This window comes from Geomicrobium sp. JSM 1781026 (assembly GCF_041949955.1).
Taxonomy (GTDB): Bacteria; Bacillota; Bacilli; order Bacillales; family Marinococcaceae; genus Geomicrobium_A.
In genome coordinates this window covers 57,672-115,342 of record NZ_JBHFQF010000006.1, presented here as the reverse complement: position 1 = coordinate 115,342, position 57,671 = coordinate 57,672, and the positions used below count along the sequence as shown (strand labels likewise).

The 57,671-nt window shown below is 42.8% G+C and carries 60 protein-coding genes, 1 tRNA gene and 1 riboswitch (2 of these 62 cut by a window edge); of the genes, 10 read left to right on the top strand and 51 right to left on the bottom strand.

Annotation, left to right across the window (positions count from 1 at the left end; genetic code table 11):
- The 4 genes in view from ACE1TF_RS12330 to ACE1TF_RS12315 are tightly spaced (at most 20 nt apart) and all read right to left on the bottom strand, a layout consistent with a single transcriptional unit that may run on beyond the window.
- A protein-coding gene (locus ACE1TF_RS12330) for a pyridoxal phosphate-dependent aminotransferase (protein WP_375017134.1) crosses the window boundary here: on the bottom strand, positions 1-742 show its 5' portion. Its footprint begins 320 nt before the window's first position; the window shows 742 of its 1,062 coding nt (coding positions 1-742); the start codon lies at positions 740-742; the stop codon falls past the left edge of the window.
- Complete coding sequence (locus tag ACE1TF_RS12325; protein ID WP_375017132.1) at positions 729-1,406, bottom strand: O-methyltransferase; 678 nt, start codon at positions 1,404-1,406, stop codon at positions 729-731. The genes ACE1TF_RS12330 and ACE1TF_RS12325 overlap by 14 nt, the downstream gene beginning before the upstream one ends.
- Entirely contained in the window at positions 1,396-1,971 is a 576-nt protein-coding gene (locus tag ACE1TF_RS12320) for an NADPH-dependent FMN reductase (RefSeq protein ID WP_375017129.1), read from the bottom strand. Before ACE1TF_RS12320 ends, ACE1TF_RS12325 begins: the two co-directional genes overlap by 11 nt.
- Positions 1,972-1,991: 20 nt before the next feature.
- Positions 1,992-3,731, bottom strand: coding sequence for a hypothetical protein (locus ACE1TF_RS12315; protein ID WP_375017126.1), 1,740 nt, complete (start codon positions 3,729-3,731; stop codon positions 1,992-1,994).
- A gap of 1,126 nt (positions 3,732-4,857) precedes the next feature.
- Here ACE1TF_RS12315 and ACE1TF_RS12310 point away from each other — a divergent pair.
- Both ACE1TF_RS12310 and ACE1TF_RS12305 read left to right on the top strand, forming a co-directional pair.
- Positions 4,858-5,949 (top strand): response regulator aspartate phosphatase, encoded by a 1,092-nt coding sequence (locus ACE1TF_RS12310; RefSeq protein WP_375017124.1) that lies wholly within the window; start codon positions 4,858-4,860, stop codon positions 5,947-5,949.
- Positions 5,950-5,954: 5 nt separating this feature from the next.
- A complete protein-coding gene (locus tag ACE1TF_RS12305; RefSeq protein ID WP_375017121.1) occupies positions 5,955-6,098 on the top strand; it encodes a hypothetical protein in 144 nt (47 codons plus the stop codon).
- Between the two features lie 398 nt (positions 6,099-6,496).
- Here ACE1TF_RS12305 and spoVAE read toward each other — a convergent pair whose 3' ends face one another.
- From spoVAE to ACE1TF_RS12195, 22 genes are all read right to left on the bottom strand, one after another.
- Positions 6,497-6,847 carry a stage V sporulation protein AE gene (spoVAE, locus tag ACE1TF_RS12300; RefSeq protein ID WP_042397537.1) on the bottom strand — a complete coding sequence of 117 codons (351 nt, stop codon included), beginning with the start codon at positions 6,845-6,847 and terminating at the stop codon, positions 6,497-6,499.
- Positions 6,844-7,857, bottom strand: coding sequence for a stage V sporulation protein AD (gene spoVAD / locus ACE1TF_RS12295; RefSeq protein WP_375017118.1), 1,014 nt, complete (start codon positions 7,855-7,857; stop codon positions 6,844-6,846). Before spoVAD ends, spoVAE begins: the two co-directional genes overlap by 4 nt.
- Positions 7,857-8,336: a stage V sporulation protein AC gene (spoVAC, locus tag ACE1TF_RS12290; RefSeq protein WP_375017116.1), complete on the bottom strand. Its 480-nt coding sequence runs from the start codon at positions 8,334-8,336 to the stop codon at positions 7,857-7,859. Before spoVAC ends, spoVAD begins: the two co-directional genes overlap by 1 nt.
- Positions 8,337-8,352: 16 nt before the next feature.
- A complete protein-coding gene (locus tag ACE1TF_RS12285; protein WP_375017114.1) occupies positions 8,353-8,853 on the bottom strand; it encodes a YhcN/YlaJ family sporulation lipoprotein in 501 nt (166 codons plus the stop codon).
- A 102-nt stretch (positions 8,854-8,955) separates the two neighbouring features.
- Complete coding sequence (gene scpB, locus ACE1TF_RS12280) at positions 8,956-9,543, bottom strand: SMC-Scp complex subunit ScpB (RefSeq protein ID WP_375017111.1); 588 nt, start codon at positions 9,541-9,543, stop codon at positions 8,956-8,958.
- 1 nt (position 9,544) lies between these two features.
- A complete protein-coding gene (locus ACE1TF_RS12275) occupies positions 9,545-10,294 on the bottom strand; it encodes a segregation/condensation protein A (protein WP_042397528.1) in 750 nt (249 codons plus the stop codon).
- A 58-nt stretch (positions 10,295-10,352) separates the two neighbouring features.
- Positions 10,353-10,718 carry a GNAT family N-acetyltransferase gene (locus tag ACE1TF_RS12270; RefSeq protein ID WP_042397525.1) on the bottom strand — a complete coding sequence of 122 codons (366 nt, stop codon included), beginning with the start codon at positions 10,716-10,718 and terminating at the stop codon, positions 10,353-10,355.
- A gap of 164 nt (positions 10,719-10,882) precedes the next feature.
- Entirely contained in the window at positions 10,883-12,169 is a 1,287-nt protein-coding gene (lysA, locus tag ACE1TF_RS12265) for a diaminopimelate decarboxylase (protein ID WP_375017107.1), read from the bottom strand.
- Between the two features lie 64 nt (positions 12,170-12,233).
- A complete protein-coding gene (locus tag ACE1TF_RS12260; RefSeq protein WP_042397522.1) occupies positions 12,234-13,715 on the bottom strand; it encodes a spore germination protein in 1,482 nt (493 codons plus the stop codon).
- 4 nt (positions 13,716-13,719) lie between these two features.
- Positions 13,720-14,277 carry a stage V sporulation protein SpoVABEA gene (gene spoVAEA / locus ACE1TF_RS12255; protein ID WP_375017105.1) on the bottom strand — a complete coding sequence of 186 codons (558 nt, stop codon included), beginning with the start codon at positions 14,275-14,277 and terminating at the stop codon, positions 13,720-13,722.
- Between the two features lie 146 nt (positions 14,278-14,423).
- Entirely contained in the window at positions 14,424-15,173 is a 750-nt protein-coding gene (gene sigF, locus ACE1TF_RS12250; protein ID WP_375017102.1) for an RNA polymerase sporulation sigma factor SigF, read from the bottom strand.
- 11 nt (positions 15,174-15,184) lie between these two features.
- A complete protein-coding gene (spoIIAB, locus tag ACE1TF_RS12245; RefSeq protein ID WP_042397515.1) occupies positions 15,185-15,625 on the bottom strand; it encodes an anti-sigma F factor in 441 nt (146 codons plus the stop codon).
- Positions 15,626-15,979, bottom strand: a complete 354-nt coding sequence (gene spoIIAA, locus ACE1TF_RS12240; RefSeq protein ID WP_042427456.1) for an anti-sigma F factor antagonist — start codon at positions 15,977-15,979, stop codon at positions 15,626-15,628. It abuts the gene before it with no gap.
- Between the two features lie 116 nt (positions 15,980-16,095).
- The gene (locus ACE1TF_RS12235; RefSeq protein ID WP_375017099.1) at positions 16,096-17,283 is read right to left on the bottom strand and encodes a D-alanyl-D-alanine carboxypeptidase family protein; all 1,188 of its coding nucleotides are present in this window, start codon (positions 17,281-17,283) and stop codon (positions 16,096-16,098) included.
- A 154-nt stretch (positions 17,284-17,437) separates the two neighbouring features.
- Positions 17,438-18,736: a pyrimidine-nucleoside phosphorylase gene (locus ACE1TF_RS12230; RefSeq protein WP_375017096.1), complete on the bottom strand. Its 1,299-nt coding sequence runs from the start codon at positions 18,734-18,736 to the stop codon at positions 17,438-17,440.
- A gap of 24 nt (positions 18,737-18,760) precedes the next feature.
- Entirely contained in the window at positions 18,761-19,570 is an 810-nt protein-coding gene (locus tag ACE1TF_RS12225; protein ID WP_375017093.1) for a purine-nucleoside phosphorylase, read from the bottom strand.
- On the bottom strand, positions 19,567-20,766 hold the full coding sequence (deoB, locus tag ACE1TF_RS12220) for a phosphopentomutase (RefSeq protein ID WP_375017090.1): 1,200 nt from the start codon (positions 20,764-20,766) through the stop codon (positions 19,567-19,569). Before deoB ends, ACE1TF_RS12225 begins: the two co-directional genes overlap by 4 nt.
- Positions 20,767-20,789: 23 nt before the next feature.
- Positions 20,790-21,683 (bottom strand): site-specific tyrosine recombinase XerD, encoded by an 894-nt coding sequence (xerD, locus tag ACE1TF_RS12215; protein ID WP_375017452.1) that lies wholly within the window; start codon positions 21,681-21,683, stop codon positions 20,790-20,792.
- 18 nt (positions 21,684-21,701) lie between these two features.
- The gene (locus ACE1TF_RS12210) at positions 21,702-21,929 is read right to left on the bottom strand and encodes a DUF4227 family protein (protein WP_375017088.1); all 228 of its coding nucleotides are present in this window, start codon (positions 21,927-21,929) and stop codon (positions 21,702-21,704) included.
- Between the two features lie 117 nt (positions 21,930-22,046).
- Positions 22,047-22,535: a ferric iron uptake transcriptional regulator gene (gene fur, locus ACE1TF_RS12205; RefSeq protein WP_042427450.1), complete on the bottom strand. Its 489-nt coding sequence runs from the start codon at positions 22,533-22,535 to the stop codon at positions 22,047-22,049.
- A 112-nt stretch (positions 22,536-22,647) separates the two neighbouring features.
- Entirely contained in the window at positions 22,648-23,295 is a 648-nt protein-coding gene (spoIIM, locus tag ACE1TF_RS12200) for a stage II sporulation protein M (protein ID WP_042397504.1), read from the bottom strand.
- A 52-nt stretch (positions 23,296-23,347) separates the two neighbouring features.
- Positions 23,348-23,899: an NUDIX hydrolase gene (locus ACE1TF_RS12195; protein WP_042397502.1), complete on the bottom strand. Its 552-nt coding sequence runs from the start codon at positions 23,897-23,899 to the stop codon at positions 23,348-23,350.
- Positions 23,900-23,982: 83 nt separating this feature from the next.
- On the opposite strand from ACE1TF_RS12195, the gene mciZ reads away from it, so the two are divergent.
- Positions 23,983-24,126, top strand: a complete 144-nt coding sequence (gene mciZ, locus ACE1TF_RS12190) for a Z-ring formation inhibitor MciZ (RefSeq protein WP_375017084.1) — start codon at positions 23,983-23,985, stop codon at positions 24,124-24,126.
- Here the strand turns inward: mciZ and ACE1TF_RS12185 are convergent, their stop codons facing one another.
- Positions 24,127-24,675 carry a TlpA family protein disulfide reductase gene (locus ACE1TF_RS12185; RefSeq protein ID WP_042397497.1) on the bottom strand — a complete coding sequence of 183 codons (549 nt, stop codon included), beginning with the start codon at positions 24,673-24,675 and terminating at the stop codon, positions 24,127-24,129. It abuts the gene before it with no gap.
- A 58-nt stretch (positions 24,676-24,733) separates the two neighbouring features.
- Here ACE1TF_RS12185 and uppP point away from each other — a divergent pair, with 58 nt between their 5' ends.
- The 6 genes from uppP (at position 24,734) to ACE1TF_RS12155 (ending at position 31,092) form a co-directional block, all read left to right on the top strand.
- A complete protein-coding gene (gene uppP / locus ACE1TF_RS12180; protein ID WP_375017081.1) occupies positions 24,734-25,555 on the top strand; it encodes an undecaprenyl-diphosphatase UppP in 822 nt (273 codons plus the stop codon).
- A 167-nt stretch (positions 25,556-25,722) separates the two neighbouring features.
- A riboswitch (purine riboswitch) is annotated at positions 25,723-25,822 on the top strand.
- Positions 25,823-25,900: 78 nt separating this feature from the next.
- Positions 25,901-26,476 carry a xanthine phosphoribosyltransferase gene (locus tag ACE1TF_RS12175; RefSeq protein ID WP_042397494.1) on the top strand — a complete coding sequence of 192 codons (576 nt, stop codon included), beginning with the start codon at positions 25,901-25,903 and terminating at the stop codon, positions 26,474-26,476.
- 12 nt (positions 26,477-26,488) lie between these two features.
- On the top strand, positions 26,489-27,985 hold the full coding sequence (locus ACE1TF_RS12170) for a SulP family inorganic anion transporter (RefSeq protein ID WP_042397493.1): 1,497 nt from the start codon (positions 26,489-26,491) through the stop codon (positions 27,983-27,985).
- Between the two features lie 94 nt (positions 27,986-28,079).
- Positions 28,080-28,961, top strand: coding sequence for a carbohydrate ABC transporter permease (locus tag ACE1TF_RS12165; protein ID WP_042397491.1), 882 nt, complete (start codon positions 28,080-28,082; stop codon positions 28,959-28,961).
- Positions 28,958-29,767 (top strand): carbohydrate ABC transporter permease, encoded by an 810-nt coding sequence (locus ACE1TF_RS12160; protein ID WP_375017076.1) that lies wholly within the window; start codon positions 28,958-28,960, stop codon positions 29,765-29,767. Before ACE1TF_RS12165 ends, ACE1TF_RS12160 begins: the two co-directional genes overlap by 4 nt.
- 23 nt (positions 29,768-29,790) lie before the next feature.
- Positions 29,791-31,092, top strand: coding sequence for an ABC transporter substrate-binding protein (locus ACE1TF_RS12155; RefSeq protein WP_375017073.1), 1,302 nt, complete (start codon positions 29,791-29,793; stop codon positions 31,090-31,092).
- Here ACE1TF_RS12155 and ACE1TF_RS12150 read toward each other — a convergent pair.
- The 13 genes from ACE1TF_RS12150 to ACE1TF_RS12090 all read right to left on the bottom strand — a co-directional run bounded on the left by ACE1TF_RS12150 (position 31,082) and on the right by ACE1TF_RS12090 (position 47,233).
- Positions 31,082-31,285, bottom strand: a complete 204-nt coding sequence (locus ACE1TF_RS12150) for a hypothetical protein (protein WP_375017070.1) — start codon at positions 31,283-31,285, stop codon at positions 31,082-31,084. The genes ACE1TF_RS12155 and ACE1TF_RS12150 overlap by 11 nt on opposite strands.
- A gap of 479 nt (positions 31,286-31,764) precedes the next feature.
- Complete coding sequence (locus ACE1TF_RS12145; protein WP_375017067.1) at positions 31,765-34,515, bottom strand: 5'-nucleotidase C-terminal domain-containing protein; 2,751 nt, start codon at positions 34,513-34,515, stop codon at positions 31,765-31,767.
- 170 nt (positions 34,516-34,685) lie between these two features.
- Positions 34,686-35,285, bottom strand: a complete 600-nt coding sequence (locus tag ACE1TF_RS12140; RefSeq protein WP_375017064.1) for a DUF4166 domain-containing protein — start codon at positions 35,283-35,285, stop codon at positions 34,686-34,688.
- Positions 35,286-36,191 (bottom strand): DoxX-like family protein, encoded by a 906-nt coding sequence (locus ACE1TF_RS12135; protein ID WP_375017061.1) that lies wholly within the window; start codon positions 36,189-36,191, stop codon positions 35,286-35,288.
- A gap of 1,582 nt (positions 36,192-37,773) precedes the next feature.
- The gene (locus ACE1TF_RS12130; protein ID WP_042397487.1) at positions 37,774-37,980 is read right to left on the bottom strand and encodes a copper ion binding protein; all 207 of its coding nucleotides are present in this window, start codon (positions 37,978-37,980) and stop codon (positions 37,774-37,776) included.
- Position 37,981: 1 nt separating this feature from the next.
- Positions 37,982-38,266, bottom strand: a complete 285-nt coding sequence (locus tag ACE1TF_RS12125) for a glutaredoxin family protein (protein WP_375017058.1) — start codon at positions 38,264-38,266, stop codon at positions 37,982-37,984.
- 13 nt (positions 38,267-38,279) lie between these two features.
- Positions 38,280-39,104 carry a hypothetical protein gene (locus ACE1TF_RS12120; protein ID WP_375017056.1) on the bottom strand — a complete coding sequence of 275 codons (825 nt, stop codon included), beginning with the start codon at positions 39,102-39,104 and terminating at the stop codon, positions 38,280-38,282.
- Positions 39,101-41,533, bottom strand: coding sequence for a heavy metal translocating P-type ATPase (locus tag ACE1TF_RS12115; protein WP_375017054.1), 2,433 nt, complete (start codon positions 41,531-41,533; stop codon positions 39,101-39,103). The genes ACE1TF_RS12120 and ACE1TF_RS12115 overlap by 4 nt, the downstream gene beginning before the upstream one ends.
- Positions 41,534-41,625: 92 nt before the next feature.
- Positions 41,626-43,071 (bottom strand): MATE family efflux transporter, encoded by a 1,446-nt coding sequence (locus ACE1TF_RS12110; RefSeq protein WP_375017051.1) that lies wholly within the window; start codon positions 43,069-43,071, stop codon positions 41,626-41,628.
- A gap of 361 nt (positions 43,072-43,432) precedes the next feature.
- On the bottom strand, positions 43,433-45,265 hold the full coding sequence (gene asnB, locus ACE1TF_RS12105) for an asparagine synthase (glutamine-hydrolyzing) (protein ID WP_375017049.1): 1,833 nt from the start codon (positions 45,263-45,265) through the stop codon (positions 43,433-43,435).
- A 215-nt stretch (positions 45,266-45,480) separates the two neighbouring features.
- A complete protein-coding gene (locus ACE1TF_RS12100; RefSeq protein WP_375017046.1) occupies positions 45,481-46,293 on the bottom strand; it encodes a fructosamine kinase family protein in 813 nt (270 codons plus the stop codon).
- Positions 46,293-46,766, bottom strand: coding sequence for a low molecular weight protein-tyrosine-phosphatase (locus ACE1TF_RS12095; protein WP_375017044.1), 474 nt, complete (start codon positions 46,764-46,766; stop codon positions 46,293-46,295). Before ACE1TF_RS12095 ends, ACE1TF_RS12100 begins: the two co-directional genes overlap by 1 nt.
- A gap of 17 nt (positions 46,767-46,783) precedes the next feature.
- Positions 46,784-47,233, bottom strand: coding sequence for a YaaR family protein (locus ACE1TF_RS12090; RefSeq protein WP_375017041.1), 450 nt, complete (start codon positions 47,231-47,233; stop codon positions 46,784-46,786).
- A 142-nt stretch (positions 47,234-47,375) separates the two neighbouring features.
- Here ACE1TF_RS12090 and prli42 point away from each other — a divergent pair, with 142 nt between their 5' ends.
- Positions 47,376-47,474 carry a stressosome-associated protein Prli42 gene (prli42, locus tag ACE1TF_RS12085; RefSeq protein WP_193744223.1) on the top strand — a complete coding sequence of 33 codons (99 nt, stop codon included), beginning with the start codon at positions 47,376-47,378 and terminating at the stop codon, positions 47,472-47,474.
- A 58-nt stretch (positions 47,475-47,532) separates the two neighbouring features.
- Here prli42 and ACE1TF_RS12080 read toward each other — a convergent pair whose 3' ends face one another.
- From ACE1TF_RS12080 to ACE1TF_RS12030, 11 genes are all read right to left on the bottom strand, one after another.
- Entirely contained in the window at positions 47,533-47,994 is a 462-nt protein-coding gene (locus ACE1TF_RS12080) for a L,D-transpeptidase (RefSeq protein ID WP_081829009.1), read from the bottom strand.
- A gap of 64 nt (positions 47,995-48,058) precedes the next feature.
- On the bottom strand, positions 48,059-49,084 hold the full coding sequence (locus tag ACE1TF_RS12075; RefSeq protein WP_238544502.1) for an aromatic acid exporter family protein: 1,026 nt from the start codon (positions 49,082-49,084) through the stop codon (positions 48,059-48,061).
- A 249-nt stretch (positions 49,085-49,333) separates the two neighbouring features.
- Positions 49,334-49,408, bottom strand: a tRNA-Arg gene (locus ACE1TF_RS12070).
- Positions 49,409-49,463: 55 nt separating this feature from the next.
- Entirely contained in the window at positions 49,464-49,835 is a 372-nt protein-coding gene (locus ACE1TF_RS12065; protein WP_307189704.1) for a hypothetical protein, read from the bottom strand.
- A 61-nt stretch (positions 49,836-49,896) separates the two neighbouring features.
- Complete coding sequence (locus tag ACE1TF_RS12060) at positions 49,897-50,301, bottom strand: BrxA/BrxB family bacilliredoxin (protein WP_042397772.1); 405 nt, start codon at positions 50,299-50,301, stop codon at positions 49,897-49,899.
- Between the two features lie 91 nt (positions 50,302-50,392).
- Positions 50,393-51,628: a dihydrolipoamide acetyltransferase family protein gene (locus tag ACE1TF_RS12055; protein ID WP_375017037.1), complete on the bottom strand. Its 1,236-nt coding sequence runs from the start codon at positions 51,626-51,628 to the stop codon at positions 50,393-50,395.
- Positions 51,629-51,639: 11 nt separating this feature from the next.
- Entirely contained in the window at positions 51,640-52,620 is a 981-nt protein-coding gene (locus tag ACE1TF_RS12050; protein ID WP_375017035.1) for an alpha-ketoacid dehydrogenase subunit beta, read from the bottom strand.
- A 14-nt stretch (positions 52,621-52,634) separates the two neighbouring features.
- Positions 52,635-53,627: a thiamine pyrophosphate-dependent dehydrogenase E1 component subunit alpha gene (locus ACE1TF_RS12045; RefSeq protein WP_375017032.1), complete on the bottom strand. Its 993-nt coding sequence runs from the start codon at positions 53,625-53,627 to the stop codon at positions 52,635-52,637.
- Between the two features lie 14 nt (positions 53,628-53,641).
- Positions 53,642-55,057 carry a dihydrolipoyl dehydrogenase gene (gene lpdA / locus ACE1TF_RS12040; protein ID WP_375017029.1) on the bottom strand — a complete coding sequence of 472 codons (1,416 nt, stop codon included), beginning with the start codon at positions 55,055-55,057 and terminating at the stop codon, positions 53,642-53,644.
- A gap of 24 nt (positions 55,058-55,081) precedes the next feature.
- Positions 55,082-56,152 (bottom strand): Leu/Phe/Val dehydrogenase, encoded by a 1,071-nt coding sequence (locus ACE1TF_RS12035; protein WP_042397465.1) that lies wholly within the window; start codon positions 56,150-56,152, stop codon positions 55,082-55,084.
- A 118-nt stretch (positions 56,153-56,270) separates the two neighbouring features.
- On the bottom strand, positions 56,271-57,671 hold the 3' portion of the coding sequence (locus ACE1TF_RS12030) for a sigma 54-interacting transcriptional regulator (protein WP_375017027.1). The gene runs 642 nt beyond the window's last position; only the last 1,401 of its 2,043 coding nucleotides appear in the window; its start codon lies beyond the right edge, outside the window; the stop codon is at positions 56,271-56,273.

Sequence of the window (57,671 nt, the reverse complement as noted above, 5' to 3'; positions counted from 1 at the left end):
AATTTTTTGCATATGTCAGTGCACCTCTAGCTGCTAACTGACTAAGCCAACTGGTAGACATTTTTAAATCCCATTGCACATTTGTTAAGCTCTTAATAATGTTTTTATCTCCTGACACATATCCAACTCGTATTCCAGCAAGTGAAAAAGACTTAGAAAAACTATAGACTTTTAAATATTTTCCCTTAAGAGATATTCTAAACTCTCTTTTCTGTGAGCTGTTACTTATGAATTCTCTATATACGTCATCATCAATTAAATATGATCCATACTGTGTACATAACTTCTCTAGTTCTTCTTCTATTTCATAGGGAGCTAAGAGGCCTGTGGGATTATTAGGGCTATTCCATATAATAACTTGAGCATTATTGTCCAATCCCTTCTTTATATCACTAATAGTGTGCTCCCAAGAGTTTAAAATCCTATATGTCTCATATTCGCAATTATTATGATTTAAGATTTTTGTATAGTGGATAAAGGAGGGGTTAGGTATTAATATCTTTTTATCTTTGAAATGTGATATGAGTAGACTTAATGCAGAGGTCGCACCATCACTAATCAGTACCTCTTCAGTATTTTCTACAGCACTATCCCAATCAACAATCAATTCCCTTAGTGCTTTACTACCACCTTTCATGGTATAGCCAGGCCATTTCTTTAGGGCATTTGCGGCAATAAACTTCTTTATATTTTCATGTGTATCAATCTTAACTTCACCCAAACGCATGTCAATTGCTTTCATACTCATCTCCTTCTACTCTTGCAATATGTATTCCACACTCATCTATCGGTAGAATAATTTCTTTTGAGAAATGTCTTCTATCGCCAGTAAACTTGTAATATTTATTAAAATCTTCTGCGAACTTATCAATGCAGGGATCGTGAGCTAAAATTAATGCCCCGTTCTTAAGTTTCTTATACCATTTATCTATAAGAAGGGAATATAAAGCTTTTGAACCATTACTGTCTACATCAATAAATAGTATGTTTATACTTTTATCTTCAAATTCTTCCACATAATTAACAGCATTTCTACACTCAATGTGAATATTATCTGTCTGTTTAAACAAACGTTTAAAATTATTTTCAGCATACTTACAAGCTAAAGAATCAATATCTAATCCATAATATTCAGCATTGTTATTATTACCTAGAACTAACCATAGCATCGCATAGCCATAATAGCTCCCTAAGCAAACTACATTACCTTGAATTCCCTGCCCAATACTAAATAGTAATCTTTCCATAATTGGCGTTATAGTAGTTGAAGGAACCTCCCAAGCAGAATTCGCCACCATTTTCTTATGTTTCAGGAAGGAATTATAGTCAAATAACATATCCTTATTAGTTATACCATTGCTGACTAAGTTATTTGTTACCCCTAAAACAATATCGTTACTGTTCATTTTTTACCTCCACTTTTGAAAATGATAGACCAAGGTTATAGGCTTCTGTCGATTTGTAAATAAGTTCCTTTCTATTAATTATTCTAGGATTTGATATAATGATATGTGGACTTTTTAATATTGCACCCATGTTTAAAAACATCTTTTGTAATTGATTTAGCCCTAAGCTCGCATCTTCCTCCTCTGCCCCCACTACAATTAGGTGTATTTTCTTTCCTTTAAAAATGTATTTCCCGTCTGGTGAATCATATAAAGGACCACACATGACATTAATAAAATTTATAAACCCACCTGCTACCATACAGCAATACGCAGGAACAGAAAAAACAATTGTATTATGTTCCTGAATCACATCATTTATTTTTTTCAGATCAAGTAGTTTGTAATCATAATAAAAACTCCCATTATAAGTTGGCAGCTGATACTCACGCAAATCTAAGTAAGAAAAGGGAGCGCCTGCATCTTCGCACCCTCTTTTTACTAATCCAATTGTTTCTCTGGCTGCAGACTTACCTTCAACTCCTAACTCTGGCTTAAAACTACCTGATACTAATAGTACAGACATATTAATCAGCAACCTTTCTTTTAAATTGTTCTGACTTCTTCCTCAATAAGATATGCATTCATATCAATATCTGGTACATCTTCTAGGTCTGTTGATGGATGGTATGATGGTAACTTTGTTTTGGGTTTTTGAAGACTATATGAACCACTTTTATTAATAATGCTTGGGTTTAACTTACCTTCTAAAATACAATTAATTTTTTCAAAATAAACTTGCTGTGTACCATTTTCCTTTGCGATCAATAAAATTGTATCAATATATTCCTTCAAAGAGTCTTCAGCTAATTGCCAAGCTACTTCCAACCCACTTAAGAAAGAATCAAGTGCCTCATTCATTAAATTTTCTTGATATAAAACATAACCAAGCCCATAATAAATTCTTTCCAGATATAATCTATCTTCATGCCTTAATGATATATCTCTAGATTCTTGTAATAACTCAATACCTACCTCTTTATAACCTGCCTTCCAATTCAACATTCCTGAACGATAGGTGTATACTTTCCTTAAATATTCACTAGATGGGGCGGCGGTTGTTATGTAACGTTTAAAAGCTTGCTCCCAACAAACAACTGCCTCTTTATAATTCCCCTTAACTTCTAACAAAAAAGAAATGTTAGAGTATAAATTGAATTTAAGATATAAAGCTGCTTGGCCTTTTTCTTTACTTATTAGGTCTAATGCTTCTAATTCTTCTCGAAGAACTTCTTCAAGTTTTTTATGTTTTGTTTCTTGTTTTAACTTACTAGCCTCAATAGTTTTCATAAAACATGTTCCGTTTATAAGCCATGAATATTCTAACTTATGGTCTTCGTTAGCATAATCCAGGTAGGATAAGCCTTTGTTAAAATGTTTGCTTGCCAACTCCATGTCATAAAATCGCTTAGTTGTTAGGAGTCCACATAAGTACTCAATATGAGCTTTTTTTGTATTTATTAAACTATTCCCCAAAGCCATCTTGAGAGCCGAGTATGATTGATCGATGTTACCCAAATTTGCATATATTATTCCAAGAATACGATATGCTTCCTCATCATTCTCAATTCTCGTAGACCTTATTAATTCATTGGTATACAGAAGTGCTTTCTCATAGTTTTGGGTTACTAAGGCGAGAGCAGCCTCAAAATTATGGTTTTTGCTTAATTCAATTTCCATATTAATTTTCATTAATTCTTTAGGGATATCGCCAATAATATTTGGTTTTAGACTATCTTTAATTCTATTAAAAATCTTAGCTCTTGCATTAAGTATCGCATCATTAATATTCAGAAAATCGAATTTATTTCTATCTTCTACGTTCAAACCCAAACTAGAGCTGAAGAAAAAATTTATTTGTAAGTTTTTTCTTTTTGACATTGTTAATAATCGATGAACCACCCTTAGACTTGCTCTATCTATATACTGAGCATTGTGGAAATTAATAATTAGAGGGTTATCTGAGCTATACTTTAAATTATCTACTGCTACTAAAAATTTGTTGCAGAATAAATCTATTAGTTTTGCAGTGCCGATAGACTCCCTGCTTATTCTACGAATGATGCTAAAAATAACAGAATCAGCAGATATATTGGTATTTTTCCATTCAGCTAATAAATTTTGCCATGCTTTCTTAGCATTTTTCATTTCTGAGTTATTAGTGTCGAAATTATTCATAACTTCAGTAAAGCTACTATAAGAATTAAATCCTTCTTTAACTTCAAAGTTAATACAATGTTTATAATTATTATAAAAATTGTTAAAATACCAATTGTGTATGTGCACTGGACTTTCAACTCCCTCATAGATGTAAAGGCAACGAATTGAATTCGCTGCCTTTACTTTTTTATTAGTTACGAATTACCAGGCTACACTAACTAAAGCAGTTTCTACTTCCTCTTCGGTCATTTCAGCATCAGTATTGAGGTTTTCAATAGCATTCAGAAGTTCTTTTGGTAGTTCTTTCATCACTTATTCCTCCTCTTATTTGAATTTTTGAGGGCCTCTCAAATAACACTTTAAACCAAGGAAGAGATCATGTCAACTATTATTCTGTTTATTTAGAAAATATTTTATGTTTAACTTTTTTAGTAAAGTTTTTGTGTTATATTTCATGTAATTTTGAATTATTAACTAAAAAGTTATTTCTTATTTGTGCTATAAAGTTACCACAATAAATTAATAGATAAGAAGCTTTTCCAACTTGCTGAAAGTGAGTAGTCTTTACGCTACTGTTAAATAAACTTCATCATTGCATTTAAGCCATGTTAAAAATTCAAAATAATTCTAACTTATTAATATACTGACACGTAAATATATAAAGCTTTTCCTTCCATATTTAAAGTAAGATTTATCACATACACTCTCAGTTCATACTATGACAATATATTTAATGTTTAGTTTTTAACTTCATATATTAGTAGATTGACCAGCTACCTTGGAATTATAATTTTCTTGGCATATTCACTCCACAATTTCAATTGTGGCCGCCATTTGTTTTCCGTATATTTACAGTTGTGATAGTTTTTTATACATAACCTATAATAAACACTGAGTGTCTCTAGCGTGCCGGCAATTATTCTACATTCACGATCTCTTTATATAGTGGCTATTTGTCAATTTAAGTACAACAACTCATCCTATATATAAAGCCTCTTGCACAGCTTTCAATTTCAAGCATTTGTGTGCGTGTCCATTGATTAAACACATGAAATGTCAATAATCACGATATCTGATAGCTTCATCCAGATACTTAATCTGTATTTTAGAAAAATTACAAACAAGGATATTGTCGAAATTTGTAATATAATCACTTAATTTAGAAAGAAGCGTTAAACTAATATTCTCTTTAGTGTAAAATAATGGTATAAAATGATTATGCATATAGCTGTTGTTGAAGGGATTGATGCTTTTGTCTAGCTCGCTGGTAAAGAAAATAGGTGAGTGGCTTCGAAAAATATCACATCATCAAATTGAGGAGGCTGAATCATTAAGAGCTGAAATTGAAGATGAGATGCGATTTGCAAGCGTGGAGAAACAAGAGAGGGCTTACTTCGACTTGGTGTATTTTAAACATCAATTAATTGCGGGCGAAATTGTAAATCAGCCCGAAAGACAATTATCGATGGCCAATAATCTGGATCAAACAATGAAGGACACCAATCACACACTTCAATATCTGTATCACTATATGGAAGGCATTGTTCATACAAGTACTGAAAACTATGCAATGGCATTAAAACATTTCACCACTGCAGAAAAGCAGTTAGGGTTTTTAAATGAGTATGAACAAGCGGAGTTTTATTTTCGGCAAGCGAATGTGTACTATCGAATTGATCAGAATATAACGGCGCTAAATTATGTTAACGAAGCGTATGAAACCTTTAAAAACTCAGATGTTCATGTCATTATGCAAATTAATTGCTTGATCATAAAAGGCGGGATTTACTCAGAATCAGGATCTTATGATAAAGCAAATGAGTATTTCTCTTACGCCCTTAAAAAGGCAGCCCCTCATGCTTATTATAAGTCATTAGTGCTTAGGGGTATCGCTCTTAACGACTATCGTTATGGACTGTTAGAGAGGGCTGAAAAAGGATTTAAAGCCTCGCTCGTAGAAGCGAAGAACAAAAGCACAAATGTGGAGATTAAGACAAAATACAATCTAGCCAACACGTATTTAAGACAAGGCCACAATGATTTAGGTGAACCATTAATTGCTGAAGTTGAAAGCATCATTGAGAAACAAGAGTGTTCACTCAATGAATATAAAGCTAAGTGTCTAATATCTAGGGGGTTATATTTCAATAGAATAGTAGATAATGAATTAATCGAAAAAGGCTTAGACATTTTACAAAGTCGTTGTCTTTTGTTTGAGAAGTCCGAGATGGCTACTGAGGTTTATAATTACTACAAATCCATCGATGATTATCAAAAAGCTGTGCACTACTTGGAAGTGTCTTCGAAGTCAAAACAAGGTGATATTCTAATGGTAGGGAGATGAAAGTAATGTTGAAAGTAATTTTCGGGCTAGGTTTAATCGCATCGGTTTTAGGTAGTGAGGGCGTATCTGCTGCTGATGAAAAAGCAGTGAATACGGATCGTATGGAAGATGCTATCATTCAACCTCAAGACAAAGTAGACATTGGATAACTAGACAAGTGATCCCCCCTTTTTCATATTTCTTGTCACCTCCTACTATAGAAAGCAGGAGGTTTTTTCTTTTTCTACAAGCATGTAGATATATACACTTTTGTAGTTGAATGATCAGCGGAACATTGGTGATATAAAATATACATATGTGTTGTTTGTGCTAATTGATACGCCAATGCATGTCGGTCATTAAAAATATCAGCTCCATTAGACTGCAAGCATTCTGCGGAGTAGTGACCGCCATTTGGTTTTTCAGATGATGCCACATTCGTTGACGGGCTACTATCCCTCTTCATAAAACGATCTCTTTGGAGAGAACAACTGTTAAATCTCTTTTTCATTGATCAAAAAAACAACACGCCTTCCTGAAATCGAAACGCGTGTTATTCACTCTGCTGTTATCCTTTCGGACGGAATACGAGAGCCGCTAAAAATGAAAAAATGATGGCGGCAGAAATACCTGCACTTGTAATCTGAAAGATCCCGGTAACGACACCAATGAGTCCTGTTCTGTCGGCTTCTGCTAATGCACCGTGAACGAGCTGATTGCCAAAGCTTGTAATCGGAACGGTTGCACCGGCACCAGCAAAGTCGATCAGTCGTTCGTAAACACCAATTCCATCGAGTATTGCTCCGACAACAACCAAAGTGGCCATCGTATGTGCTGGCGTAAGTTTCAGACCGTCCATTAACAACTGACCACACACACAGATGATTCCACCAACGATAAACGCCCAGAGAAAGATCATGAGTTACCCCCTCTCTTCTCAATTGCAACCGCATGAGCGATACAAGGGATCGATTCTTTTTGCTGGAACGTAAGCGGGGATAATAACGCACCTGTTGCACAAACAAGGATACGGTTATACACCCCTTTTTCCATGTCTTGAAGGATTTTGCCGAAAACGACTGAAGCTGAACATCCTGTGCCGCTCGCTCCTGACATCGCCTCAGGTTCGTCGTCATAGATCATCAATCCGCAATCTTGAAACTTGCTTTCAGCCAAATGTACACCTTGTTGCCGAAACCATTCGAGTGCGATTGAACGTCCTAGTTGACCGAGGTCGCCTGTCAATATTAAATCATAAGCACTCTCATCAATCCCAAAATCTTGGAAATGTGCTTGAATTGTATCAACCGCTGCAGGGGCCATCGCTGCCCCCATGTTAAAGGGGTCTTTAATGCCATTGTCCACGACTTTTCCGATCGTCGCTTTCGTTACGACAATGTCCGAGCCTTCAGAAGCGACAACAGCAGCTCCTCCTGCTGTAACGGTTCTTTGTGATGTAGGGGGTCGTTGCGCTCCGTATTCAATTGGATATCGAAACTGTTTTTCTATGGCGCCGTAATGACTTGCGGTACCGGCAAGCACCGGGGATGCCCCTTGCTCAACGGTGAGTGCAGCCAAAGCCAAAGCTTCCATTGATGTTGAACACGCACCAAACAATCCGAAGTACGGAATCCCAAGTGTTCTAGAAGCAAAACTTGTTCCGGTAATTTGATTGATCAAGTCCCCCCCAAAAAGAAAGGCAATGTCTTCGGGCGTTTTTCCTGCTTTTTTAATGGCTTGTTGGCACGCTTCTTCCATTAGCTTTTTTTGCGCTTGTTCGAAACTGTCTTCATTCATCCACAAGTCGTCGTACACTTTATCAAAGGTTTGACGAAGCGGCCCTTTAGCCTCTGCAGGCCCCGCCACCACGCCTGTAGAGAGGATACAAGGAGATGTTGGATAGGCGAAACTTCTCTGTCCTGTAAACACTACATTCCCCCCCATTGCTGTGTGGCAATCGTATAGATTACACCAATAACGAAAGCGGCGACAGTACCAAACACAATGACTGAACCAGCAAGCTTAAACATATTACCACCCACACCGAGAACATATCCTTCAGTCTTATATTCAATAGCTGTTGAAGCCATCGAGTTTGCAAAACCTGTAACAGGAACTGCTGTACCTGCACCGGAGAATTGGGATAACTTGTCATACACACCAAGCCCTGTTAAAAGCACTGAAATAAAAATCAATGTAGCGACTGTAGGTGCGCCAACGGTCGCTTCACTAAAATTGAAAAACGACAAATAAAATAATGATATGCACTGACCGATCACACAAATGAACCCTCCCACGAAAAATGCTTTCACACAATTGAGGAAGATCGGGCGTTTAGGCTCCAACCGACTGGCTACTTTTTGGTAGGCTTCCTTTTCCATTGACTCGTTCGTTTGCTTCTCTTCCATATCATTTACGCCCCTTTCAAACCGGTTTCATGAATTCTTTTATTTTTAGTAACCGTTCATGCAAATGCCATCCGTCTACTTTCTGTTCAACAATGTCTTCTTCTAAGTTTTTGAGCTCCTTAAAAGCTTTCAGATCCGTTGAAAAGTGTATATCTGCATCAGACGGCAACTGTTCTTCAAGCTCGGTTTCGGCTTGTTTTTGTACATCTTTTAAATTCCACCTCGCATGGTGCTCCACTGCTGCGGAGATGAATACATGATTCTCCAAAGATACAGCATGAATTTCCGTAATATGTTCCATTTCAGAAATTGCATCTTTCGCTGCGTCAGCGAGCTGTTGCTCTTTTGCTGGTGTTGCATTTTCATGAGGGGAATTCGTCAATTCGACGACGTGAGGGTGTTCCGTATGATGGGAGATTGCACTTTCCCCGCTTTTTTCACTGTCGTTTGTGCACGCACTCATCATGAGACACAGTGCAACGGCAACGGTTGTTGATAGCACGCGTGACACACGCATAACATCAAACCTTTCTATCACTCATTTCTGTTATTATTTGTGAACAAACTTCTTCAATACATAGCAAACATTTCCTCAAAAAAAAGACTGAACACGGTAGGTTCAGTCTTTTTCGTCATCAAGTTGTTCTTTATAGTTGGTAAGAAACAGATCCATCTGTTCTTCTCCTTCATCACTTGCCGATTCATCAATCTTTGGTAGCGACTCTAACGATTCGAGATGAAACACATCAAGAAAGCGCGTCGTCGTTTGATATAATATCGCCCTGCCTGCACCTTTTACTCTACCCGCTTCCTCAATGAGCCCTCTGTTCACTAATGTATGTAATGCCCGGTCTGCTTTGACCCCGCGCACCTCTTCAACATCAAGCCGGGTTACGGGTTGTCGATAAGCAACAATCGCCAACGACTCAAGCGCCGCTTGGGACAGTACGGATCGTTCTGGTGGCTTTGCATATTTCTCAACATAAAGAGAAAATTCCGGTCGTGTCGTCAGCTTAAATGTTTCGCCTACTTGAACAATTTGAAGTGTTTCTCCGTGCTCTTCATATTCTTGTTGCAACCGTTTTAACTCGCTAACAATTCTCGATTGATTGGTTTCTAATGACTCAGCTAAACGGAGCGTATCTAGCCCTTCGTCACCACTGATGTAAAGAATCGTCTCTACAATGCCTGTGAGATCTTGCTCCATGCTACACAATCCGCCTTTCAATATAAATATCGGAAAAATTATCGTCTTGGTAACAAGATACGCGTCCATCTTTCATGAGTTGTAACAGCGCAATAAAAGTTGTGACCTGTTCATTCACCGGTCCGTTTGTAAATGTCTCTTGAAAAGATACACGCATATGCACTTCGGAAATACGTGATACAATCGTGTTCATTTTCTCTTCAATCGTCCATTCTTCTGCCTGCATTGTTGTCTCTCTTGGCTTCTCAAATCGAATGCGTTGATTCATCCGTTGAAAGGCTTGGATGAGGTCGGTCATCGATACGTCTAACGGGTCATTTGTTTGCTCGGTTTCAGACACGTCAATGTCAACATCTGTTGGCGACTTGCTATATAATTTCGCCCGTTCCATCTCTTTTTCTTTTAGGTGCTGGGACGCTTCTTTATATTTTCGGTACAACACAAGTTGCTCTGCTAATTCTTCTCTTGGATCCTCTTCAAGCCACTCTTCGTCTTCGAATTGTTCGTCGTACAAGTCAGGTTTTGGCAATAACATCTTACTTTTGATCGCTAAGAGTGTTGAAGCCATAACAAGATATTCACTCGCTACATCCAACTCCAGCTGCCTCATAGCACGTATGTATTTCATATATTGAGCGGTAATTTCAGCGACCGGTATGTCATATAAATCAACTTCAGCTTGTTGGACAAGGTGCAACAACAGATCTAGGGGACCTTCAAATCCTTGCAGCTTCACATGATAAGGCTCCATGTGCATTCCTCCATCGGAAAAGCTCCTCGTTTACATACGCAACGGGGAGCTTTTATAGTTACGTTTCTAAATTTGTACGATGGCTTTGGCAATTGTTTAGAAATGGCTCTGTACTCTCGTTTCCGATGAACTTCGCATCTAAACGGTCTTCCAGGGTACACACCATTTTCACACCAATACCTTCGGAACGAAATGATGGGTTCACACACACGTGCTCCAGAAGTCGTGTTCCGTCTGCTTGTTCAGTGAACCCGATGACACCGACAAAGTCATCGTCTTTTTTCCATAAATACAACTTGCTCTTCTCATCTTCTTCATAGCGATGAATGGTTTCGGTTAGTGTTTTTATATCTTTAAGATCTGGCATATAGGATAATAACCCCATCGCGATCTTTTTAAAGGCTGATTTGTATTTGACTAGCATCGGCCTTACTCCCCCTCTTTACAAGAGATCACATTCAATACATTATTCCCGTTTCAAAAAAAACGAAAACATGGACACGCCATGTTTTTCGCAAATTAATCTCAGTCAATAATGTTCTATTATACAGATGCGAGGCTTGAACCTCAAGTTTTCTTCGTTTTGCCTTATAAATGCAAGTCGTATTGTGTTAGATCTTTGTAAGATTCTCTTCTCACGACAAGCTGATGTTTGCCGTCTTTAATGAACACAACAGGTGGTTTTGGCAAACGATTGTAGTTACTTGCCATCGAATATCCATAAGCCCCTGTAGAATATACAGCTAACACATCCCCAGGTTGCGCTTCTTTGAGTTGAATACGGTCAATGAGCATATCCCCACTCTCACAAGCTTTTCCAGCAATCGCATACGTCCGCATTTCTTCGGTATCGCGATGATGAAACAACGTCGCTTCGTATTTCGCATCATAAAGTGCTGGTCGAATGTTATCGCTCATCCCACCATCAACACTAATGTAATGTCGTACATCTTTAATGTGTTTCTCTGCACCGACCGTATATAAGGTTGTCCCTGCCTCTCCTACGAGAGAGCGCCCAGGCTCAATCCATATTTCAGGCATTGGAAGTTGCAAGCGTTCACTTTCTGATTGTATTTCATTCACAACCGCATGAACGAATGCTTGCGGATGAATCGGGTCATCTTCATTCGTATAACGAATGCCAAACCCTCCGCCTGTGTTCATTACTTCAGGCACAAAGGAGAATTCGTCATTCCAACTCTCAATATGTTTGTACAATACTTGGACAGCTTCTTTAAACCCAGCTGTCTCAAAAATCTGTGATCCAATGTGGCAATGAAGCCCAAGTACATGTAGATTCGCATCATGAGTTGCTTTTTTCACAGCTTCCAAGGCTTGCCCACCCGTAAGATCGAAACCAAATTTGGAGTCTTCCTGACCGGTAGATATATATGCATGTGTGTGTGCCTCGACACCAGGCGTAACACGGAACAGTACGTTGGCGACACACCCAAGCCGTTTGCTTTCTTCAGATAGCATGTCGAGCTCATGGAAATTGTCGACGACAAAACAACCAATATTTGCTTCTAATGCTTCAACAATCTCTTGTCTGCTTTTGTTATTTCCGTGAAAATGAATCTTTTCTGGTGGGAAGCCTGCCAATTGCGCAGTGTATAATTCACCACCAGAGACGACATCTAAACTAAGACCAAGCTGGTCGGCAAGCTCGACCATCGCTATACAACTAAATGCTTTGCTGGCGTATGCCACTTGATAGCTTACACCTGCGGTTTCAAACGCTTCTTTAAATGCTTTTGCCTTCTCTTCGATCATTGCCGTGTCATATGCATACACAGGCGTTCCATAAGAGGCAACGATCTCATCTACATCCACGCCTCCGATGGTTCGTTCGGTTTTTTCTACATTTTTGGACATGCCCTCACCTCTTACATTTCATGCCCATTATTGTATCATCTCCACTTCTCAAAAAGAAGCGTTGTTACTTGTTCCCTTGTTTGACCACATCTTTTGGATTCACAATCTTTGGTCGCAACTTCATACTTGGTACAGTCGTTCTCGAAACAATTTGCCACATCCCCACAGGATCAAACGGTAAAAATGGCCATAAATACGGTTTATGAAACGGTTTCATTCGTACCATCCAAATAAAGGCAATCGTGAGTGACAACACGAACCCATATGCGAAAAACAAACCGGTTGCAATGATAAAGAAGATCCTCAAGATCTTTAAAGCAACGCCAAGCTCCGCACTCGGAACTGCAAAAATCCCGACAGCGCCTAAGGAGATGTACAAAATAACTTCAGGAGTTAACAGCCCGACTTGAATCGCTATATCGCCAATAAGTAATGCAGCAACGAGACCCAGGGCTGTCGCAAGAGGTGACGGTGTGTGGATGGCTGCCATTCTCAACAGTTCAATCCCGAACTCTCCAATGAGTACTTGGGCCATTAAAGGGACATTGTTTTCCTCTTCAACCCCTAAATAACTAAGTGTTTCTGGAATCATATCCGGTTGCAACACGAGCAAAGTCCATAACGGTACGATTAATACAGCGGAGAGTATACCGATAAACCTTACCCAGCGCAAAAACGTTCCGACCGCTGCAGACTGTCGGTATTCCTCTGCGTGCTGTACATGATGAAAAAACGTAACCGGTAAAATAATGACAGACGGTGATGTATCAACGAACAAGACGATGTGACCTTCTAAAAGGTGAGTCGATGCTACATCGGGTCGTTCCGTATATCTGACGAGTGGAAATGGATTCCACCCTTGGTCAACGATGTACTCCTCGATCGTTTTGTCAGCCATTGAAATTCCGTCAATATCAATACTCTCAAGCTCTTTTTTTAGAATGGTTACAAGGTCTGGGTCTACAATTCCGTGTATGTAGGAAATGCAAATATCGGTTTTTGAACGCACACCGACTTGCATAATTTCATTTCGCAAATTCTCATCACGAACGTGCCTTCTCGTAAGCCCAGTGTTCTCGATGATGTTTTCTGTGTACCCGTCTCGTGCACCACGAACGACACGCTCAGTATCAGGCTCTTGAGGGGAACGTCCTGGATAATTTCTAACATCTACGACGAACGCCTGATTTTCCCCTTCTAGCGTGATAAAGATCAAACCAGAAAGCATGTAAAAAATACAATCCTCAATCGTTTCCGTGTACTCCACTTGCAAATGAGTAAGGTGATTTTCGATCGTCTCTTGAACAGTCGTTGCCTCAGGATCTAAATGATCGAGATGCATGAGTTCTTTTAACACTTCAATGACGTTTTCAATATTCGTAAGTCCGTTACAATAGTAGATTTGAATTTCTTTTTCTAATACATTTAGCTTACGTACACCGACATCAAAACTTTCTTCCATGCCGAGACGTTGTTTGAAGATCTTTTCATTTTTATGAATGTTGGTCGAGAGCGGTGTATGTTCTCGTTTTGATTTTTCTTCCATCGAATTAGCCACTCCTTTCCAATATTAGGTGTAACGCTCGCTGCGTGACAGGTGAGCCGTGATGAGGATGATCTTTGCCGCCCATTTTCCCTAAATCACCTACACCAACGATGATCGGTAAAGCCAATTGATCTAAGATGTAGACCGTATCTCCGTAAACTCGGTGGTCATCAAGCTCTTCGATGCCTTCTTTATCGACCCCATTGGACACAAGGTTTCCATTACGGTCAATGGACACATTGACCCTCGTCCAATCGCCAGACCGATTTGCTGAAGAAACAGCCAATGCCCCGAGCACATGAATGTGACCCTCTTCAACAAGTCTTTTCATTAATCGTTCACCAGGTCCCACGCTCGTCGTGCCTGCATCATCAAACATGACGACTGTCGTGTCATGCTTACTGTGCAAGATCGCCTTATGAAGATCTTCATACGTGCACACAGAGGGATTTCCACCAGACAAAATGATACACCCGAGGTGGAGAACTTTTGTAGCGGCTAGAACTGCCTTAACAGCAATTGCATCCCCGTCCGTGACAAAAATCACTTTACTCATCGTCATTATCCTCTCTCTAGTCTTTCCTATTATGATTCAAGACGTTTTGATTCATGCAGAGATTATGAAACAATACGGTATGTGAAATTTCATGACGATGCACAAAAATCCTCCAAAGTTCCACAATTCATGTGGGACCTTGGAGGCGAAGATCATTCTACCATTTCTTTTCGCATTTTTTCTAATATTTTTTTCTCAAGTCTAGACACTTGTACTTGGGAAATACCGAGGCGTTCAGCCACTTCTGATTGTGTTTGATCTTTGTAATACCGTAAGAATACGATCAATCTTTCCCTTTTTTCCAAATGTGTGACCACATCTCGGAGAGCCAGCTCTTCAAACCACTTCGAATCATCTGGGTCTGACAATTGATCCATTAACGTAATCGGATCCCCTTCATTCTCATATACCGTTTCATGAAGAGATGACAACGTTCGTGTTGCCTCGTTTGCAAATACAACATCTTCTGGTGTGATGTCTAACGATTCGGCAATTTCATTTAAAGTCGGAACGCGGCCTAATTTTTTCGTTAACTCTTCTTTTTCTTTTCGAATTTTGTGATTCAATTCTTTTAATGATCGGCTCACTTTAACCGTGCCATCATCGCGGATAAATCGTTGAATCTCTCCGATAATCATCGGTACGGCGTATGTTGAAAACTTCACTTGATACGTTAAATCAAATTTATCAATCGCCTTCATTAAACCGATGCAGCCGATTTGAAATAAATCTTCTGCTTCATATCCACGGTTTAAAAAGCGCTGAACGACAGACCATACAAGTCGTGTGTTTTTCTCGACGAGCTGATCTCGTGCCGTACGATCGCCTGCTTGACTATCCTCAATCCATTGTCTGACCGTTTCATCGGAAGGTTGTTTTCCTTTTTTTGTTTTTGTCTCCATAACAACGCCCCTTAATGATTAAACACTTTATTCTTGGACAGCTGTTTCTTGACGTAGACGGTTGTTCCTTTACCAACGACAGACGTAATGTTCATTTCATCCATGAAGTTTTCCATGATGGTAAAGCCCATACCTGAACGTTCCAACTCGGGTTTTGATGTATACAGCGGTTCCCTCGCTTGGTTCACATCCGGTATTCCGCCCCCTTCATCCATCACCGTAATTGCGATTACATCTTCTTCTAAATGAACAGCAATTGTGACAGTCCCTGCAGGGTTTTCATCATACCCGTGAATAATTGCATTCGTGACGGCTTCAGAAACAACCGTTTTAATTTCAGTTAGTTCATCCATAGTCGGATCAAGCTGTGCAATAAATGCACCGACACTTACGCGGGCAAACGATTCATTTTGACTTTGTGCGGAAAATTGGATTTGCATTTCATTTTTCATTTATACGGCCTCCCCCAATGTCCGTAATGCCTGTGATTCTCGCTCCTCGACGTTTAGAACTTTAAATAACCCTGCCATCTCAAACAAACGGTGAACCGGTGGGCTTACACCGCAAACGACGAGCTTTCCATCTCGTGCTTGCAATTTCTTGTACCTACCAAGTATGACACCAATGCCCGAACTATCCATAAACGTAAGTCCTTCAGCATTTAAAATAATATGGCGAGTAGCTGGGTCGTCCAATTCGGCATCGACGACCCTTCTTAGCTCACTTGCCGAGTGATGATCCAATTCCCCGTGAATCCTCACACAAAGAATGTTATTCCTTTTTTCAATGTCCACCATAAAACTCATAACCGCTCCTCCGTTCTCTAACTGCAATAGATCAATTGTGTCTCATGATAACATTCAACGTAACTTTATGACTTCCTTTTCAGTTGACAAAAGCAGTGCAAAACTTCTCCCATTGCTCATGATTCGTCAGAAATCGTCCCATCATCTGTGTTTACACCGATGATCTTTAACGCTGAGCGTTTAAACAATTCCCACCAAGACGCGCTATCTACCGATTCTGCAGCAACAATTTTGGAAGAGGCTACTGGCTCACCGTTTTGAATTAATTGAAATTCTCCAATCGTATCGCCCTCGGCAACTGGCGCTTTCACATCATTCATTTGGATGCGTTCTTCAACTTCTTCAGATTCTTGATTCTTCTTCAGCAATAGACTGATTTTATTTTCCAGTTTCCCAACGACCGAGTTTTTCGTGCCTTTCTCAACAGGAACAGTTGTTACCGCAGCCCCTTTATCAAACAGCGATTCTACTTGATAGTTACTAAACCCATGATTCATTAAATCGGTAATCGTGTTATTTCTCACTTGCGGAGTTTCAGCGCCCATAACAACTGCAATTAAGCGCATATCATCACGCTTGGCAGTTGCGGTTAATCCGTATTTTGATTCGCTCGTATACCCTGTCTTTAACCCGTCCATCCCTTCATAAAACTTAATCAGTCGATTCGTGTTTACGAGCCAAAATTCATCTTCTGTGCCTTGCCGTAAATAATCTTCATAAATACTTGTAAACGTTGTGATTTCCTCATGCTTTAACAGCTCTCGAGCTATTTTCGCTAGATCATATGCACTCGTTTCATGACCACTTGAAGGCAAACCGTTCGTATTATGAAACGTCGTATTTTTTAAGTCGAGTTCCTTCGCTTTATCATTCATCATCTCTACAAAATCTTCTTCTGTCCCTGCCAAATGTTCAGCCATGGCAACCGATGCATCATTACCAGAAGCTACAGCAATCGCTTTAAGCATATCGCGAACACTCATTTCTTCTCCCACTTCCAAAAACACTTGAGAGCCACCCATGGATGCTGCTTTTTCGCTAGTAGATACCATATCTTCATACTCTAATTCGCCTTCGTCGATTGCCTCCATAATTAAAAGCATCGTCATAATTTTAGTCATGGACGCTGGCGGAAGGGCTTGGTCCGCATTTTTCTCCATTAAAACTTCTCCAGTATCTGCTTCAATGAGTATGGCAGACTTTGCATCATCAATCATAGATTCCTCGACCGCTAGTGTTGGTTTTGCGCCACTTGTGAACAGCAAAACAACTGCAACAAATAATAGTGCCCCTTTACGTATCATGTGTTTACGCTCCTCCGTTTTTTTTACTAGTTTCACCAACGAAGAGACGTTCTATACACATCTTTTGTAGCTTTATAGACTTCAATTAACGGGTTTATCTTGACGTTAAACAAACAAAAATCCAAGAAGCAAAAGCTTCTTGGATCGGTGTTCTCTACATTTCATCTAAAATAAGTGGCCTCGCTTCAACTCGTTGCTCTGTCATTTCATAGCTTTCTTGAATGAGTGCCTTTACAGAGGCAACGTCTTCTGTATTGCTGTGCAAGTACACGAGCGCTTCCCCTTTTTCAACATAGTCGCCACGCTTTTTCTTTACTTGTACACCGACACTATGATCAATCGGGTCATCTTTTTTCATTCTCCCAGCACCGAGGTGTCCGGCAGCTTGTCCTATTTTTGCTGCATTCATTTGTTTTACATAACCGCTTGACTGTGCAACAACTTCAATGACGTGTTTTGCAGTTAAGAAGTCTTCTGGTTGGTCAACGAGTTCACCTTGACCTCCTTGACGGACAACAAACTCTTTGAATGCTTGTAACGCTTTTCCAGAGTGAATGAGATCTTTTGCAAGCGCTTCGCCTTCCTCTACATCTTTGACGCGATCAGCGAGAACGAGCATATGAGCGGCCAAACGAATGCTCAACTCCCTCACATCCCGAGGTCCTCCACCTTTTAATACGTCAATGGCCTCTTTCACTTCTAATGAATTGCCAACCATCTCACCTAACGGCTGGTCCATATCTGACAGTACCGCAACCGTCTCCCGGCCGAGTTCATTCCCGATATCGACCATCGTAGAAGCAAGTTCTCTTGCAGCTTCAATATCACTCATAAATGCGCCGCTACCGACTTTTACATCCAACACGATGCCGTCAGCACCCGCTGCAATCTTTTTGCTCATAACAGAACTTGCAATGAGCGGCATCGCATTGACCGTCGCTGTCACATCCCGAAGGGCGTATAACTTCTTATCTGCAGGCGTCAAGTTACCTGTTTGGCCTACGAGAGCAAGTTTGTGATCATTTACTGTATCAATAAAGTCTTCGACTTGCATTTCTGTTTGGAATCCAGGGAACGCTTCAAGTTTATCAATCGTACCGCCGGTGTGACCTAAACCTCGTCCTGACATTTTAGCAACAGGCACACCTGCTGCAGCAACAAGTGGTGATAAAATGAACGTCGTTTTATCGCCTACTCCGCCCGTTGAATGCTTGTCTACTTTTTTTCCTTCGATATTCGAAAGGTCTAGTTTGTCACCAGAGTCTGCCATTGCCATCGTTAGTGCAGCACTTTCACTTTTCGTCATGCCTTGAAAATAGACGCTCATCGCCCAAGCCGATGCTTGGTAATCAGGGATGATGTCTGTTGTGTATTCACGAATAAATTGTTTGATCTCTTCATCGGTGTGCGCTCCACCGTCTCGCTTTTGTGCAATAAAATCTACCATTCTCACGACGATCACTCCTGTACTTATAATTTATAATGAACGAACAATGGCTCGTACAAGTGTTAAGAAATTCCCTTTCACTTCGTTCGTCGTTTCAATTACCTCTTCATGGCTAAGCGGTTGATCTAAAATGCCCGCTGCTGCATTTGAAATGCAAGAAATACCAAGCACACGCATGTTCCGATGCACAGCAACAATCACTTCGGGTACAGTGCTCATGCCAACAGCGTCAGCACCAAGGGTACGAAACATCCGAACTTCAGCTGGCGTCTCGTACGTCGGACCCGTCGTTCCAGCGTACACGCCTTCTTTCATTTGTAGACCCAGTTTCTCAGCTTCTTGTTTGGCGAGTTGTTTATATGCCCGGTCGTATGCAGAAGACATATCCGGAAAGCGCGGTCCAATTGCATCATCATTTGGCCCAATCAGTGGATGACTGTGCATATGATTAATATGATCATCAATAAGCATCAAGTCTCCTGGTGAAAAATCAGTATTTACACCACCGGCAGCATTGCTTACAATTAACGTCTTTGCACCAAGGTCTGCCATCACTTGAACGGGCAAAACGACATCACTCATCGGATAACCTTCATAAAAATGAAACCGCCCTTGCATCGCGATAACTGACTTTCCTTCTAGTGAACCGATGACAAACCTTCCAGCATGGCCGGACACAGTAGAGCGCGGAAAACCGTCCAATTCTTCATAAGGAATGATCGCATCTGCTTCGATCTTGTCCCCTAAATCCCCAAGGCCTGATCCGAGAATGATGGCAATTTCTGGTACAACATCGGTTTTTGACCTCATGTATTCAATCGTTTTTGCAGTCGTCTTCATGACGGTTGATTCCCCCCTAACAAGTCCAAAAAGCTCGTCCCATACTCAGGCATCTTCACACCAAAATTGTCCGCAATTGTCGCACCAACATCGGCAAATGTATCTCTTGTGCCTAAATTAACTGACTTGTTCTGTCCTTTTTGGTAAACGAGCAACGGCACTTGTTCTCTCGTGTGATCCGTACCTCGGTACGTTGGGTCATTGCCGTGATCAGCTGTAATCATGAGTAAGTCGTCGGCATTTAAGCTCTCAAACAGTTCAGGCAGCCGCTCATCAAACTCTTCAATCGCCTTTCCATATCCGTGTGGATCTCTTCGGTGCCCAAATAACGCGTCAAAATCGACAAGGTTTAAAAATGATAATCCCGTGAACGATTTATTAGTAGCTTCGATTAACTTATCCATACCATCCATGTTTGACGACGTTCTCATCCGATCGTTAATGCCTTCTCCATCAAAAATATCATCAATCTTTCCGATCGCTTGTGATGTAAATCCGCCTTCTTCAAGCGCATTCAAAGCGGTCGGTTGAAACGGCTTTAATGCATAATCATGGCGGTTCGCTGTTCTTTCAAATGCCCCTTTTTCACCAACGAACGGACGTGCAATAATTCGCCCGAGCATGTACGGCTCATCAAGTGTGAGCTTACGTGCTTTTTCGCAGATCTCATACAACTCTTCTAGTGGAACGACTTCTTCGTGAGCTGCAATTTGTAATACTGAATCCGCGGATGTATAAACGATAAGGGCTCCTGTGTCGACATGTTCAGCACCAAGTTCTTTAATGATCTCCGTGCCTGACGCAACACAATTGCCGATAATTTTTCTGCCCGTTTCTTCTTCTAATTGGGAAATGAGGGCATCGGGAAATCCGTTCTCAAACGTTCGAAATGGCTTGTCCACAAACAGCCCCATAAGCTCCCAATGTCCTGTCATTGTATCTTTGCTTTTGGATAGCTCATTCATTTTGCCAAAATCCCCGAGCGGCGTTTCGACTTGCTCCAAGCCAGGGCCATCTTTTAAGTAACCGAGCCCGAGCTGGTTTAGATTCGGGATACGTAGACCCCCAACAGCATGTGCAATGGAGCCGAGCGTGTCCGATCCCTCATCTTTATATTCTAAAGCATCGGGTGCATTTCCAATGCCAAGAGAATCCATCACGACTAAAAAGACGCGGTTGTATTTTCGTTCACTCACAAAAATCTTCCTCTCTGTTCAATTTACGCTCGTGGATGATGATCCACATACACTTGGCGTAAATGTTTTTTCGATATGTGCGAATAGATTTGCGTTGTTGTAATGTCCGCATGCCCTAGCATTTCCTGAACAACACGCAAATCGGCACCGTTTTCAATTAAGTGTGTGGCAAAAGAATGCCTTAACGTATGCGGTGTCACTTCTTTTGAAATACCCGCTCGTTGTACAGTTTTTTTGAGGAGCTTCCAAAACCCTTGCCGACTCAACCGTTTACCTTCTCGGTTGACAAACAAATATTCATGTGACTCGTTTTTCGTCATCACGGGTCTGGCTTTATCCAAATACGTACCGATCGCTACTTTTGCCGGCTCGCCTAAAGGGATGATTCGCTCTTTGTTTCCTTTGCCAATACAGCGGACAAATCCCATCTCCAAATGAACGTCTTTAAAGCTGAGTTCACACAGCTCGGATACGCGAATGCCTGTCCCGTACATGAGCTCTAACATCGCAACATCACGGAGTTGATAATGGCTTTTCAACTCATCGGCTGCTCCAATGAGTTTCTCAATTTCATTGATCGACAAAACAACAGGCAGTTTTCTCCCTGCTTTTGGTGCCTCCACTAAATCTGATGGATCATGATCTGTCACACGATCTCGAAGTAAAAACTGATGGAATGCCCGAACCGACGACAACACCCGAGCGAGGGAAGACGTCGTTCTTCCATCATTTTTAAGCGTATAAAAAAAATCCAAAATATGAGTGCGTTGCACATCGTTCCATTGCGTAAAATGGTACTCCGCTTTCATATGTTGCGCGTAAAGAAGCAAATCCCGCCGATATGCTGCTATCGTATTGTCAGCCAACCCACGTTCAACAATACAATAGTGTAAAAAATCTTCTATCGGATCGTTCAGCAACGCCTGTTCAGCCATTTATTCACCTCGCTGCCAGAAATGCCACAACCTCTCTTGAAAAGAAGGTTGTTGACTCACATCACTTTCAAACACTTTGATTGCATTTCCTTCAGGCTCATCAAATCGATGATCGCCTTGGTATTCTGCCATTACAAACAGGATACCATAGTAAAACATGGCTGTGCATGCCACAAAAACAATTAAAATTTTCAGGCCATTCCAAACAGCCTCTAGTCGTAAAAACATCGTCGTTGCCTCCTCTTTGTACACATTCGGACTCGTACCATCTTATGCCCAAAACCGTCCGAATTATACGTTTGAAGACGACAAAAAACCTTATCCGGAACTGGATCCGAATAAGGATTACTCTTGACCGACCGTCTCTTTTTGATGTGATTGCTCTGCTGCTTTCGTCTGACAAGCATTACACACCCCATGAAAGGTTAATCGATGATCTTTTATTTTGAAGTTCCATTCTCGTTCGACCTTCGTCTCTACTTCTGCAAGCAGGTCTTCTTCAATCTCTGAAACGTCGCCACACTGAATGCAGACGAGATGGTGATGCGAATGGTCAGCCCCTTCTTTTCGCAAATCGTAACGGGACACACCGTCACCAAAATTAATCTTGTCAACAATCTCAAGTTCATTCAAAAGCTCTAACGTTCTGTACACAGTTGCAAGGCCAATTTCTGGGGCTTTATCTTTGACGAGTAAGTAAACATCTTCAGCACTTAAATGGTCTTCTTCATTCTCAAGAAGAACTTCAACAGTTGCTTCCCGCTGGGGTGTCAGCTTATAACTTTGAGAATGCAACTGCTTCTTTATAAAGGTCATACGCTCTTCCACAGCCATAATCTCCCCCCTTGATGTCTATCGTTATTATAATGATTCAAAATAACACTGTCAATACTAATCGATAATCATTATCGTTTTCAAATTGTAATCATTATAATTTAATAGTTATTCAAAGGAGTTGTTCGGTCACATAAGAGAGCAACGACGGTGACACAAATGCTTCAATTGCAGCAGCCCCAACAATGACAACGATTGCGACAACCATAAACATACACATCCTAACAAAGTGAGGGAAGATTGGTTCTGGGCGAATCGTCTTAATGAACTGTTGGCGGATCAATCTCAATGAGAATGCCACTGATAAAACAGCAGAGATCATAATGATTGGCACGAGCAAAATATTCTGGGGTAATACGGTGACAAGGGAAAGTACAAACCCCTCAATTCCCATCTGATTAACGAGAAAACCGACCGTAAACCCAATCGCGATCCCTTTCAAAAATAATAGAAGCAAGATGAGCGGCGAGCCAATGACCGACAACCCAAGAACGAACATGAGTCCGATGTATTTAATGTAATGAACGAAACTCTCCCAAAACAAATCGCCATCAGCGGTAAGCTGGCCATCGCCTACTTGTCCAAAAAATTGCTGCAAGTAAATGAACAAATCCTCTTTTTGGGATAAGCTCAGACTGTTAACGACAATTGCTCCGAAGATAATGCCCATAAAAAATAGAACAGCTGAAAACACGTATAATGATCGATATTCGGAAATATGAATATGGATTTGCCTTTCTACAAATGGCTTTAACTTCATGATAAAAAACCTCCTCTACCCGTTACTAGAACGTATGAGAAGGTTCATAGATTTATGACGAAGAAATAATAGAGTGTTTGTTCGCTGCTAGATAGAGCAAACTATACGCCGTTTTTGCATCCCGAAACTTCCCTTCCATTGCCTCGCTCAAAGCTCGATTCAGTGACCACATTTCGACGGTAACGTATTCATCTTCATCAAGAGCCTGCTCTTTATGTTGGAGATCTTCGGCAAGGAATACGGTAATAAATTCATCAGCGAAACCTGGCGATGTGTAAAAGCCGCCAATTTCCGTTAGCGAGCCTGCCTGCAATCCTGTTTCTTCTAGCAATTCTCTCTCTGCTGTCTGGATGGGTTGTTCGCCCGGTTCACACTTTCCAGCGGGTATTTCTAGTAAAGACTCTTCAGGCGCTTTACGGTATTGGCGCACGAGAGGCACCCGCTCGTCATCGGTCACAGCAATTACGGCGACAGCACCTGGATGCTTGACGACCTCTCTCACTCCGCTCTTGCCTTCGGGTAATTGTACGTCATGAACTTCTAATTGAATGATTTTCCCATCAAATACCGTTTTCTTCGCGATCGTTTCTTCTTTGTTTGTCATCTCGTCATCCTCCAACGTTAACGTATATTCCTTCTCTCACCTGCATAAGACTGATAGGACTAAACGAGCAAGGGGGTCTTGTGATGAAAGTGTACGTACAACCTAAGCAAGTGATCATCCAAGGAAAGAGCTGGCAAGTGCTCTATCAGTTGAAAGAATATCAAAAACATTACCGAACTGTCCAAGAATGGTGCGAAGCTACTCATTCACCGACGAAAAAACAATAACTAAGCATCGGCTGCCATTTTCTCTTCGATATGAGGCATGACCCTCGCTTCAATGATTTGCTCATCAACTTCACCTACAATAATGTCAGCGATAATGCCATCTTCATCAATCACATAAGTGGTCGGCAGCCCTTGCAGTGGATACATGTCAAGAAAATCACCTTCATAATCCATAAGTACAGGCATTTCCACTGGGTGTTCCTGCAAAAATTCAAAGGCATTTTCGATTTGTCGTTCACGAGTTGTGAGATTGTTGGCGAGGACTACGACGCCTTCGTCTTTATACGTTTCGTGTAAGTCACTCAGTAAAGGTAGCTCATCCACACACGGCTCACACCATGATGCCCATAAATTAAGAATCACTAGATTCCCTTGTTGGTCCGATAGACTCATTTCTTCTCCTTCACCATCGGCAAGCTCTAAAGAAAACTCTGGCGCTGCCATTCCGTGGTTGACACCAACGGGTGGAGAGGATACATTTTCATAGACGATACTTACGATAATGATGGCGGCAATCGCAACAGCTGAAATCGTCATCCATTTTTTCATTGGTCTTTTCACCTCAATATGAATACAATTGGTTTACAAACGGAAGGAGTAACAGGTTATGTCGGTTTTTGAAGCAATTATTTTTGGAATTGTACAAGGGTTAACAGAATTTCTACCGATATCAAGTACGGCGCACCTTGTCATTTTACAATTTATTTTTGGTACAAACTTTCAAGGCTTAACATTTGAAATTCTTTTGCACGTCGCTTCGATGCTTGCGGTCGTTCTGTTCTTTCGAAAAGATATTCTCGCAATCGTCACAGGCAGCTTGCGTTTTATGTTTGAAAAGAAACGTGAAGACCGTGGTGCCTTTCTTTTTGCATTATACCTCATTATTGCAACAGCCATTACCGGGGCACTTGGACTTATTCTGGAAGACGCAGCGGAACAATTTCTTAAATCACCGTTCGTCATCGCTGGCGCGTTGTTTTTAACAGGGGTCTTTCTACTAATCATTGAAAGAATTAAGTTTACGCATACCCGCTCAGTTAACGAAATGAATTTTATCGATGCAATTGTTGTTGGGTTAGCGCAAACACTTGCGGTCATTCCTGGCGTATCACGCTCTGGCTCAACACTCATCGCCTCTTTAGCTTTAGGTATTGATAAGAAGACTGCCATTCGCTTCTCATTTTTGTTATCGATTCCGGTCATTCTCGGTTCATCGGTGCTTGCAATTGGTGATCTTTTCCAAGGCGGCATGACTGATGCAGGCACTGTGCCACTCATCACAGCTTTCGTCGTTACATTCATTTTCTCGATTATTGGCATCAAGTGGCTCATAGGTTGGCTTGAAAAGAGCAAGTTATTCTATTTTGCGATCTACTGTTTTATACTTGCCGTTTTCGTCGCGGCCTTTTTAGAGCCTGCGCACATCTAATCTCCTTTACGATAACGAGCGAAAGCTCGGATGTCAAAGAAGAATCTTCCCCCCTAACGAAACTATCATAAAACCTTCAAAGAGTGAAAGGCAAACCGCCTCTCACTCTTTTTTGTTTGCAAATTCCTCACATTTCCATCTTTCCAAACAGATCGTGGATACGTTATAATTCTAAAATATCTACCACTCGTATAACCGCAAGGATTGGCTTGCAAGTCTCTACCAGGAAACCGTAATTTCCTGACTACGAGTGAACATTATCGTGCTTTTTTGGCGACTTGTGTTCACTTTTGTGCACACAAGTCGCTTTTTTTGTTCATGAAGCACTTCGGGGGTTTTAGACAAATGAAGCAACTAGAAGACAGAATTAAAACTGACGGAACAACTTTAGGGACAGGCGTTCTGAAAGTTGACGCTTTCTTAAACCATCAAGTTGATCCAGAGTTAATGGACGGGATGGCTAAAGAATGGAAACATCGCCTAGGTGACGCACCCGTTACGAAAATTGTCACATTAGAATCTTCGGGGATTGCCCCTGCACTTATGCTCGCGAAACATTACGGAGTAGATATGGTGTTTGCGAGAAAGCAAAAATCGATTACGATGGATGACTCTGTGTACACAGCAGAGGTCTACTCATTTACGAAACAAGTTTCAAGAACGATTACGATCTCTAAATCATTTCTACATGCGGATGACCACATCGTTATTGTCGACGATTTCTTAGCGAATGGTGAAGCGGCATTAGGTTTATGCCAAGTTGTTGAACAAGCTGGAGCTACAGTTACTGCGATCGCCATTGTCATCGAAAAATCGTTCCAACCTGGGCGCGATAAACTAACCGAACAGCACTACCGTGTGGAATCGTTAGCAAGAATTGCTTCTTTAGACAAAGACAACATCCAATTCATCCCACAATAAGGAGCTTTTGTTTTGACACACCAAACTGTGCAGTACCCACTTTTCAAAAGACAAGACATCGATGCTTTTTTTGCCCTCTTCCAAAACAATCTTGCGAACTTCGTCATTATCTCAGCAACGATGCTTGCCATCGGCTTTCCTGCCGATATTGTGTTTGGGAAAGTCATCCCTGGTGCTGCAATAGCGGTTATTGCTGGCAATCTATATTATGCCCAGCAAGCAAAACGGTTGGCGGTTAAAGAAAATCGCACGGACGTAACAGCGATGGCTTATGGAATTAGTACGCCAGTTATGTTTGTTTTTCTTTTCGGTGTACTCGCCCCTGCGTATACACTTACCGGTGGAAATGCGGAGTTGGCTTTTCGGATTGGACTTGCTGCCTGTTTGCTTAGCGGCTTAATCGAAGTAATCATTTCTCTAAGTGGAAATTGGTTAACGAAACACTTGCCAAAACCAGCGATGCTCGGCGCTCTCGCCGGCGTTGCGCTCACCTTTATTGCTGGTGAGATGCTGTTTGAAATCTTTGCGGTTCCAATGGTCGGACTTGTTGCCCTCTTTATTATTCTTATGGGCGTCCTTGGAAAAGTAATGCTTCCATTTCGTATCCCGTCCTCCTTATTTGCGATTATCGTCGGAACGTTACTCGCTTTTTCAATCGGTGAAATTACGGTTGCTGAAGTTCAGGACGCACTCGCTCATGTCGGATTTTATCCATTTATTCCTACATTGGACGTATTCTTTGGTTTTCAAGCATTGTTTACAACATTCGTCGGTTTACTAGCGATCATCTTACCGATTACACTTTACAACGCCATTGAGACGATGAACAACACGGCGGCTATGGCTGCTGAGGGGGATCGCTATGATGTGCGAGAATGCCAAGCTGTTGATGGTGGTGGAACGATACTAGGCACATTTTTTGGGGGCGTGTTTCCGACGACCGTTTATGTTGCTTCCATTGGCTCTAAATGGATGGGAGCGGGACGTGGCTACAGCTTATTAAACGGCATTGTGTTTGCGATAGCGGCTGTATTCGGCTTAATTGGGGCTCTTTCTTCTGTTATTCCAACCGCAGCCGTTGCCCCCATTCTCGTTTTTGCAGGCGTCTCGATGCTCGCCACTGCTTTTCATTCGAACGCAAAGAAATATTATCCTGCCGTTGTGATTGCCATCTTACCTTACGTGGCCAATTACATTATGACTCGCTTTCAAAATGATGCTCCAGAAGTGATGGAAAGCATTTCGCTTGGATTGCTACCGCTTGGCCAAGGGGCGATGTTTACAGGTATTGTGCTCGGTGCACTCACTGTATTTATTATTGATCATAAGTTTGCCCATGCAACCATTTATAGCGGTATCGGCGCGCTGTTATCATTCTTTGGATTCACCCATGCGCCAGAGCTTTCCGTAAACGCTGCCCCTAGTTTTACAATGGCCTATTTTCTACTCGTACTCTTCTTTGGGTATTATGCGATACAGGCGAAACGAAAGAGAATTGTACAAATCTAAAACATTTATGAATAAATGGGATGTGAACAACCATAGAGATGATGTGAGGATATCGTCTCTATGGTTTTTTATGCTCACATAAGGAGAATGGTCTATGCGTAGAAACGAATGGAAAAACTTTGGGGAAGCGATGTTGTATATGCTTCCTGCACTCGTAATTCTCGGAATATTCTTATTTTACCCGATGATAATGACAGTCATCTACAGTTTGTCGGAGACGAGCCCAAGAGGTGAAGTACTTTCATTTGTCGGTCTTGAAAACTATTGGCAATGGATGCAATCCTCTCAGTTCATCCAAAGTATGAAGAGCACATTCATTTTTACACTTCTCACCGTGCCAACAACCGTTGTGCTTGCTCTCTATTTAGCGGTACTTGGCAACGAAAAGCTTAAAGGCATCGCTTTCTTTCGGGTGTTATTCTCCTCAACGATGGGCGTGTCCGTTGCCGCTGGCGCAGCCATTTGGCTGTTTCTGTTTCATCCGAGTCTCGGTGTTTTCAATGAGTTTTTACGATTTTTCGGAGCTGAAGGCATTCCTTGGCTCACATCTTCGACGTATGCCATCTATTCTGTGGCGATTACGACTGTTTGGATGAACGTCGGCATTTGTTTCATTATCTTACTTGGTGGTTTGCAAAACATTTCTGATGAACTATACGACAGCAGCAAAATTGATGGGGCTGGATATTTTCAGCGATTGTTCAAAATTACGATTCCGATGCTTTCACCGACATTATTTTTCGTGTCGACCATTACACTCATTAACTCTTTTCAATCATTTGGGCAAATTCATATCCTTACAGGTGGGGGACCGAACCAATCGACGAACGTCATTGTGTACTCCATTTACAGAGAAGCTTTTGAGTTCGCACGCTTTGGAACAGCTAGCTCACAAGCAGTCATCTTATTTTTCATCATACTACTCGTCACCTTTTTACAATTTAAGTTCGGTGAGAGGCGGGTGCACTATCAATGAAACGAAAAATTTTTCTCTATGTTTTACTCGTTATCTCAGCGTTTTTACTCACCTTCCCGTTATTATTTGCCTTGCTTGCGAGCTTTTTAAACTCGGGAGAGTTACATCGTGGCGTCTACATTCCAGAAAGTTTTAATTTCAATAGTTATGTGCAAGCATTTGCTTCCATCCCGCTGTTTCGGTTTTTAATTAACAGTTTGATCGTAAGTGTTAGCGTAACAATCGGGCAACTCGTTCTTTGCAGTCTAGCGGCTTTCGCGATTGTGTTCATCCCGTTTAAAGGTCGGTTTTTTTTCTTCTTTTTATTTATTTCAACGCTACTTGTTCCTTGGGAATCAACAGTTGTCCCCAATTACGTAACGATTTTGAATGCAGGCTGGCTAAATACGTACCAAGCATTAACGCTACCGTTTCTAGCTACAGCATTTGGCATCTTTTTACTCAGACAACATTTTATGACCATCCCAAAAGAATTGTATGAATCTGCAGAGATCGATGGGTGTAGTCGCTTTCGCTTTTACCGTTCATTTGCCTTACCGTTGTCCAAACCCGTCCTTGTTGCTCTTGGGGTTTACGGGTTTTTAACGACGTGGAACATGTATTTGTGGCCACTGCTTGTCACGAGTGATACGACCGTAAGAACGATTCAAATTGGCATTAACATGATGATCTCTCAAGAAGCTTCTACGAACTGGAGCATGGTCATGGCCGCGGTCGTCATTATTTTGATACCGACGTTGCTTTTATTGTTTATTGGCATCAAACACATTCAACGAGGTTTGACGTCAGGAGCATTGAAAGGATAATCATTTTTTTAAGGGGGATTTAGATGAGAGATAAAAAGCGTTTAATGACAGCTCTATCCATTCCTGCATTGATTGCTGCAGGATGTAGTGGTCAAACATCAGACATTGCTTACACAGAAGATGATCGAATTATCGTCGATTTTTGGTACGCACTTGGAGGCTCTGCAGGAGAAGCGGTGGGAGCAATGGCCGATGATTTTAATGAATCCCAAGATGACATCTATGTACAGGCCAATTATCAAGGCAGTTATGAAGAAGCCCTCACCCAAATACGACAGTTAGCGGGAACGCCCGATGCACCTGCGCTCATGCAAGTTTTTGAAGTCGGCACGCGCTATATGATTGATTCTGGGTTTGCAGAGCCGATGCAAACGTTTATAGATGATGATGGGTTTGATGTATCAACACTTGAAGAGAATATTCTTAGCTACTATCAGTACGAAGATGAACTGTACTCGATGCCTTTTAACACGTCCAACGCCTTAATGTTTTACAACAAAGATCTTTTTGAAGAAGCAGGATTAGACCCTGAAGACCCACCCCAAACATTTAGTGAAGTACAAGAATTCGCTGAACAACTAACGGATGGAGATACGTACGGGTTTTCCCTACTCATTTACGGATGGTTTATTGAGCAATTGCTCGCCAACCAAGGCGCCGAACTTGTGAACGAAGAAAACGGTCGTGCTGGTAATCCTAGCGAAACGTTTATTAATGGTGAAGAAGGGCTCGCCATTTACACGTGGATTGAAGAAATGATTGCGGATGGCACTCTCGGAAACTTCGGCAGAACGTGGGATGACATTCGCGCTGCTTTCATTGCAGAAGATGTTGCGATGTACCTTGATTCAACAGCAGCTACGTATGACAATATTACGTCACCAGACTTTGAAGTGGGCACAGCGGCAATCCCGTACCCAGATGGTCAAGACCCAGAGGGTGTTATCGTTGGTGGAGCTTCCGTATGGATGATGGCGGACATTCCTGAAGAAGTCCAAGAAGCCGCTTGGGAATTCGTTAAGTACACTGTCCAACCTGACGTGCAAGCAGAATGGTCAGCGGCAACTGGATATTTTCCTGTCCACACCGCCGCTTATCATGAACCGGTTTTAGAAAAACTCTATGAAGAATTCCCGCAATTTTTAACATCGGTGGAACAGTTGCAAAATACGACCCCTTCTCCTGCCACACAAGGGGCACTCATGGATGCATTTCCAGAAGTGCGAGAACAAATCATGATATCGCTTGAGCGAATGCATGAAGGGATGAGCGCAGAAGATGCTTTAACTGAATTGGAGTCAGAAATCAACACGATTATAAATTAACAGCAACGACACTTTCTAAAAATGGTTTACTATATAGAATGGACTTAAGATTTTCCTGATTTGCGCTGTTAGTTGTTGGGGCGGTGCTGAGTGCTATTTTGCGCTCAAGTTTGCCTAGTTTAGCAATATTGGCGTTCATTCCGATAAACTTGCGCGCAGTTTGGTCCAACTGGAGCGCAGATTCAATGCCCATAAGCGAGCACCCTGTCCGAACCCAAATCGGACTCGGTTCGACACGATCCGCGCCGACGTCTTGTGGGTACTACGGGGCGGGGATGTGCACGTAAACTTGTGATCTGTTACCGAGTTCGCTCATTCTGTTACCTAGTTTATAGGAATATACCGCTTTTCCTTCGATGTTTCCCAACTTGAGAACAGTTTGGTCTCAACTCGCGCACAGTTTCCACTTTACCAAGCTTACCGCTGGTTCTTGAAGAAATTCTTTAGTTAAACTTATATAGATCTGAATAACAGCAAACGAACGGAGCGGTCACGCCACGATTAAGAAAGTCATATCTACTTTCATCCTTTGAAAAAGCGTCTGGAAAAGCTGGGGAGACCAACATCAATACGTCTTAAAAAGACTGACGAGCATAGCCACCTAAATGAGCATTTTTGCAAGATACTCAGCCTAAAAAACGCTCTGGAGTGTACTCCAGAGCGTTTTGCTATTTAACCGTCGATCCGTTTCCAAACGTCCCACTCATCCGAATCTGTTGGTTTCTCTCCACGGGTCCACCATTTCGCCTCATACAAATTCCCTTCGTATGAAACGACATCTCCAGCATAATACGTGATCGTCTCCCCCCAAACCTGTACACCTTCTTCTTCATCTTGGCAGTCTTTTACTAGTTGCCAAACGTCCCAAGTTCCTGATTGGGTCGGATTTTCACCCGTCGTCCACCATTTCGCTTCATACGTGTTCCCTTCATGTGAAACTCGGTCGCCAGCCGTATATACAACCTGATCTGACCATTCTTCATACACACACTCAGGCCCCGGCCCCGACTCGGTGACCCACTCATATCCAGTTGGACTCCTCATGCCCGGCGTTCCAAAATACGTATCCAGTTCACCGGTAATCGTCACATGCTCACCTACGTGCTCTGGATGTGAAACGAGGTTCAACCCATGTCTAACCGGTGTATTGTTGACGAGTTGCACAGGTAGCATTTTCTCTCGATCCGTTTCACTCGGATCGTCCGCTAAAAGTAGATTCGACGGTGCGTGCACTCCTTCACCAAGGATCACTTCTTGATTGTTAATGCTCCCGACAATGTATCCTCTCACATTTCGAATTCCTTGATTGTTCTCCAGTGCCTCTTGTACACTAACCGCTCCTGACGGATCTGGTTCAACGTCTAAACCTTCAATCGAGATGCGGGAGCCTTCTTCATAGTTAATCGATCCATCGTAGTCGGTTACAAAGTCAACGACCGCTTGCCATACCGGTCCGAAACTATCAAGCTCGTCACCAAGATTATAAAAGCTATTCGCATGCATGAAGTCATTATAAGCAACCGTATACTGCTCATCGTCTATAAACGGCTCACCATTGACGCGTTCAATGTGAATATCATCAAACCCATTGCCTGATTCCGCAGGAATCAACGTATAGTTGAGACCAGCAATTTGCAAGTCGACGCCTTGGTGATAATTCGACTGCTCAAGAATCATTCCTTCAATTCGTTCCCCCGTCGCTTCAACGAGTACGATCTCGTTTCCAAACGCATCTAGCGATTCAATCTGCTCATCCGTAATTTCACCCGGAGGAATTTGCCCAGTCACAGATGAACCATTCAGCATGGCAATTTCAGCATCGGTACGTTCGATAAGGCTATCTGTGTACAAATTACCGATCCCTGTGTCTTGCAGACGCTTGTTTGCTGAATACAGACCCGTTTCTGTAGCACCGATGATCGTTCCTGGCAACGGCCCTTCTGGATCAATGGTGATACTAATTCTACCTTCTTGCTCATAATCGAGCGTTTCTCCGGCATCGGTAAGACTACGTGCCCATTGGGTCATCGCATCCGTCATGAGTCCAATCGTTTCTGAAATTACTTCACCTTCGAATTCATATCCAGACCCGCCAGTACCGATATAATCCGCAACGGCAACCGTATACGTCGCCTGTTCATCGACCGGCTCACCATCGATCGTCATTTGCGTGTCTAAATAGTTGCCTGTCATTCCGGTGACAATTTCGTATTCCATCCCTGATACTTGTAGATCAATCTGGTTTCTTTGATCTCTAGAATACGAATACTCCAACACATTTTCAATCGCCTCGCCTGTCATTTCAATGAGCATAATCTCATTGGCAAACGGTTCAATCGTATAGATCTCATTTAACGTTACATCACCGCTCGGAATGCTATCTCGTATCCCCCCGTTGTTTGTAAACGCAATATCAGCGTCTCCGAGCGAACGCATCGCATCTGTCCAAAAGTTGCCGAGAGGAGCATCCCCATTAAACCTGCCATCACGCGAAAGCCCGTTCTCTGAATAGCCAATGACTTCACCTAGTATTTCGTCCATTTCATCATTGTACTGATCAATTATCGGCTGCACATTCTCATCCACTTCTTCTAATGTGTCTACGGAAATGAGCTCAGCTTCGACATTTGTAACCTCGCCATTATTAAGCGTAAGGACCGCATCCCCGACGTGACTCAAATTCGCACCTGCTTGGAGGATTGGCGTGCCATTCACAACACGAGGCTCTTGAAGTGTTGTATGGGAGTGACCGCCAATAATCAAGTCAAAATAATCAACATCTTCAGCAAGCGCGACGTCTGCATTCACTCCGATATGTGTGAGGGCAACGATGACGTCGGCTTCGCGTTCGAGTTCTTCTTGGTACTCATTTGCAACTGCAGCATAATCAGATTCAAATGCCATCCCCTCAACATTACCTGGTGCTGTTGCAGGAGGCGCTTGCGTGATTCCTAATACACCAACTGTCGTTCCGTTAACATCAAACAATTCATACGGTTCAGGGTTTTCAACACCCGTATCTAACGTATCAACATTCGCCCCAAGCCACGGGAAATCCGACGAGTCCATATTGTTGATCAGGTGGTCCTGTCCGTAGTCAAATTCATGATTACCGATCGTAAGCACGTCAAGTTCTGCTGCGTTAAACACATCCACCATTGGAATCCCAAAGTTCAAGTCAACGACAGGATTCCCGCTCGCATAGTCACCAGCATCCATATACAATACGTGATCATCGGTTTGTCTTACATCTTGGATATAAGCAGACGCTTTTGCATAATGATCAAAAGAAGCATGAATGTCATTCGTATGAAGAATCCGAATCTGCTCTGGTGAATCTGCATCAATCGTAGGCACGAGAATTGCTGATGCGACCAACACCCCTGCAGAAACTCCTAGCCCTTTTCTAAACCTATACTTCATGAGATACTCCCTTTCTTTTTCATAGATTGTAAGTATCCCAACAATAACAAAAAATGATGGATCCTCCGTAAATTCTGTGTAAAATTTTGCGATATTGTGACAATCAAGAGGATCGTCCTTGTAGAAACGTTGTTCCTTTTTCCTATGAGTAAACTTCATTACAACAATGGTCACTTTTGTTCAACTATTGTTGCAACGCCTTCATACATCATGACTGTACCGATGAGCGTAATATGAACAAATATATGAATGTGTTCATCGTCAATCGCTTCCTCATATACATTCACTTTTGCACTCATTCGCTTTGGCAATTTTACATACCGACCGAACAATCGTATGAAACTTTGTTCAGAGGTGATGAGTAGCGCTCCATTTGAGGTGACCGTAAACGCTAATGGTTGCATAAACCTTCCTGACCGACCAAGTCGATCAAGAATTTGCTCACTCGACGTATCCCAATACATTCGTGCAAAAAACGTTCGCACATTTTTTTGAAAATAAAAGGTACGATCCCAATCGACAACTTGCGGCGACAGGTGATACGTGTTCGTAATCGTGAATGGTACGTTCCTTCCTCTTTCAGGAAATAAAAAATCATCCCTTGCAAATATACGGGCAACCGGCCGATAGACGACCGACCCTCGAATGTGATTCATTGTACCCGTTGCTGTAAGCGTACCTAATTGTTTTCCATATTTCTTCTTAAGCAATGGATGCAATTGCTCAAATCGTGCACCGATGGCTTGTTCATATATTGATTTCACGTTCATTTATGGCCTCCGTTTGTTTCGTCTCGCTCGAGCAACACCGTTAAGATTCACCCAACCAATGAATGTCAGAGCGATTACACCAACGTTTAACGTAACCATATTAAATGGTTCGTTTAACAACACTCCCGTATTAGCGCTAACTGCAGCCCCTCCGAGGACGACCATAAGTATGGCTGTCACAGTGAACATCACCTTTTTGTTGACCGGCAGCAAAAACAACACCGCCCATAAGATTTGTGCGCTGCCAATAATCGCAACGACTTCGCGTTCAAAGCCGTGTATGAACGAAACCGCTGAGACGAGGTCCAATTCACCGGTTTCAGGAAATAGTAGTTTTGGAACGAGACCTTGGTAGAAAAAAATGATAAAAAGCGCAATACAAATGATTGAATGAATCTTCAGTTTTTGCAATGTTTGTTCCGGTGGAATACTCTTCTCTAACCAAATCTTCATTGCGTCGAAACTCCAAGCAGTCGCCCAACCGATAATCGGACGAAACATGATGCGGTCAATCATTTTCCCGAAAAAGCCAAAACGAACGGAATAATCATATTGGGTAAGAAAGCGAATCCCCTCCCCAGTATCTTCATACTGCCAATACCCGCGCCCTTTTTTTATTAAAGAGATCGGCATTTCACTCGAAAATTGCAAACCCGATGTTCTCTTGCCATCATCTCCAGTAACATCTCCTGTCGCCATGCCTCTGCCTTTCACCTTTAATCCAAATGCAAGTTTCGTTTCGTAAGTAAATGAAGCTTGATCATTATGTGGCTGTTTCTCGTCATAATCTATGTGTGTAAACCTCAAATCCCACCTCTCATGCAGATTCGGCTCTTGAGTAGTGTGCCACAATGTATCCATATCGGTATCAATGTTCGTCTCAACATAAACAGGTTTCCTTTTCACAATTTCCACCTCCCTCCTTCCAACATACCACTATTTGTAAAGTTACGCCTTTTACATCTCGAATTTTCTATATCAGTTGAACAGTACTATAAATGACTCAGCCCTTCATGCTCGCTTCCTCATTGTGCTGAGCGATAAGTACCGACGTTGCCGTGATGTTTGCTCACAAACACTTCTATATAGATTGAACTTAACATTTTCCTAATTGCAGAGTTTGTTGCTTTCCACTGCAGGCGGATGCTTGTACTCCGGAGTATAAGTGCGACATCATCTCACCCGGCGCTGCCGCTTGTGTTCGCTGTGTCTACTTGACCGCGGAGGACCGGCAGAGCCTCCTCGGTCTAACGACCTGCGGGGTCTCGTCTCGGCCCTTCTTCCGCAGGAATCACCGCCTTTCGTTCCAATCAACGGTCCTGAATAGACGACGTCGCTGAACTGGGGTTGCTCAATATTGGTATTCAACTCGATCCGTACACTTTGGAGTCCAATAGCAGTAGATACCCATCTTTTCTACGTCTATTGTAACCGATGACGATTGATCTCAAAGTCGATGAACTTTAGGCTTTAACGGTTGGTCTACCATTCGTTCGTGAAGAAATTCTTTAGTTCAACTTATATAGCTGAATCACATCTGGGAATGATCAGGAGATTAGTGATCGATATAGAATGAACGTAACATATTTCTAATTCGGTAGCTTGTTGTTGCTTTCAACTATAGTCGGATGCTTGTAGTCCAGAGCACAAGTGCAACATCAGCTCTCACTGCGCTGGTAGTGACCCCCAAAAGACGTCCCCCGTGTTTTCTTTGAACTCCAGAATACAAGGACGACATCGGTTCACGTTTCTGCCTCCTGGCTACGGTGTGTGGAAAGAAGTCCAAATTGCCCCATATATTCATTTAAGTGACATTTGAGAAAGAAAAATCATGTTTTTAAACGTGAATGCGCACATAAACGGTGTCAACTGTCACAAATCGTGCGATTTGTGACAGTTGCGTGCCGAAAGTGCCCGGTTTGAAGGCTGGATTGTCACATACGTGACCGGCCGTCACATGCTTGTGCTAGGTGGTGACCCTCGGTCCCAACTTTTTACCCTTAGGCAAACGTTTTTCGTTTTGCCCGCAACCCTTGCAGTGACGAAAAACGATCGACAACGAAGTTGTCGATGTGCAATGAGAAGAATTTCAACACGCAATATGCAAGCACTCACCCGCAAAGGCCCAACTCGGTCATCCGATTCAATGAAGTTCTTTCGCTCAACTTATATAGATCGCTTTTCATTGATTTCGGCACCGCAGGTGGCGATGGCAGTCTCATATTTAGGATGTTAGCGATCTATATCGCATAAAAACGATGATTTTTTCCAGATACTGGTGGATCGATAAACGTTCGTTTCTAAACCGAACTTAAACCGTGTTTTAATCATGTAAACCTCAAGAGCTACCAACCTTCGGCACCTCTGGTGCCGAAGATAAACCGAACGAATAAAATTCAGCCGATAGATCGACGCTCAGTCCCTAACTCATCTACACACAACATAAGAAAAAGGCAAGAAGAACGGGTGCGCTCTCCTTGCCTTTTCGTTACGCTACATCATAACCTAGATCTTCAACGGTATCTTTTAGATCTGCTTCTTGAACTTGACTTGCATCAAAAGAAATCGTCACGAGCCCTTTCTCTAAGTCAACGTTTACAGAATCGACACCTTCTTTTGAGCCAACACCGTTTTCGATTGACGAAACGCAATGTCCACAAGACATGCCAGTAACTTTTAGTTCGATCGTGTTCATATTAATCCTCCTTACTCATTTGTTGGATGAATGGTTGAATTTTATTTTCGTTTTGCTCATAACCGGTAAAAACAATCGGCTTTTTTAATTGGTTTAGTATTCCCTTTTCCTTAAACACAACCCCCGGAACAATTCTTGTTCCGGTTTTCTTCTTCAGCACTTGCTCTTGTTCTGGTTGTTGTTCGAGATCTTTTTCAATAAAACTGATGTTCACTCGTGCAAGATCTTCTTTTAACTTCGCACAATCTGAACACATTGGCCGTGTATAAATTGTTAATTGATACATATTTACGCCTCCGTTACTGAACGTCAATCACGTAAGGAAAAGCAATGACTCCTGCATCTTCAAACTTAAATTCTGCCCACAATTTGTAATTGCCTGGTTGATCAAAGTGAGCTTCAAAAACCGTCTCATCATCAGCAACAGGATGGACATGAATAAATTGTTCACCAGCCTCGTCGATGACGACGACGTGGCCGAGGGCACCGAGGTACGGCTCGAGCGTGTCCTGTTCTTCTGAGTTAAACGTTAGCGTAGTGACGTCACCTGACTGTAGACCATCGATTTCTAGCTCGACTTCTTTCCCGTCAACACTTTTCACAAGATCTGCATCTGGGGTTAAGTTTGCTTCACTCGTCATCACATCGCCGACTTGAACGTCGATCGGTTCTGGTTTGTAGCCCAAGTGTTCAGGAGAAATATCAACAAAGATTCGGTACGTTCCAGGAGCGAACGAATGGTCCACTTTGTATACGCCATCTTCCACACTCTCCGGATGCAGATGGTGGTACGTTGCTAAGTCGTTTGAAACAGCGATCATATGCATTTCCTTCTCATGATGAACCGCTAATGCCGGAGCGTTTCCATCCGCGTCTTGCACCGTTACCGTAATTTGTTGATCGTTTTGATCCACAATGACTTCAACTTCTGACTCGGTAGACCCATGATGATTGTGATGAGCATGTTCATTCATATCATTTTCCTCCTCAATTTCAGCGGCTTGTGCTTCATGTTCCCCATGATCTCCACCGTCAATGACCGAATTTCCGGTAATAACCGCATAACCGACAACGACAATGGTCAAGTAAACGAGTCCACTGATAACCCACGTTTTGATTTTCATGATGAACGTTTCACTCCTTTAAACGACATGCGCTGTAAACGAAGTGCGTTCCCGACAACACTTACGGAACTAAAGGCCATTGCCGCTCCTGCGACCCAAGGCGCAAGTAAGCCTGCTGCTGCAACGGGTATCCCGACAGAGTTATAGAAAAACGCGAAGAACAAGTTTTGCTTAATGTTGCGCATCGTCTTGTTACTAATCACAAAACTGTCGGCCACACTGTGAAGGTCCCCGCGCATTAATGTCACGTCAGACGCTTCAATGGCAATGTCGGTTCCTGTACCAATCGCCATACCGATATCACTAACCGCAAGTGCAGGTGCATCGTTAATGCCATCCCCGACCATCGCGACATACTTATCTTTTGCTTGTAGCTTTTCAATTTCTTTCGCTTTTTGTTCAGGAACGACTTCTGCGATCACACGATCGATGCCTACTTGTTTCCCAATCGCTTGTGCAGTACGTTCATTGTCTCCCGTTAGCATAATGACTTCCAGACCGAGGTCTTGCATCCGTTCGATCGCATCAACTGACGTTTCTTTGATCGTATCTGCGACAGCAATGACACCAGCGAGTTCATCATCAACGGCAATTAACATCGCGGTTTTGCCGTCGGATTCAAACTGTTCCATTTCTGCTTGGAAGAACTGTAGATCGACGCTTTGTTCACGCATAAGCTTTCTCGTTCCGACCAACACTTGCTTGCCTTGAACCGTTGCGCTAATTCCAGCACCAGGCAATGCCTCAAACGTATCAGGATTGTCAAACGAAATGTTACGTGCTGCAATCCCTCTAACAATGGCCGATGCCAACGGATGTTCTGAACTTTTCTCAGCTGAGGCGACCATTTGTAAAATATCGGCTTCGTTAAACCCGTCGGCAACGCGAACATCTGTCAGTTCAGGTTCGCCTTTTGTAATCGTTCCTGTTTTATCTAGAACAACCGTTGTTACTGACCTTGTATTCTCAAGGTGTTCGCCACCTTTAAAGAGTACACCCATTTCCGCCGCTCGGCCTGAACCAGCCATAATTGACGTTGGTGTCGCTAAGCCAAGTGCACACGGACAAGCAATCACGAGAATCGTAATTAACGGCACGAGTGCTGAACGAACGTCACCTGGTTCAATTAAGAAATACCATGTTAAGAATGAACCGATGGCAATGAGGACAACAATCGGGACAAATACACCAGATACACGGTCAGCAACGCGTTGAATGTCAGCTTTACTGCCTTGTGCATCTTCAACAACCTTAACGATTTGTGCGAGCGCCGTATCTTTGCCGACACGTGTCGCTTCAAACGTTAAACTTCCGTTTTTATTCACCGTTGAACCGATCACCGAGTCACCTGTGTTCTTATCTACAGGAATACTCTCACCGGTAATCATCGACTCATCAACGGCTGAGCTTCCAGCTTGGATCGTACCATCTACCGGAATCTTTTCTCCTGGCCGAACGATCACACGATCACCGACAACAACGTCTTCAACAGCCACTTCAACTTCCTCGCCATCGCGTACGACGATGGCTGTTTTTGCTTGCATATTTAGCAGTTTCTCAATTGCTTTTCCTGTACGGCCTTTCGCACGTTCTTCAAACAATTTCCCTAGGATAACGAGGGTAATAATGACCGCCGCTGCCTCGAAGTACAGCTCTGGCATTCCTTGTTGCCCACCGACATGCCATTCATACCCAAGGAAAATACTATAAAAGAATGCGGTTGTCGTACCGAGCGCGATGAGTACGTCCATGTTCGCACTTTTTCCTTTTAACGCTTTGTAGGCACCTTCGTAAAACTGGGCACCCGCGATAAACTGAACGGGAGCGGCGAGCGCGAGTTGCACCCAAGGGTTCATAAACATCTCTGGCATATAAAGGAACGAAGTAAATTCAAAATGCGTCACCATCGTCCAAAGGAGCGGTAAAGTTAGTATTGCTGCAAAAATAAACTTCCCGGTTTGGTGGCGAATTTCTTTCTCTTTCGCATCAATGGTTTCTTCTTTCGATTGTTGTTCGTGCAAGGAATAACCAATCTTCTCAACAGATTCAACAAGCCCTTGCTTGTTGACAACCCCTTCATTGTAGTCAACGGTGACGTTCTCAAGCGCAAAATTGACGCTCGCCTTGTTTACTCCGTCTGTTCTAGATAATTTCTTTTCAATCCGGCTTGCACATGCCGCACACGTCATACCCGAAATATCAAACGTGATGGACTCATGCTGCACGTGATACCCGAGCTTTTCTATTTTATCTTCAAACGCTTTAACATCGACTAGTTCAGAATCATACGTGACATTGGCTTTTTCGACTGCAAAGTTTACATGTGCGTCGTCTACCCCGTCCATACGTTGTAAACCTTTTTCAATTCGATTCGCACATGCCGCACACGTCATGCCTTGTATCGGCAATGATATGTCTTGCTTCGCCATCGCATTTCCTCCTAACTGCTCACAGTCAGCGAGCTTCTTCAATGATTGCTACAGTCATTATAATACAATACCCCAGTAGGGTATGTCAAACATTAATAATTGTTCACGCACCCACTTACATGTGCATGCTTTACTTGCGGATTGCAGTGACACCGTAACTCCTCTTTTTCGCTAACTTCCTTCTCTGGTTTAATCCATCGGTCGGTTTCCACGCGATACCAAAGAACAATGGCTCGTATGACAATATCAAGTCCGATGGCAACCCATACACCTGCAATCCCCCAGCTTAATTGAACCGCTAACACATAGACGGCGACCGTTCGAACGACCCACATACCTATTGTCGTTAAATACATCGGGAATTTTGTGTTGCGCGCTCCTTGATAAGCGCCTGTTAACGTAAGCACAATCGCTAGAAATGGTTGAAAGAACGCTGCAATCATTAATGCTGTGCCAATTTCTTTTATAACAACAGGATCATCGGTAAATAGCTGACCAATGGTTCCACCAAAAATGAAGAGCAAGGCACCCATCCCAACCATAAATACAGCTGAAATGATAGCAATTAACTTCGCGTATTGCTTCGCTTGTTCATACCGTTGGGCACCGACGAGTCGACCGACTAAAATTGTTGCCGCTGCGGCAAAGCCATAGGCGATCATATAAGAAAATGTCTCGATGTTCCCAGCAATTTGATGTGCTGAGAACGTCGTTGTACCTAATGCGACAATAAATCCAAAGTAAACGACTTGCCCAATCCGCATCGCCAACCGCTCACCTGCGGCTGGGGCTCCTAGTGAAAGTAACGCTTTTTGATCTTTACCATTAAAGCGAAATTGGCTTCGCGTAAACGATAGACTTGAATTTCTTTTCATATAATAGAGTAACATAGCTGTTCCAACTATCCGTGATAAAACGCCTGCAAGTGCTGCACCAACAATACCTAGTGGTGGTATAAATAAAAATCCAAAAATCAATACATAATCCAAAAACATATTTACGATGTTGGCACCAATCACTGCCTTCATCGGTGCTCTCGTATCTCCTGTCCCTCGCAAGATGCTACTAAATACGAACATGAGTGCCATAAGAATTGAAGGGACCGCAAGAATCTGGAAGTAGACCGTCGCAATTTCAAGTACTTGCGGGGTGACACCGAGTACTTGGATCATTTGCTCTGCAAACAGCAATGTAGCCATTCCTAGCAATACCCCAACAATGGTTGCTTGAATGATGCCTTGTTGTGCGATGGCAGATGCTCGTTTTTGGTTACCGTCCCCGATCGCATTGGCCATAAGGACGTTTACTCCTACACCGATCGCCATAAATATCGCAAAATAGATGGCAAGAATGGCATTTGTTACTCCGACTGCGGTTACTTCTTCTAAGCCAATTTGGGCCACAAATAACGTATCAACAAACCCGAGTAACATTTGAAAGAAATTCTCGATCACTGCAGGCATCGCGATAATGAGAATGATCTTTATTTTCTCTGTCGTTATTAATCCTTCTTCGAGTACGCGATCAGCCGTGTTCATTCGCTTCATCCTCTCTGTTGACAATCAATGCCACTATACCCCCCTATAGTATACAACAGTAACATTTCCCAATCGGAGTAAAAACAAAACGTGCACATGTGTAAAACGCACACGTTTTGTTAAATAGCCATTTCCCCGTAAAAACAGCAACGTTGTCCCTTATTATGAACGTGCGTCCTCGTCATCATACTTTCTGAAGTTCTTTCCTGAAAGAACCACGTTAGAAGCGTTATCAACCATTTAGAAGTACAAAAGATTGCATCTAACTGTCTGCTCGGTGTGCGAATTCTTAGTTGTTTTCTGAATTGATATTTACATGTGCCCACACAAAAAATCCGCATGTTTACCCATGCGGATTTTTTTATTTAATTTTGACGTTATGCAGTTTCATCCACTCGTTCATTTGCCAAATATACGCGAGCAATTGAGGGCCGGTCATTAATTGTCCGAAAAACGGCGTATCTACTTTTTTTGCCCGTGTTCTTACGAGCTCAGTGAGAACCGTGCGATCTAGAAATTCATGAACAGGCGCATCGCGATCTTCGAGCATCTGTTCACAAAGCGCGGCTACCATTTCCGTATACTTCGGATGATGGGTTTTGGGATACGGACTTTTCTTTCGATAAAGGACATCGTTAGGAAGCACGCCTTCTAACGCTTTTCTTAGCAGTCCTTTTTCCCGGTCTTGGTACCGCTTCATCTCCCACGGGATATTCCAAACGTATTCGACGAGTCGATGATCGGCAAATGGAACCCGTACTTCAAGGCTTGCCGCCATACTCATCCGATCTTTTCGGTCTAGCAGTGTCGTCATAAACCAGATCATATTCAAGTAAAACATTTCTCTTCGTTGCCGGTCTTCCCCGGTTTCACCATCTAGGTGCGGGGTCTCAGCAATGGTTTTGTCGTACCTAGCTTTGGCGTATTCCTCTAATGGAAGTTTCTTTTTCCACTTTTCATTCAATAAGCCTTTACGCAATTCAAGTGATGACATCCACGGAAATAGAGGTCGGGACAATAACTCTTTTTTGTAAAACCATGGGTAGCCACCAAAAATCTCATCCGCACACTCTCCAGAAAGTGCGACTGTTGCTTGCTTTTTAATCTCTTTACTAAACCATAACAACGAACTGTCTACGTCTGCCATACCTGGAAGGTCTCGAGCCACTACAGCATCTTTCAGATGGTCTTTTAACTGATCAATCGTAATAATCTTGCGATGATGAACCGTCCCGAAAGCATCTGTCATTTTCTCGATATACGATTGATCATCATCCGGTTGAAATGCATTGCTTTTAAAATGAAGGTCATTGTCTTCATAATCAATGGAGAATGTATGGAGTGGCGCCTCTGCTGTTCGAGTATTCGCCGCAAATGCGGTAAGTGCACTCGAATCTAATCCCCCGGACAAAAATGAAGCGACGGGCACATCAGAGACGAGCTGCCGTTCGACCGTATCCTTGAGTAAATCGTGTATCGCTCCCGCGGTCTCTTCTGCATTTGCCTGATGAACTTCACTTTTTACTTGCCAATACCTCTGAACATTAAAACCATTTCGATCAAACGAAAGGTAATGGGCAGGACGAAGCTCTTCTAGCCCATCAAATACACCAAAACCTGGCGTTCTTGATGGGGACAAGCTCATTACTTCCGTCAAACCTGTTTCGGTTAGGCTAGCCTCAACATCGGCATGCGCCAAAATCGCTTTTATTTCTGACCCAAAAATCATTCCTGAAGATGTTCTTTTATAAAATAACGGCTTCACACCGAGACGATCTCTTGCAATAAAGAGTCGTTCGCCATCCCAAACCGCAAATGCAAAAATGCCGTTTAGCCGCTCTAAACACGCTTCCCCCCATGCCAAATACGCATGAAGCAACACTTCTGTATCGGAATGTGTCGTGAACGTTCTCCCTAACTGTGTCAATGCTTTTCTAACTTCATCTGTGTTGTACAATTCACCGTTATACACGATGGTACCCGTACGATTTTCGTGTGTTCTCGTCATCGGTTGCGACCCACCACTCGGGTCAATTACGGCAAGCCTTGTATGCCCAAGCAAAAGATGTTGATCGGTCCAAATGTTTGAAGCATCAGGACCTCGGTGTGCCAACACATTCGTCATCGTTTCAATTTGCTCGACTTGTGCGCGCAAATCTTTTTTCCAATCTAACCAACCCGCAATACCGCACATCGTCATCCTCCCTTTCAACGGTTGTGCGAAGATCGCTCTTCACCCAGTCACTTCTCTACACTATGCAAACACACTAGAAATCGTCATTCTCACACACAAATTGCGAGGATGAGTCAGGCGGTTTTTTCAAGCGATGGCACAGGTCAGGAGCGGGCGACTCATTTTACAAAAAAACCGAAAGCGGGCATCAAAAAACTGATGCCCGCTTTCGTCGTTTAATTCCCATACTTATTAAGAATCCGGTTCACTGCCGGTACATACATTTCACCAAACATCATCACATGAACGAGCAAGAAATATAGTTGATACACATCTATCGCTGAAGCGCTTGGGGCACCGATGGCCTCTTTGTATAAACCCCACCCGTCTTCAGGGAATCCGCCGAACAATTGAATCATCGCCACATCGTAGGCCGGATCACCGTAAAAAGAACACGGGTCAATGAGGTATGGCAACCCTTCTCCATCATACACCCAATTACCTGACCATAAATCTCCGTTCAACAATCTAGGCGATGCGGGTTCTTCAATCAGATCAGATAACCGATCGCTTAAGCGATTCAACTGTATGATTTGTTTTTCACTAAGCTTATTCGCTCGCATGAGCAGCTGCTTTTGCACGAGTATCCGCTTTTCCCGGAAAAAACAAATCCACGAATCGTACGTGCCATTCGGTTGCTCAACTCGACCGATGTAATGATCTTCTTTCAAACCAAAATCGTTTGCTTCGTGAAGGTGCATCTTGACTAGCTCACTGGCAAACGCCTCGGACTGAAGCGTCGCTTGCCCCCCATCCACCCACGCGGTAAGAAGAAACTCCTCGCTTTCGTCGATAATCGGAGGCACTCGAACACCCGCTTCATCTAATCTACGTAAACTATTGGCTTCTTTTGCTAACGCGTCAGTGGGACCGCTATGCTGTTGTTTTAAGCAGTAAAAGTGACCAAATTGATCGGTAAGCTTTGAAACGGTCTGCCAGTCGTTTTTACTCACACGTTCGGATTGTACAACCCATTCAAATCCGTTCATTACGATACGAGCCAGCGATTTCGAACATCCGCCAACAGATTCTCACAACTCTCAGAAATGAGCGCATACACTTCCTCAAAATCCCCAGTAAAATAGGGATCAGGCACATTTTTATCTCTTTGCTCGGGTAAATAATCGAGCAATAGAGAGATCTCGACGTCATCTTCAACTTTCCGCATGTTTTGTAAATCTGAAAAGTTTTGCTCATCCATCGCAATGACAAGGTCATATTTCTTTAAATCATCTCTCGTTACTTGCCTCGCGATCAAGTCATCGTGTGCGATCTGCTTTTGTTTTAGAAGCCCAAGTGTTCCGTCATGAGCAGGCTTTCCAATGTGCCAATGACCTGTACCTGCAGAATCAATATCGACTTCATTTAAAAGACCAGCCTCGCTTACTTGATTCCGAAAAATTGCTTCTGCCATTGGCGAACGGCAAATGTTGCCTAGACAAACAAACAACACAGCTACCATAGAAAAAACTCCTTTATTTAACCGTATAAATTAACTAATAACCCTTCAATCTGTCCCACTTGTTGCAAAATATGCAAGTGTGGTCGTTCAGCTTCCAATATGTCTCTCGACAAGTCGAGCAACTTTTGATCTACTTCTTGAACGAGCAGGTATGTCTTCGATTGCCCGCGACGATTAAATCCCGATTGCTGCTTCGCATCTAACCCTTCATCAACGACTTCTTTTACAAACCCTTTGACTAACGCCTTATACGCCTGAAGTTCTTTTAACGTTCTGTTTTCAGCAAGGCGAATGCCTTGTTCTTTTATTTTGGAAAATGATTCATTCAAACGCGCGACGTACTGATCCATCTTCTCTTTAGCGAGTATGTTTTGAAAACCATTTGATGAGTTCGCCCGTGACGCACGAGTTGTATGGCGTGCTGGAATGGTTAGACTTGCCTTCGTGCCCACTCGTTCAATGTCCATGACAGAAACTCCTTTACTTCTTGGCATCCTCTCTTTACTATATCGGTCATTCGTGTTCAAAATCAACAGTAAAGAAATTGGACTTGTTCCAAACGTAATTAGGCTTTACAATGGAAGTAATGAATTTAGTGGAGGGATCGAGATGCCTCGCAAACGTATCTTTCAAAAGGTCATCATTTATACGATGATTTTTGTACTCGTTGTCGGCACATTCTTTGCCGGAGCAGCTTCATTTATGTAAGGATAATGTTCATACGAAGAGGCATGAAATGGGAACATTTCATGCCTCTTCGTTTTGTTTATTCATATAAGAGATTCAACTCCCCAGCAATCATGTCAATTGACTTGTGCTGTTCAGCGCCTACCCACACTCGTGTTCCGACAGGGGCTTGGTCAAATAAACGAATGACATCATCGTTACGTAAACGAATACAACCATTAGAAACATACTCGGATATTTTTTCTGGTTCGTTCGTTCCATGAATGCCGTACATTCTCCCATCCGTTCCTTTAGCGTCAAATCCTAGCCAGCGACTGCCGAGCGGGTTATCCTTTGACCCACCTTCAATGTCGAGCTTTCGGTAATACGGATCTTTCGCTTTAACAATGAGCGTAAATTCACCTTCAGGCGTCAAATCCTTCGTGCGTCCAGTAGCTGCAGGAAACACGTCTTGTACGTTCCCGTCATTGATCCAACCGACTTCATTACTCGCCTTGTTTACAATAATGTATGGGTCGCCTCGTTCAGGGGGCACGTCCATCGGCCATAAAGAAGACAACAATACTGTAATGATCAGTAAAATGTTCACGAATGTATGGCACCTCCTATGAAGACACGCCTTTTCTTTTCAGCTTCTTCTTTTTCTTGATCATATGCGTTCGATTCTCATCGGGTTTAAACATCTGCTTAATCGTCAAATACGCTTCCATCTCATGAATGATGTAGAAAAGCGATGCGCGTGTCATAAACTCAACATGATCTTTCGGTAATTGATGTTCTGAAAAGGTATGTCTAAGCATATCCAATTCTTCTAAAAAATGCCCAGCCGTATTACCTGGATTCACTGCATCACTTAATCGTCTTAAAAATGACGCCATCTGTTTCCCTTCTGACGTTGTATCCAATGTCGAGATAAATGGCAGAATGCGTTCGAGGATGGCAAACTGCTTTTCTCTCATATCAAAGTAATGATAAAAATAGTCATCGTGACGCAAAAAATGATTATCAATTGCACGAAGTGCCTTCGCTTTACCGTTCTTAATTAAATCCCCTGCAGCAGTCAGTTCTTTTCCATCCCAATCATCATCTTTGTTATATAGATATTTGGAATACTCTTTTAGTATCCGTTCAAAATATTCCTCTAACTGAATCTGATCCTCATAAATATCATCATCTAAACTAGGCATATACAAATTCATAATAAGACCGACGGTAATCCCAATGACGATTAGCAAAAATTCATTCCAAAGAATTGTGAATGATACTGTACCTACCGTGTAGATATGGAGCAAGATGACAATGCTCGTTATAATGCCGTCAATGGCTTTCAACTTAAGGAGTGCGGGGATGAACAAGACGATGAGTACGGCCAAAGATAGCGGATGATAGCCAAGCACCTCAAAGATTACTACGGCAAAGAACAATCCCGTCATCGACGCTACAAATAGTTCCCAAGCTTTCCGTAACGACCCTTTTTTCGTACCGCGAATGCAAAGTACAGTTATAATTGCTGCAGCAGCGAAAAAGTCTAAGTTTAGCCACTGTGCAATAAAAATTGCTACCGCTGCACCGATGGCTGTTTTTAACGTGCGATACCCAAAAAACACTTGTTCCCGTTGCACAAGCTTCACGCTTTTGCAACAGTCCCCCCCATCTTCAACCCTCGTTATTTATGATGCATCTAGGTCCGTGTTGCTATTCAAGAAAGAATTTCATTAAAAAAGCACGTCAGTAGACTTACCGAAAGGAGAGCAACAGCTGTACATCCTCAAAAGCTCATATCTATTGAGGAAGCTGAAGCGTTCACCGATGGAAAGCATTTGCTGATCGTGCTTCTAATTTATTATATGTATGGGTACTCGCCCACTTAAGGTACTGATTGGCGCGCCTACCAGGATTCGAACCTGGAATACGAGAACCGGAATCTCGCGTGATATCCCTTTCACCATAGGCGCATGAAACAGACAACTTATATTATATTGGAATATAAGAACGTCTGTCAATCATATTCTAGGAATCTTTCGGATTTTCTTCGCGCTCTTCTAACATTTCATGAAAACGCTCATTAATCTGCTCATCATTGTACCCTAAAGCAGTGAGACGTTTTGTAATGTTTTGCGCCCAAAGCTTCATACGCTCGTTCATTCGCTTGTATTTCTTTACTTCTGGGCCTTTACGAATCTCTTTCGCACGGTTGGAAGAGTTGGATGCAATGCTTTCCACAACGAGTAGGCCTTTCCACAAGTTCTCCTCTTCCAAGTCTTGTCCTTCTGCTTGTAAATAGTCTGTCACTTTCTTGTAGTACGCTTGAAATTCTTTAAAGTCAATTTCTTCTTCCATGTTTAAGTAATCTTGTACTCGTTCATACAGTTCATTCATCATTCTTTAATTCGACTCCTCTATCTACATCATGAAAGCCGCTAAGAAGCGGCTCAGGTTGTTATTAACAATGGTCGTCAAAAGCTTTTTCAAGTTTTTGAACAACTTCAATAGGCTCATGTCCTTCAATTTCGTGACGCTCAACCATCATTTTAATTTCTCCATCTTTCACAAGTGCAAAGGATGGTGAAGATGGTCCAAACCCTTTGAAGTAAGAACGGGCATGATCTGTTGCTTCACGGTCTTGTCCTGCAAATACGGTTGCAAAACGGTCAGGTTTTGTTTCATAATTTCTCATGTACGCCGCTGCTGGACGAGCAATCCCACCTGCACAACCGCATACTGAGTTTACCATTACTAGTGTTGTTCCTTCTTGCGAAAGTGTTTTATCAACATCTTCTACGGATCGTAAATGATCGTAGCCAGCTTCAGACATTTCTTCACGTGCAGCGTTGACTACATCGTTCATAAAATATTGAAATTCCACGTTGATGCCCCCTTTAATCAATCTTTATACATTGTAACGAGTTCGAGGGAAAAACTCAAATCTCTTGCTCAATTTACTCGTGTGAAAATGACTCTAGTTCGTGTTTGACATCTTGTAAAAATCGGCCTGCAGCTAAGCCGTCGAGAACTCGATGATCAATAGATAAACATAAGTTCACCATTGAGCGAATGGCGATGCTGTCATCTTTTTGTACGATCGGTCGTTTGACAATTGACTCTACCGACAAAATCGCAGCCTGTGGGTGATTAATAATCGGTACCGATTGAATCGACCCAAAAGAGCCGGTGTTGTTAATCGTAAACGTACCCCCAGCCATATCAGTGTTGCTTAATGTATTGCTTCTCGTCTTATCGGCGAGTTCATGCAACTTTCGCGCAAACCCATTCACGTTTAACTCATCTGCATGATGGACAACCGGCACGAATAATGCATCGTCAGTGGCGATGGCGACAGATAGATTGATCTCCTTTTTGTAGACAATCGCATCCTGATCCCACGTTGCATTGAGTGCAGGGTGTCTTTTTAATGCTTGGGCAACGGTTTCCATAAAGAATGGCATGTACGTTAAAGAATAGCCCTCTTTTTCTTTCCAAGACCCTTTAATGCGCTCTCGGTAACGAACGAGGTTCGTCACATCGACTTCAACCATCGTCCAAGCATGAGGGATTTCTTGAACACTTTGCGTCATGCGATTGGCAATTGCTTTACGCACCCCACTGACTGGCACGCGCTCGTCACCTGCACGTAAAGACTGGGGCTCTTGGCGCTGTTCGCTCACATCAGATGGTGCTGATTTTGCTTCTTGTTTTTGCGGTGCGCTCCGAGTTGCGCTCCCTTTTACATATGCTTCTACATCTTTACGCGTAATCCGTCCGCCTCTGCCCGTCCCAGTAAGTTGCTGCAAATCGATGCCATGTTCCCCTGCGAGGGCAAGAACAGCGGGAGAATAACGAGTTTTCATGGATGAATCCCCAGATTGCTCTTTCGTGCTCGGTGCTTCTTTAGGCTCTCTGTTCTCACGTTCTTGCTCACGTTCTGATCCTTCTTCATCATTTGTTTCAATATAAGCAATCAGATCGCCAACAGCAACCGTTGTGTCTTCTTTCACGACGAGCTCTTTAATGGTCCCACTAAAAGAAGATGGGACTTCCGCGTTCACTTTGTCCGTCGTCACTTCAGCGAGCGGGTCATACTTATTCACTTGATCGCCAACTTCAACGAGCCAACGATCGATTGTCCCTTCAGTTACACTTTCGCCCAGTTGCGGCATCGTAATTTCCTTCGCCATCCGAACCCCTCCTAAAACTCAGCAAGTTCTTGAATTGCTGATTGGATTTTGTCTTTTGTAACAAGAAATTGTTTCTCAAGCGGTGACGCATAAGGCATTGCAGGAACATCTGGCGCTGCAAGTCGCTCCACAGGGGCGTCGAGGTCAAATAAACACTCTTCAACAATAATAGCTGCTACCTCACTCATCACGCTTCCCTCTTTATTATCATCAGTGACGAGAAGGACTTTACCTGTTTTCTTAGCTGCTTCAACAATGGCATCTCGGTCCATCGGATACACGGTTCTAAGATCAAGGATATGTGTGCTTATTCCTGTTTCTTCTAACTCCTTCGCCGCTTGTTCGGCAAAATGGACGCTCAGTCCGTACGTAATAACCGTCACGTCTTCTCCTTCTTGTTTGATGGCAGCTTTGCCGATGGGCAGTGTGTAATCCTCTTCTGGTACTTCACCTTTTAAAAGGCGGTACGCACGTTTATGCTCAAAAAACAGAACCGGGTCTTCATCTCGAATGGCGGCTTTTAATAGTCCTTTTGCGTCATACGGGCTTGACGGAATGACGATTTTAAGACCCGGAATACTATTAAACATCGCTTCCATCGATTGAGAGTGATACAACGCCCCGTGGACCCCTCCGCCGTATGGCGCTCTTACAGTTAATGGCACGTGAAAGTCGTTGTTTGACCGATAGCGAATCTTCGCAGCTTCTGAAACGATTTGATTGACAGCCGGCAACATGAAGTCAGCAAACTGCATTTCAGCAACTGGCCTCATCCCGTACATCGCAGCCCCAATTCCGACACCGGCAATTGCTGATTCTGATAAAGGTGTATCAAGTACACGGTCGCCAAACTGTTCGTATAACCCTTCAGTTGCAAGGAATACGCCACCACGCTTGCCGACATCTTCACCGAGAATGAAAACCTTTTCATCTCGCTCCATCTCTTCTTTGAGTGCAAGATTAATTGCTCCGAGGTAGTTCATCATCGCCATAAGAAAATCCTCCTCTATTGATCATACACATGCAGCATCGCAGATTCTGCATCAGCATACGCCGCTTGCTCTGCGTGATCTGTAGCCTCATCAATTTCTGATTGAATCTGTTTATGGATGGTTTCTTCTTGTTCGTCGGTAAGCAACTTCGCATCTTTCAAGTATTTCGTGAATGTCACAATCGAATCTTTTTCTTTTGCAGCTTTCACTTCTTCTGCTTCTCGATACGTGAGCTCGTTATCATCGCTAGAATGGGCAGTCAATCGATACGATACGGCTTCGATCAACGTTGGCCCTTCTCCTTTTCTTCCGCGTTCCACTGCCCGGCTTACAGCTTCATAAACCGCTAATGGATCGTTTCCATCGACGGATACACCATCCATCCCATACCCTGCGGCACGATCGGCAATGCTCTCACAAGCGAGTTGACGATCAGCTGGGGTTGAGATTGCATATTTATTATTTTCACAAAAGAAGATGACGGGTAAATCGTGTACACCTGCAAAATTCGCTGCTTCATGAAAGTCTCCTTGGTTTGAAGAGCCCTCCCCAAATGAAGTGAGGCAAACAAAATCTTTTCCTTCCATCTTGCCAGCTAGTGCATAACCTACCGCATGAGGCACTTGGGTTGTCACCGGTGATGATCCGGTCACTATGCGAAGCGCTTTGCTACCATAATGCCCAGGCATCTGACGTCCACCTGAGCTAATGTCTTCAGCTTTTGCAAAGTTGGCCATCAAGATGTTTTCGGTCGTCATACCAAAGTGCATGACCATCGCCATATCTCGGTAATATGGAAGCAAATAATCTTTTTTGCCATCAAGTGCCATTGCGGCTCCTACTTGCATCCCTTCATGCCCTTGGCAAGAAATGACAAATGGGATTTTGCCCGCACGATTTAATAGCCATAATCGCTCATCTACTTTCCTTGCTCGAATCATAGATTCGTACATATACAAAACGTCAGTATCAGATAATCCTAACTGTGCATGCTTGGATGTGGACATGTAAATGCCTCCTTTTAGAAATGAATCGCTCTCGAATCAATGGCGAGTGCAGCTTCTTTCATGACTTCAGAAGATGTTGGATGCGGATGAATCGTCTCGGCAATTTCAACGCCAGCTGCATCGACAAACAACGCTAAAGCCGCTTCGCTAATGAGCTCAGTCGCATGAGAACCGATGATGTGAACACCTAATAAATCGTTGTTGTTCTGATCCACAATCACTTTACAAAAACCTTCAGCATCCCCATTTATGAGCGCTTTTCCAATTGCTTTAAAAGGGACTTTTTCAGTCACAATCTCATACCCTTTATCTTTCGCCTCTGTTTCTGTAAAACCAATGGCTGCGGCTTCCGGTGCACTATATATACAGCGTGGAACATAAAAACTGTTCAACGGCGCAGGATCTAGGTTAAACATATGCTCAACCGCTGTCACGCCTTCATTGGACGCGGCATGCGCTAGCTCAGGGCCTAAAACGATATCCCCAATCGCATAAATATGATCTTCTGCGGTTTGACCGAACGCATTCACTTTAATTTTTCCTTGTTCACTTACGATGTCTGTGTTTTGTAGACCAATGTCTTGAATATTGCTCTCTCTGCCGACAGAAACAAGCAGGCTCTCCGCTTCATAGTCACTTCCATCATCAGCTTGGACACCCATCTTGCTGTCTTTTTCCGCGTATGTAGACACATCGATGGAAGTTCCAGTCACGATGTTGACACCTCTTGCCTTTAATCGCTTTGTCATTTCTTGTGCAACATCTTCATCTTCGGTCATGAGAATCCGTGGGGCAGCCTCAATGATGGTCACATCCACGCCAAAGTCGACTAGCATTGACGCCCACTCTGTTCCAATCACACCCCCACCTACAATGACGACAGAAGCAGGTAACGCTTCTAATTCAAGCGCTTCATCTGACGTCATGATGAGAGGAGAGTCGGCGTTTAATCCTGGTAGATGACGCGGTTTAGAACCTGTCGCTAAGATGAGATTCTTTGGCACAAGGATGGCATTTTCTTGGTCCCCAGACAATTCAACAGAAATACTACCAGCGCTTGGTGAGAAAATTGACGGACCGAGCATACGACCGTATCCTTCATAAAGATCGATGTTGTTCTTTTTCAAGAGGTGAAGCACCCCTTTTTGTAACTGGTCAACAATACCGTTCTTTCGTTTTTGCACTTCTGGAAAATTAAGCGTAATCCCACTCGCTTCCACACCAAACGTTGCTGCCTCTTTCATTTGTCGGTATACGCCTGCGCTTTTTAGGAGTGCTTTACTCGGAATACACCCCCGGTTTAAGCACGTACCTCCAACCGTACCCGCTTCTACGATTGCGACCTTTTTCCCTAACTGCGCGGCGCGAATGGCGGCAACATATCCACCCGTTCCAGCTCCAAGTACGACAAGATCATATTCTACAGTCATAAGAATCCTCCTCCCAGAAAGAAACTACTTATGCAAATAGGTTTTTTGTACAGCACCAATGCTTCGAATTCTTTCTTCAGCCATGCGATCTGCGGCTTGATATGACGGGATATTGTCTCGCTTTGACACTTCAAATACTCTCGTCATTGAATGATACAGCTCTTCGACTTTTTGCATGACACGCTCTCGGTTGTATCCAAGCAATTCATCATACACATTGATGACACCACCAGCATTTATAACATAGTCAGGTGCGTAAATAATTCCTTTTTCATGCAAAACGTCTCCGTGACGTTGCTCTTTTAGCTGGTTATTCGCTGCACCCGCAATGACGGAACTTTTTAATCTTGGAATTGTATCGTCATTAATGACAGCTCCAAGCGCACAAGGAGCAAAAATATCACATTCTTGATCATAAATATCTTCTGGGGCAACAGCGGTTGCATTCCATTCGTTTACCGCACGGTCCACCGACGGTTGATGAATGTCACTTACAATCAGCTTTGCTCCTTCTTTGTGTAAGTACTTTCCAAGTTCAAACGATACATTGCCGACCCCTTGCATCGCTACCGTTCTCCCTGAAAGTGAATCGGTACCGAACGCTTCCTTAGCCGCTGCCTTCATTCCAACGTACACACCATAAGCGGTTACAGGTGAAGGATTTCCTCCTGAACCAAACGCTTTTGACTTTCCGGTTACATAGTTGGTTTCTTGGTAAATGGTGTCCATATCCGCTTCTGTTGTACCGACATCTTCAGCAGTAATATACCGGCCGCTTAACCCTTCAATGTATCGACCAAACGCACGGAACATGCCTTCATTTTTATCTTTACGCGCATCGCCGATAATGACAGCTTTCCCACCACCTAAGTTCAAGCCAGCCGCTGCATTTTTATAGGTCATTCCTTTCGCTAGACGCAAAACATCACGGAGGGCATCTTCTTCGTTGTCGTAGTTCCACATTCTCGTCCCACCTAAAGCAGGACCAAGTGTTGTATCATGAATGGCAATAATCGCCTTTAAGCCTGATGTCTTCTCCTGACAAAAGATGACTTGCTCATATTGATCGGTTTGCATCTCCTCAAACAATTCCATCGTCCATTCCTCCTCTTACGTTGAGCTTCTTGTTGTCTATAGTAATTGCAAAAACTGTGCCAACCGTTTTGTCTAGAAATTTGCCGAAACACCCTGCAGAATATTGCACATACGCAAATTATTGCAGGTCACTTTCTGCAAGCTGGTGCTTCTCCAACTTATAATATAGATTTCTTATCGAGATTCCAAGCGCTTTTGCCGCCTGCGTCTTATTTCCGAAATTTTCTTTCATTGCGTCAGCGAGCAGCTGTTTCTCATAAACACCTAATTGCTCGTCTAACGTACCTCCTGTTTTACTGGATGTTTGGAGTGTACGAGACGAAGGTTTTTGCATGAGTGAAGATGGAATCTCTACATTGTTCATAACCGCTGAACGATAGTCTAAATGAATAAGCGCCCGTGCGATCACATTTTCTAACTCCCGAACATTCCCTGGCCAATCATATCGTTGCATGCTTCTTTGATTTTGTTCAGTAATGGACTGGACGAACCTTCCATACTCACTGTTTAGCTTCTCTAACAAATGATGGCTAAGCGGCTCAATATCTTCTCTTCGTTCGCGAAGGGAGGGAATATGGATCGGCATCTTATTTAAACGATAAAACAAGTCAGAACGAAAATCACCGTCGCTCATTGCCTCTTCTAATTTCACATTTGTTGCTACGATGACGCGTGTATCAATGGGGATCGACTTCGTACCTCCAACGCGTACAATCTCTTTCTCTTGAAGGACTCTAAGAAGCTTTGCTTGCATTGGCTTTGGTAACTCACCAATCTCATCTAAAAAAATACTGCCTTTATGAGCTTCTTCAAACAACCCTCGTTTTCCTCCGCGTTTCGCACCGCTAAATGCTCCTTCTTCATAACCGAACAGCTCACTTTCTAACAAAGAAGGGGCTAAAGCGGCACAATTCACACGAATAAACGGCTCGTATTTACGGTTACTTTCATTATGGATCGCGTGGGCAAACAATTCCTTACCTGTGCCCGACTCCCCTCGTAATAGTACATCAACTGGAGTATTTGCACTTACCTTTGCCTGTTCTTTAGCTAGCATGAGGGCAGCGGATTGACCAACAATGTCATCAAACGTGTATTTGGCCTCTAACGTGCGTATTCGCTGCTTTGCCTCTTCAAGTTGAACGGTAAGTTCACGAATTTCGGACACATCGTGCAAAACACCTACGCTACCTTTTAACTCTCCATTAACGAGGATAGGAGCTACGTTTACAATTACATCCCGACGGGCATTGCCTACTTTCATTTGCGTGCCACGCACGGGCTTACGAGTACGTAACGCTTTCATATGCATGCTTTCGCCTTCAGCAATGTCTTTCGTTGCAGGTTGTCCAATCACTTCTTCTTCTTTTAATCCAGTTAACCTTGTGTAAGCTGGATTAATCATAAACCCTGTGCCTTGTTCATCTACGACCGAAATGGCTTCATCTGAAGAATGGATAATCGCTTGTAGCATACGTTGAACACTTTTTAAGTTCGTAATTTCTGCTGTGATTTCTAC

Excerpts from the sequence above, each read along its gene's own strand:
- ACE1TF_RS12325 (WP_375017132.1), bottom strand. The coding sequence starts at position 1,406 with ATGAACAGTAACGATATTGTTTTAGGGGTAACAAATAACTTAGTCAGC.
- ACE1TF_RS12320 (WP_375017129.1), bottom strand. The coding sequence starts at position 1,971 with ATGTCTGTACTATTAGTATCAGGTAGTTTTAAGCCAGAGTTAGGAGTT.
- ACE1TF_RS12305 (WP_375017121.1), top strand. The coding sequence starts at position 5,955 with ATGTTGAAAGTAATTTTCGGGCTAGGTTTAATCGCATCGGTTTTAGGT.
- spoVAE (WP_042397537.1), bottom strand. The coding sequence starts at position 6,847 with ATGATCTTTCTCTGGGCGTTTATCGTTGGTGGAATCATCTGTGTGTGT.
- spoVAC (WP_375017116.1), bottom strand. The coding sequence starts at position 8,336 with ATGGAAGAGAAGCAAACGAACGAGTCAATGGAAAAGGAAGCCTACCAA.
- ACE1TF_RS12285 (WP_375017114.1), bottom strand. The coding sequence starts at position 8,853 with ATGCGTGTGTCACGCGTGCTATCAACAACCGTTGCCGTTGCACTGTGT.
- scpB (WP_375017111.1), bottom strand. The coding sequence starts at position 9,543 with ATGGAGCAAGATCTCACAGGCATTGTAGAGACGATTCTTTACATCAGT.
- ACE1TF_RS12275 (WP_042397528.1), bottom strand. The coding sequence starts at position 10,294 with ATGGAGCCTTATCATGTGAAGCTGCAAGGATTTGAAGGTCCCCTAGAT.
- ACE1TF_RS12270 (WP_042397525.1), bottom strand. The coding sequence starts at position 10,718 with ATGCTAGTCAAATACAAATCAGCCTTTAAAAAGATCGCGATGGGGTTA.
- lysA (WP_375017107.1), bottom strand. The coding sequence starts at position 12,169 with ATGTCCAAAAATGTAGAAAAAACCGAACGAACCATCGGAGGCGTGGAT.
- ACE1TF_RS12260 (WP_042397522.1), bottom strand. The coding sequence starts at position 13,715 with ATGGAAGAAAAATCAAAACGAGAACATACACCGCTCTCGACCAACATT.
- spoVAEA (WP_375017105.1), bottom strand. The coding sequence starts at position 14,277 with ATGACGATGAGTAAAGTGATTTTTGTCACGGACGGGGATGCAATTGCT.
- sigF (WP_375017102.1), bottom strand. The coding sequence starts at position 15,173 with ATGGAGACAAAAACAAAAAAAGGAAAACAACCTTCCGATGAAACGGTC.
- spoIIAB (WP_042397515.1), bottom strand. The coding sequence starts at position 15,625 with ATGAAAAATGAAATGCAAATCCAATTTTCCGCACAAAGTCAAAATGAA.
- spoIIAA (WP_042427456.1), bottom strand. The coding sequence starts at position 15,979 with ATGAGTTTTATGGTGGACATTGAAAAAAGGAATAACATTCTTTGTGTG.
- ACE1TF_RS12235 (WP_375017099.1), bottom strand. The coding sequence starts at position 17,283 with ATGATACGTAAAGGGGCACTATTATTTGTTGCAGTTGTTTTGCTGTTC.
- ACE1TF_RS12225 (WP_375017093.1), bottom strand. The coding sequence starts at position 19,570 with ATGAAGACGACTGCAAAAACGATTGAATACATGAGGTCAAAAACCGAT.
- ACE1TF_RS12210 (WP_375017088.1), bottom strand. The coding sequence starts at position 21,929 with ATGTTTTTACGACTAGAGGCTGTTTGGAATGGCCTGAAAATTTTAATT.
- fur (WP_042427450.1), bottom strand. The coding sequence starts at position 22,535 with ATGGCTGTGGAAGAGCGTATGACCTTTATAAAGAAGCAGTTGCATTCT.
- spoIIM (WP_042397504.1), bottom strand. The coding sequence starts at position 23,295 with ATGAAGTTAAAGCCATTTGTAGAAAGGCAAATCCATATTCATATTTCC.
- ACE1TF_RS12195 (WP_042397502.1), bottom strand. The coding sequence starts at position 23,899 with ATGACAAACAAAGAAGAAACGATCGCGAAGAAAACGGTATTTGATGGG.
- mciZ (WP_375017084.1), top strand. The coding sequence starts at position 23,983 with ATGAAAGTGTACGTACAACCTAAGCAAGTGATCATCCAAGGAAAGAGC.
- ACE1TF_RS12185 (WP_042397497.1), bottom strand. The coding sequence starts at position 24,675 with ATGAAAAAATGGATGACGATTTCAGCTGTTGCGATTGCCGCCATCATT.
- uppP (WP_375017081.1), top strand. The coding sequence starts at position 24,734 with ATGTCGGTTTTTGAAGCAATTATTTTTGGAATTGTACAAGGGTTAACA.
- ACE1TF_RS12175 (WP_042397494.1), top strand. The coding sequence starts at position 25,901 with ATGAAGCAACTAGAAGACAGAATTAAAACTGACGGAACAACTTTAGGG.
- ACE1TF_RS12165 (WP_042397491.1), top strand. The coding sequence starts at position 28,080 with ATGCGTAGAAACGAATGGAAAAACTTTGGGGAAGCGATGTTGTATATG.
- ACE1TF_RS12160 (WP_375017076.1), top strand. The coding sequence starts at position 28,958 with ATGAAACGAAAAATTTTTCTCTATGTTTTACTCGTTATCTCAGCGTTT.
- ACE1TF_RS12155 (WP_375017073.1), top strand. The coding sequence starts at position 29,791 with ATGAGAGATAAAAAGCGTTTAATGACAGCTCTATCCATTCCTGCATTG.
- ACE1TF_RS12150 (WP_375017070.1), bottom strand. The coding sequence starts at position 31,285 with ATGGGCATTGAATCTGCGCTCCAGTTGGACCAAACTGCGCGCAAGTTT.
- ACE1TF_RS12145 (WP_375017067.1), bottom strand. The coding sequence starts at position 34,515 with ATGAAGTATAGGTTTAGAAAAGGGCTAGGAGTTTCTGCAGGGGTGTTG.
- ACE1TF_RS12140 (WP_375017064.1), bottom strand. The coding sequence starts at position 35,285 with ATGAACGTGAAATCAATATATGAACAAGCCATCGGTGCACGATTTGAG.
- ACE1TF_RS12130 (WP_042397487.1), bottom strand. The coding sequence starts at position 37,980 with ATGAACACGATCGAACTAAAAGTTACTGGCATGTCTTGTGGACATTGC.
- ACE1TF_RS12125 (WP_375017058.1), bottom strand. The coding sequence starts at position 38,266 with ATGTATCAATTAACAATTTATACACGGCCAATGTGTTCAGATTGTGCG.
- ACE1TF_RS12120 (WP_375017056.1), bottom strand. The coding sequence starts at position 39,104 with ATGAAAATCAAAACGTGGGTTATCAGTGGACTCGTTTACTTGACCATT.
- ACE1TF_RS12115 (WP_375017054.1), bottom strand. The coding sequence starts at position 41,533 with ATGGCGAAGCAAGACATATCATTGCCGATACAAGGCATGACGTGTGCG.
- ACE1TF_RS12110 (WP_375017051.1), bottom strand. The coding sequence starts at position 43,071 with ATGAACACGGCTGATCGCGTACTCGAAGAAGGATTAATAACGACAGAG.
- asnB (WP_375017049.1), bottom strand. The coding sequence starts at position 45,265 with ATGTGCGGTATTGCGGGTTGGTTAGATTGGAAAAAAGATTTGCGCGCA.
- ACE1TF_RS12100 (WP_375017046.1), bottom strand. The coding sequence starts at position 46,293 with ATGAACGGATTTGAATGGGTTGTACAATCCGAACGTGTGAGTAAAAAC.
- ACE1TF_RS12095 (WP_375017044.1), bottom strand. The coding sequence starts at position 46,766 with ATGGTAGCTGTGTTGTTTGTTTGTCTAGGCAACATTTGCCGTTCGCCA.
- ACE1TF_RS12090 (WP_375017041.1), bottom strand. The coding sequence starts at position 47,233 with ATGGACATTGAACGAGTGGGCACGAAGGCAAGTCTAACCATTCCAGCA.
- prli42 (WP_193744223.1), top strand. The coding sequence starts at position 47,376 with ATGCCTCGCAAACGTATCTTTCAAAAGGTCATCATTTATACGATGATT.
- ACE1TF_RS12080 (WP_081829009.1), bottom strand. The coding sequence starts at position 47,994 with ATGGACGTGCCCCCTGAACGAGGCGACCCATACATTATTGTAAACAAG.
- ACE1TF_RS12065 (WP_307189704.1), bottom strand. The coding sequence starts at position 49,835 with ATGATGAATGAACTGTATGAACGAGTACAAGATTACTTAAACATGGAA.
- ACE1TF_RS12060 (WP_042397772.1), bottom strand. The coding sequence starts at position 50,301 with ATGAACGATGTAGTCAACGCTGCACGTGAAGAAATGTCTGAAGCTGGC.
- ACE1TF_RS12055 (WP_375017037.1), bottom strand. The coding sequence starts at position 51,628 with ATGGCGAAGGAAATTACGATGCCGCAACTGGGCGAAAGTGTAACTGAA.
- ACE1TF_RS12050 (WP_375017035.1), bottom strand. The coding sequence starts at position 52,620 with ATGGCGATGATGAACTACCTCGGAGCAATTAATCTTGCACTCAAAGAA.
- ACE1TF_RS12045 (WP_375017032.1), bottom strand. The coding sequence starts at position 53,627 with ATGTCCACATCCAAGCATGCACAGTTAGGATTATCTGATACTGACGTT.
- lpdA (WP_375017029.1), bottom strand. The coding sequence starts at position 55,057 with ATGACTGTAGAATATGATCTTGTCGTACTTGGAGCTGGAACGGGTGGA.
- ACE1TF_RS12035 (WP_042397465.1), bottom strand. The coding sequence starts at position 56,152 with ATGGAATTGTTTGAGGAGATGCAAACCGATCAATATGAGCAAGTCATC.